The organism is Janthinobacterium sp. GW823-FHT03B06 (genome assembly GCF_058796955.1).
On sequence record NZ_JBXAJE010000002.1, the window covers coordinates 900,989 to 958,659 of the forward strand.

Genomic DNA, 57,671 nt, shown 5'->3' on the forward strand with positions numbered 1-57,671 from the left:
GCTGCATCTGGCGTATCTTCGCCTTGATCTGCGGATTGCCGTCCGACTCCTTCGCCTCTTGCTTGACTTCCTGCAAGGACATTTTCATCTTGTTGGCGTAATGCCACATCTGGTACGGACCGTCGATGGCGGCGATCAAGCCCAGCGCGCCGACGATCAGCAGGAAGGCCGTGATCAGCAGGCTGATCAGATGGGCCGAACCGGCGCGCAGGGATTCCACCGACAGGCCCAGCACGGCATCCTTTTGATGCTGCATCACCATCCAGGCGACGACGCCGACGACGAGGGTCTTGGCGATGGCCTTGAGCAGCTCCACCAGCGCATTCTTCGAAAACATATTGCCCAGGCCGCGAATCGGGTTGAGCTTGCCAAAATTGGGGGTGAACGCCTTGGAACTGAACAGCCAGCCGCCCACCAGCACGGGCGACGCGAGGGCGACGAGCATGATGGCTGCGGCGTACGGCAGGCAAGTCAGCAGAACGGAACCCACGTCGTAGCCGATGCGCAACATCATCGCGTCGGGATTGAGGATCTGTTCCCGGTCCAGGGTCAGCCCGGAAACCATGACAGCCGTCAGCCGCCGCACGATGGCGTCGCCGGCAAACCACAGACAGCAGCCGGACGCCATCAACACCGTAAACGTGGCCACTTCACGCGATCGCGGAACGTCGCCTTCCTCACGCGCCTGCTCGAGGCGCTTCGGTGACGCGGCTTCGGTCTTTTCTGCGTCGCTGTCTTCCGACATCAATCAACTCCGGTGAAGTCCTGCAGCCTGGCTAGGCGCAATACGGACTGGGCATGACGCATTATCGGTTCAAGCGGACGCGCGCCATCGGCGGAACAGGGGGGCAAATCCCCTGTATTTCCTTTACTCTCCAGTAACCTTAGCGGGACTTGCGCGCTTCGGCCTGTTTCACGGTCTGCTCGATCGCGCCGAACAAGGATTTACCGTCGTCACCCAGCATTTCCAATCGAACAACATCACCAAACAGCAGGAATGGCGTACTGGCGACGCCATCGGCGATCATCTCCTGGTTACGTCGCTCAACGATGCTGGAAAATCCCTTCTTGATCTCCTTGTTGGCGATGCCGCCCGCGCTGACCACACTGCCGGCGCGCACGTTGCGCGTCTGGCACAGATGGGCGAGCAATTGCGGGTAATTGAACGCCATGTCGGCGCCCGCGTGGGGCTGGCCCGTCAACTTGCCGTTCAGGCTGCAACGCAGCGCGTAGTGCACTTTGCCGCCGCGCCAGGCGTCGCCCAGTTCGTCTGGCGTGACGGCGACGGGCGAGCACGCCATGGCCGGCTTCGCCTGCAGGAAGCCGTAGCCGCTCGCCTGTTCGTCCGGCGCCAGGTTGCGCAAGGTGATGTCGTTGACCAGCATCAACAGCTTGATGTTCAGGTGCGCCTGGTCCGGCGTCGAGCCCATGGCCACGTCGTCCGTGATGGCGGCGATGCCCGCTTCGTAATCGATGCCCCACTGCTCGTGCGCCAGGCAGATGTCGTCGTGGGCGCCGAGGAAATCGTCGCTGGCGCCCTGGTACAGTCGCGGCGATTCGCGCAGATTCGCGGGCACTTCAGTTCCCGCCGCCTTGCAGGCCCGTTCGATCTGCTGCAGATAAGAAGCGCCGGCCACGCGCAAACTGCTGCGCGGCAAAGGCGCCATGCAGTTGGCGGGATCGAACTCGAAGGCGCGATGGCCGCGGCCGCTATTGATGGTCTGGTACAACAAGTCCAGCTGGGGCGCGATGAAACTCCAGTCGTCGAGCGCCTTTTGCAGGGTCGAGGCGATGCCGTCGGCCAGATGGGCCGTTTTCAGGTCGCGCGAGACGACAGCCAACTGGCCATCGCGCGTGCCATCGTTCAGGGTTGCTAATTTCATGTAGGGAAAACTTCGTCAAATGCAGGCAATTGAAGGCTAAAGACGCCAAAAAGCCGGGATATTCCCGGCTTTGACGGTCAGAAGAGTTTTACGCCAAGAGAGCGATCTGCTCGGGCGTCAGGTAGCACCACTCGCCTTCCGCAATGCCCAGCGATTCCAGGGTCAGGCTGCCGATGGCGGAACGGTGCAGCGCGCTGCAATGGTTGCCGGCGGCGGCCAGCATGCGCTTGACCTGGTGATATTTGCCTTGCTCGAGCACGATTTCCAGCTGGTGCTCGCCGCGCTTGACGCAGACGAGGGCGGCCAGCGGGGCCGGTTCGTCGTGCAATTGCACGCCAGCCAGCAGCAGAGCCACCAGCTCATCGGTCACGGGCTCTTGCGTCGTGGCTTGGTAAATTTTCGGAACGTGACGCTTCGGCGACGATTGTGCATGGATAAATGGTCCATCGTCGGACATCAGCAGCATGCCCGTCGTATCGTGGTCGAGCCGGCCGACGGGCTGGACTTCGCGCCAGGTAAACTGTTCCGGCAGCAGGGTCAGCACGCCGGGATGATGGCTGGGTTTGCGCGAGCATTCGAAGTTGGCGGGCTTATTCAGCGCCAGGTACAGGTGGGCGCGGTACACCCACTCTTCTTCGAACACGTGCAGCACCAGGCCGTCGGTCTCGACGGTGGTGCGGTAATTGGTCTGGGTGACGCCATCGATGACGACATCGCCATCTTCGATAAGGGAACGGCAATATTTACGGGTGCCAAAACCCTGCGATTGCAGGATGCGGTCTAGGGATAATTTACTCATGGGCGTGACTTTACCAGAAGCGGCTGGCAGCGTGAAGCGGCCCTGTACCAGGCCGCCGAGGTCGCACCAGCCTTGCGCAGGCACAGATGAGCTGAAGTGCAAGGTGAGATTTCGATATAAATGGTCAATTCCTTTGAGAAATATCAAGCGCTTGGAATATCGCATTGATAGACTGAAACTTCGTTAGGAATCCGCCTAACGAGCTTTAGGAATAATAACCAGGCAACGACTCACAAGGACATAGTATGAAGCATACCGATACCATCGCCTTAGAAGGCAGCATCGCCGACATGCGCCAGCGCATCGCTACGGAACAGGCGGCCATGCACAAGGTCAGACTCGGCGTGGCGCGTTGGAGCAACACTCCTGCGCAGCAGGACGGGGGCGCAACGCCGTCGCCTGCGAGCCAGTCGCACTGGCATGCCGAGGCCCAATGCCATTTCATGTGCTGGCTGGAGCTGGGCGGTTTTGCGCAAACGGATGCGGAAACCGAGAACGTGCCGACGCCCGCCATGGCGGCGGACACGCCGCCTGACATCAGTTCCGGCGCCAACGCCAGCACCATCGCGACGCCGGCCCGGCAGGCAAGCAGCGTGCCCGCGCACTGCAACGGCTGCGCCGTCTGAAACCGGCCTATTCAACCAGCCATGCCCTGCCCTCGCATGCCTGCCTTGCCAGCACGCCCAGACACCACATCCGGCAACACCTGTCCATCCGGCACGACCGAGGAACAAAAGGAAACGGCGGCATTGCGCCGCCGTTCCCAAGCCCCATCGGGACTTTAGTGAGGAATGTAAATTCACTCAAAACCACATCTGCGATGCGGCGAGTAGTTCCAAGACTTGCCAATCAAGTTAGTACTGACAACATAGTTGATATATCGCCCCTCCTTGAAAAGAACTACGCTTTCACTATAGCCCAAGCAGCCCCATTTTCAAGCCAATTTACCACCTTATTGAAAATCATTCTCGACTGGCTTGCCTGCCAGCCAAGTGTGATGTCCTCAGCGCAACGCCGGTTGTGACTGCTGCACGGCCGCCTTCATGGCTCCCGCGCCCATGGCGGCGCCAAACTTTTTGAGCACGCGCTCCGGCAAGCCTTCATGTTGCGTGTAGTCGACGATGTCTTCCGCCTTGACGACGTCGCGCGCCACGCTGTCGACCGTGCCGAAATCGTCGGCCAGGCCCATTTCCACGGCTTTCGCCCCCGTCCAGTACAGGCCCGAGAAGGTATCGGCCGTTTCCTTCAGGCGCTTGCCGCGTCCCGCCCGCACCACCTCGATGAATTGCTGGTGGATTTCATTGAGCATGCCTTGCGCATACGCCTTGTGCTTTTCCGTCAGGGGGCTGAACGGGTCCATGAAGCCCTTGTTCTCGCCCGCCGTCAGCAGGCGGCGCTCGACGCCGACCTTTTCCATCACGCCCGTAAAGCCGAAGCCATCCATCAGCACGCCGATCGAGCCGACCACGCTGGCCTTGTTGACGTAGATGCGGTCGGCGGCGGCGGCGATGTAATAGCCGCCCGAGGCACACATTTCATCGACCACCACATACAAGGGCTTGTCCGGATAGCCCTTGCGCAAGCGCTGCATCTCGTCGACGATCATGCCGGCCTGCACAGGACTGCCGCCCGGACTATTAATATGCAGCACCACGGCCACCGAGCCGCTATCGGAAAATGCCTTGTCCAGCGCGGGGATGACGACGGCGGCCGAGCCGCTGCCTTCGGACTCGATGGCGCCGCTGATGTCGATCAGGGCCGTATGGCGGCCCAGGGTCTCGCTGTCGTCGGCCGTGTTGTAGTCATAAAACACCCACAGCGCAAACAGCACGATCAGCAGGCCGAAGACCTTGAAGAAGATGCTCCAGCGGCGGTGCGCGCGCTGCTCTTGCAAAGTGGCAAATACCAGCTTTTCCAGCACGTCGCGCTCCCAGTTGCCCGCAGGGGCGCCGTGGCCGGCGGCTGGCGCGCTGCTGTCCAGCTTGTCATTCGTGTTTTCGCTCATGGTTCACTTTGTTTAAATTGCAATAATGCCTGCACCGGGCTTCAGGCCGGCAGCGGCTGGACATACTCGTCGGGCTGCCAATACAGCTGGCCGTCGCGCTCGGTCACGGGTATCGGACGCAAGCGGCCGCCCTTGCAGGGGCCGCCCGCGCAGTAGCCGCTCTCCGGCACATAGATGGCGCCATGCGTCGAACACATCAGGTACAAGCCGCTGGACTCGAAAAACTCGCCCTCGGCCCAGTCCAGCTCGATGGGCACATGGGCGCAGCGGTTCAGGTAGCCATACGCCTTGCCGCCGTGGCGCACGACAAAGCCCGTGGTCGTTTCGCCGCCGGCCGAGACGGGAAAGCGCACGCCCTTGCCGCCATCGGCCACGGCGTCGGCCGCACAAATGAACACATCGACAACGTCGCTCATCATGCGTGCTCGCTCAGCCATTGGTGCAGATCGGCCACCGTGGCGGCCGAATACAGCGGATGGCAAGCCTGCAACTGCGCCACCGGATGCGCTCCATACTCTACGGCAATACCCGCCGCACCTGCATTGCTTGCCATCAACAAATCATGGCTGGTGTCGCCGATCATCACGGTGCGGCGCATGTCCTGGCCCAGTTCGCGCGTCAGCTCCTGCAGCATGGCCGGATGGGGCTTGGAAAACGTTTCATCGGCGCAGCGCGTCGCATCGAACAGCGACAGCAGCTTGACGGCATTCAGCGAACGGTTCAGGCCGACACGGCTCTTGCCCGTGGCGACGGCGAGAAAGTACGCTTGCTGCGAGAGTTCCAGCAGCATCTCGTGTACGCCGGGAAACAGGGTCAGCTCATGGTCGCGCGACAGATAGTGATAGCGGTAGCGCTCGGCCATGCGCGCATGGTATTTCGGCTCCACGTCGGGCATCACCAGCTGCATCGCTTCCTGCAAACCCAGGCCGATCACATGCGAGGCCAGCAACTCGGTGGGAATGGGCAAGCCCAGGTCTTTGGCCGATGCCTGGATGCACTTGACGATGGTCGAGGTACTGTCTATCAGGGTACCGTCCCAATCGAAGACGATCAGATCAAATTGCTTTCTTGCCATGTTTCCCGACGGCATAGCCGCCGGCTCCTTGAGAATGAATGATGGCGACTGACTACCTTGTGAGTAGTGTCGCGCGCACGCGGTAGATCGTTAAGTAACTCCCAATTATCGTGCGGCAACGGCCAATGGTTTGCCCAAGCTTACCAAGAAACGCTCGCATTCGGCAGCCAGCGGCGCGTTCAGGGTCATCGTCTTGCCCGTCTCCGGATGCGTAAACGTGATCTGGTGCGCGTGCAGGAACATGCGCTTCAGGGCGCCGCGCGTGCTGTCGGCTTTCAACAGGGCACGGTTGAGGGCAAAGTCGCCATATTTATCGTCGCCGGCGATGGGGAAACCGGACGACGACAGGTGCACGCGGATCTGGTGCGTGCGTCCCGTCTTCAATTCCGCTTCCAGCAAGGCGAAATTGTGATATTTATGCAACAGTGAAAACACCGTGTGCGACGCCAGGCCATCGGCCTGCACGGCCACCCGGCGCTCGCCTTCGGCCGTCGTATATTTATGCAGCGGCAACTTGATATGCTGGCGCGCATTCTTCCAGTCGCCGGCCACCAGCACCAGGTAGCGCTTGTCGGTAAGGCCGTCGCGCATCTGCTCATGCAGGTTGGTCAGCGCCGTGCGTTTCTTTGCCAGCAACAGCAAGCCGGACGTGTCGCGGTCCAGGCGGTGCACCAGTTCCAGGAACTTGGCGTCGGGGCGCGAGGCGCGCAATTGCTCGATCACGCCGAACGATACGCCCGAGCCGCCATGCACGGCCACGCCGGCCGGCTTGTCGATGACGAGCAGCTGCGCATCTTCGAAGATGATCTTGAATTCGGCGGCCGGCGCGCCCGTGGGCGCCTTTTCGGCCACGCGCACGGGTGGAATGCGCACCACGTCGCCAGCGGCGAGGCGGTACAGCTGATCGATACGGCCTTTATTCACGCGCACCTCTCCCGATCGCAAGATCCGGTAGATGTGGCTTTTAGGCACTCCCTTGCACACTCTTAATAAGTAGTTGTCGATGCGCTGGCCTGCTTCTTCCTCGGCGATCGTTACGAATTGGGCTTGCGGCTGAACCGGGGGTGTTGAAGGGGGAACAACATCATTTTGACTCTTCATTTACTATGTCTTCCCAGAAATCTCTCTAAGTCCTTCATTTTGAATATATAATTGTTTTTGCTGCGGCCCTGGCTGCTGCGAGTGTAAGAATAAAAGCACATTTTACACAGGGGCGTCTCCACCGGCCTCGCCAAATTGCAAATTCGGTGGAAAAAAATGTATATGCACCATCCCTGCGCGAATCAAGGTTGCACCGTAGTTGTAATCGGATAACGCGTGGAGATGCTGAAGTGAGTGTGGGATTATAAGGATAAGTACCCGTTAGCGCGACTTATCGAGTCGGGCTCGCGGGTTGATGAAGTTGATAACGCTTGCCGTTTTCGCCAAACCCGTATGCGGTCACCTGAGGTTGTCGATGAATAGGCTGAGGCCAAGCCTCGCCATCGCGATCCCTGTAATGAGCCGGCTTACGATTTGGCTCTGAATTTGCTGACCACTTGCATTCTCTGCCCCCGATGCAGTTCATTCTCATCCGGGCTGTTACAGATGAGTTGCAAGTGTCCCGTGCACTCGGCATGACGATTGACCTCACCGCGCCTGTTGCGGCCGTAACGTATACCTCGTACGCGTTGTTGCTCCGCACGCCTGGGCATTTCCCCCGCCAGCACTCCCGTTCTCGCATATATCCCTGTACTTCGCCGCTTCCCCGGAAGCGGCTTTGAGATGGCCTACGGGTCGCGGAGTTATAAAAATGAAACGCATGTTGTTTAATGCCACGCAGCAAGAAGAACTGCGCGTAGCGATTGTCGACGGACAAAAACTGATCGACATCGATATCGAGACAGCCGGGCGCGAACAGCGCAAATCCAACATCTACAAGGGCGTGATCACGCGCATCGAGCCTTCGCTCGAAGCGTGCTTCGTCAGCTATGGCGAAGACCGCCACGGCTTCCTGCCTTTCAAGGAAGTTGCCCGCACGTATTTCCGCGAAGGCGTCGACGTCCGTAACGCCTCCGTCAAGGAAGCGCTGCGCGAAGGCCAGGAAATCATGGTGCAAGTGGAAAAGGAAGAGCGCGGCAACAAGGGCGCCGCCCTGACCTCGTTCGTCTCGCTGGCCGGCCGTTACCTGGTATTGATGCCGAACAACCCGCGTGGCGGTGGCGTATCGCGCCGCGTGGAAGGGGAAGAGCGCCAGGAATTGCGCGAAACCATGGATAAACTGGACTTGCCTGCTGGCATGTCCGTGATCGCCCGCACCGCCGGCATCGGCCGCAACGTCGATGAACTGCAGTGGGACTTGAATTACCTGATGCAACTGTGGCGCGCCATCGAAGGCGCCGGCAAGTCGGCCAACGGCGCGTTCCTGATCTACCAGGAATCGTCGCTCGTCATCCGCGCCATCCGCGACTACTTCCAGCCCGACATCGGCGAGATCCTGATCGACACCGACGAGATCTATGACCAGGCGCACCAGTTCATGAGCCACGTGATGCCCGACATGGTGCACCGCGTGAAACGCTACAGCGACGACGTGCCGCTGTTCTCGCGCTTCCAGATCGAACATCAGATCGAAACGGCCTACAGCCGCACCGTGCCGCTGCCATCGGGCGGCGCCATCGTCATCGACCACACGGAAGCGCTGGTCTCCGTCGACGTCAACTCGGCCCGCGCCACGCGCGGCTCGGACATCGAGACGACCGCCTTCAACACCAACTGCGAAGCGGCCGAAGAAGTGGCCCGCCAACTGCGTTTGCGCGACTTGGGCGGCTTGATCGTCATCGACTTCATCGACATGGAAGTGGCGAAAAATCAACGCGAAGTGGAACAGCGCCTCAAGGATGCGCTGCACCATGACCGTGCCCGTGTACAAATGGGCAAGATTTCCCGCTTCGGCCTGATGGAACTGTCGCGCCAGCGCCTGCGCCCTTCGCTGTCCGAAGGCTCGCACGTGACGTGCCCGCGCTGCTCAGGCACCGGCCACATCCGCGACACGGAATCGTCCGCCCTGCAGGTGCTGCGCATCATCCAGGAAGAGGCGATGAAGGAAAACTCGGCCACCATCCACGTGCAGGTGCCCGTGGACGTGGGCGCCTTCCTGCTGAACGAAAAGCGCGGCGAAGTACTCAAAATCGAGAACCGTCACCGCATCGCCGTGATCCTGATCCCGAACAAGCATCTGGAAACGCCGCACTACAAGCTCGAACGCATCAAGCACGACGATCCGCGTCTGGAAGACAGCCAGGCCAGCTACAACCTGGCCGAAAGCGCTGAAACCGACATGGCGTACAGCAAGCGCCAGAAGGAAGAAGCAAAGCCGCGTCAGGAAGCCGTCGTCAAGACGATCACCCCTGACCAGCCGGCACCGCTGGTCGAGCGCAAGCCCGTCGAAGCAAAACCGGCCCCGGTGGCCGCGCCTGCCGCGCCGCAAGGCCTGATCGCCAAGATCATCAGCTTCTTCACCGGCGCCCCGGCACCGGTGGCGCCAGCGCCCGCCCCTGTCGCACCGGCCAAGCCGGCAGGCACGGACCGTGGCGACCGCAACAGCCGTGGCCCGCGTGGCCGTGGCCGTAACGGCAAGCCTGGCCGCGAAGAGCGCGAACCTGGCCAGGGCCGCCCAGCCCAGGACGACGCGGCGAAAGAAGCGGAAGCACTGGAAAAGGCGGCCCGTCCGCCACGCCCACCGCGTCCGCCACGCGAACCGCGTGAAGCCCGCGAGAACGGCGATACGGCAGCGGCACCACGCGAACGGGGTGAACGTCCTGAGCGCGCGGAACGTCCGGAACGCGCAGAGCGTCCGGAACGTGCCGAGCGTCCGCCACGCCAGCCACGCGAAGGCCGCGAACCACGCGCCGACAAGGCTGTTGTTGCTGAAGTGAAAGCTGAAGAGCTGGCCCTGGTTGGCGCCAGCGCCAGCGCAGTGAATGTCGTCGTGGCGTCAAATGGCCCGGACGCTGATGCAGCACCAACGAGCTTGCTGAAAGCGCCGGCAAATGCCGGCCCTGAAGGCGAAGAGACGGAAACCGACGTGGAAGGCGAAGAACCGCGCCGCCGCCGCCGCCGTGGCGGCCGCAACCGCAACCGCCGCGACCGCGAAACGGGCGAGCTGATCGAATCGGCAAACGGCGAGAACGATGGCCAGGACGCGCCAGTGATCAGCTTTACGGTCGCTCCGGCGCCGGAAGCTGCCGCTGATGCTGCTCCGGTCGCCGTCGTGGCCGCCGCCGCTGTCGTCGCCGTCGCGGCGCCGGTGGAAGCTGCCGTCGTGGAAGTGGTGGAAGTGGTGGAAGTGGTGGAAGTGGCCAAGGTGGTGGACATCGCCAAGGTCGAGGAAGCCGCTCCTGCCGCTGAAGAAGCCGCGCCAGTTGCTGCACCGGTCGTAGCGCAAGCCCCTGTCGAAGTGGCTGCAGCGCAAGCTGAACCAGCCGCTGCCGAGCCAGCGCCAGCTGCCGAGTACAGCTTTGCCGAGAAAGCGGAGGCTGCACCGGCGCCAGCGCCTGCTCCAGCGGAAGTCATCGTCGAAGCGGCACCGGTCGTGGAAACGGCTGTCGTGGAAACCGTCGTCGTGACTGAGGAAGTTCCAGCAGCAGCGCCAGTCGCCGAAGCGGCGCCGGCCGTGGCGCAAGCCGCACCGGTAGTTGCCGAAGCTGCACCTGCTCCGGCACCAGCACCTGTCGTTGCTCCTGCACCGGCGCCTGTCGCTGCTCCAGCTTCCGCACCGGCTCCATCGCCGGTGCCTGCGCCGCTGGACCTGGACGCAGTGCTCGGTTCGGCCGGCCTGACCCTGGCTGCCACCGATCCGGAAAAACTGCGCCTGGCGCAGGAAGCGGCCGCCAAGGCAGTCGCTCCCGTGCGCAAGCCGCGCGAACGCAAGCCATTGCCGCCGCAATCGGATGAGCCGTTGATCCAGGTCAACACGCAACGTCCATAAGCGCGCCGGGTTCGCCCAGCCGCCAATGATGAAAGGGGGAGCTCAGGCTTCCCCTTTTTTACGTCCCCACCTTTGCCAGCCAGCCGCCATGCACGAGAACGCCAACCTTCCCCCTCCCGCCCCCGTCAGCCTGCGCAGCGCCTTCTGGTACTGGCTCAAGCTGGGCTGCGTCAGCTTTGGCGGCCCGGCCGGCCAGATCGCCATGATGCATGCGGAACTGGTGGAAAAGCGGCGCTGGATTTCGGAGCAGCGTTTCCTGCACGCCCTCAATTACTGCATGCTGCTGCCGGGGCCGGAAGCGACCCAGCTGGCCATCTACATCGGCTGGCTGATGCACCGCACGCGCGGCGCCCTGGTGGCGGGCCTGCTGTTTTTGCTGCCCTCGCTGCTGGTGCTGATCGCCCTGTCATGGCTGTACATGGCGTATGGCAACGTGGGCGCCATCGCCGGCATCCTGTACGGCATCAAGCCGGCCGTCGTCGCCATCGTGCTGGCGGCCGCCTGGCGCCTGGGCCGGCGCACCTTGCGCAGTCCCAGCCTGATCGCCATCGCGGCGGCGGCATTTGTCGCCATCGCCGCGCTACGGCTGCCATTTCCGCTGATCGTGCTCGCCGCCGCCCTGCTGGGCATGGCGGGCGGCCGCTGGCTGCCGGGCCATTTTCATGCCAGCGGTACCTCGCATGGCGGTGCGGCTCGCTACGGCGCCGCCCTGATCGATGACGACACGCCCACGCCGGACCACGCGCGCTTCCGCTGGCCGCGCCTGTTTGGCACGGCCGCCGTGGGCCTGGCGCTGGCCTTCTTCGCCTGGCTGGGCCTGGCGCTGGCGGGCGGGGCGGACCAGCCGCTGGCGCAGATGGGCGTGTTTTTCAGCAAGGCCGCGCTGCTCACGTTCGGCGGCGCGTACGCCGTGCTGCCCTATCTGGTGCAGGGCGCCGCCGACCACTACCACTGGATCACGAGCGCGCAGATGATGGATGGCCTGGCGCTGGGCGAGACGACGCCCGGCCCCCTGATCATGATCGTCGCCTTCATCGGCTTTGTCGGCGGCTGGAGCCATGCCGTGACGGGAGAACAGCTGTGGCTGGCGGGCATATGCGGCGCGTTCGTCGCCAGTTGGTTTACTTTCCTGCCCTCGTTTATCTTCATTTTGGCCGGTGCGCCCCTGGTGGAAGCGTCGCGCGGCAATTTGCGCCTGAGCGCGCCGTTGACGGCCATCTCGGCGGCCGTGGTGGGCGTCATCGCCAGCCTGGCCCTGTTCTTTGGCCGCCATGTGTTCTGGCAAGCAAATCCGCTGCCCCACTGGGATTGGCTGGCGATGATCATCGCGCTGGCAGCCGGCGTGGCGCTGATCAGGTTTCAAGTGGGAACCATCAAATTGCTGCTGGTCTGCGCCGCCATCGGCCTGGCGCGTGCCTGGCTGGCTTGAACACGGAAACGTCGCGCCAGACAATCATCGCATCCCGCCGGCATCAACAGAATCTCCACCAACAAGCGCGGAGGATATTATTTCATTATTATTAATAATCAGGATTTGATGCAGGTCAATTTAAATGGCGGCTTATATATACCATTAATAAATAGAATATTTATTTCAGCAATTGAGTATCTCCCCATTCTCACGCCAGCAGCCAGGCCTGGACCCGGCAGGCATGGCGCCACGCTCTGCGCGGCTGCGCCCGGCCTGCGAGCGCAGCCGCACCGTGATCGATTTGTCATACCCCCGACATATCATTCTCAAATAAATAAATGTGGCATATATGCAACAAATTAAAATTTGATTATTTGAATGAGGGTAAGGACGTATACTTACCGCAAAGCAAATAACTGTTTCACCGTCATTAACCCGGCAGTTTCCTCGAAAATATCCATTAATGCGCGCTCAACAATTACATCATCCCATGCCCACTTCCGCGATCAGGACACTCATGCTCGGCTGCGCCAGCTTATGGCTGCTGAGCGCTTGCTCGACACTCGACGTCGGCACGGCCAAGCTTTCCACGGCCGAGGTCCGCGCCACGCTGCAGGACGACAAGGCGGCCCTGGCGCGCGACGTGGAGGCGCTGAACGGCCCCCTGACCCTCGATGGCGCCATCGCCCGCGCCATCAAATACAACGCCGAACGCCGCTACAAGGCCATGGAGGAAGCCGTGGCCATGGGCACCTTCGAGGCAGGGCAGTTCGACATGCTGCCCAAGCTGATCGCCTCGGCCGGCTACCGCGACCGCAACAATGACCTGATCACGCGCAGCGTCGATTCCGTCACGGGCGCGCCGTCGCTGGCCAATCCCTACATCTCGTCCAGCCGCCAGGTGCTGAGCACGGAACTGGGCATTTCCTGGAGCCTGCTCGATTTCGGCCAGAGCTACTACGCGGCGCGGCAGAATGCGGACCGCGTGATGATCGCCGGCGAGCGCCGCCGCAAAGCCCTGCACAACCTGATACTCGACGTGCGCACCGCCTACTGGCGCGTGGTGGCGGCGCAGAAGCTGGTGCCCCTGCTGCGCAGCACCATCGCCGAATCGGAAGCGGCCCTGAAGGATGCGCGCACGGCGGAGAGCGACCGCATCCGTTCGCCACTGGAACCGTTGCGCTACCAGCGCCAGCTGCTGGAAAACCTGCGCCTGCTGGAAACCATCGAGCAGGAACTATCGACGGCACGCGTGGAACTGGCGGCCCTGACCGCCCTGCCACTGAGCAGCGGCTATAGCGTGGTCGAAGCGGGCGGCGACGTCAATACGGCCTGGCTGAACCAGCCGATCGAAAAAATGGAAGAAGTGGCGCTGCTGCGCAATCCCGACCTGCGCGAAGGCATCTACAACGCCCGCATCGCCCAGCAGGAAACCCGGCGCACCATGCTCAAGCTGTTCCCCGGCCTGTCATTCAACTATGGCGTCAAGCACAGCAACGACGATTACCTGATCCACCAGAACTGGAACGAGGCCGGCGCGCAGATCTCGTTCAACCTGCTGGGCCTGTTATCGGCGCCGGCGCAGATGCGCCTGGCCGACGCGGGCGTGAGCCTGGCCAACCAGCGCCGCATGGCCATGCAGATGGCTGTGCTGAGCCAGCTTCATATTGCTCGTCAGCAATACGCCAACACGGCCCGCCAGTATGAGCGCGCCGACGCCATCGCCGAAGTGGACGGGCGTATCGCCCAGCACATCGCCAACCAGGCCGAGGCGCAGAAACAGTCGGCGCTGGACCGCATTTCGCAGCAAAGCACGGCCGTCCTGTCGCAGCTGCGCCGCTACCAGGCACTGTCGAACGCGCAGGCCGCCGCATCGCGCCTGCAAGCGACCCTGGGCATGGAACCGGTGGTCAACGGCTCGTCCGACATGCCGCTGGCCGAACTGACGGCGGCCGTCGCGCAATCGCTGCAGACCTGGAACCAGGCACAGCTGCCATCGCCTGAGGACCGTCCATGAAGTTGGTCGCACCCGCAATACGCATGACCCTGGCCGGCGCGCTGGCCCTGACCTTGCAGCACACCGCGCTGGCCGCCGCGCCGCAGCCGGCCAGCGCCGGCGCCACGCTGGAAACGCGGGAAATCCGCGCCCAGCTGGCGCCGCGCCGCTACACCACCCTGGCCGCCGAGATCGGCGCCAAGATCAACCGCCTGCCGCTGCCGGAAGGCGCGGCCTTCAAGCAGGGACAGTTGCTGGTGCAGTTCGACTGCGTGCTGCAGCAGGCGCAGCTGGCCAAGGCGGAAGCGGCGCGGATGGCGGCCGAGACCAACTGGCAGGGCAACCAGAAACTCGCCGACCTCAATTCCGTGGGCAAGGTCGAACTCGACATTTCCAGGGCCGAAGCGCTCAAGGCGCAGGCCGAAGTGGCCGCCAACCGGGCATTGCTGGGCAAATGCCAGATTGTCGCGCCGTTCGCCGGCCGCATCGCCGAGCAGAAGGCGCGCGAACAGCAGTACGTGCAGCCGGGCCAGGCCCTGCTGGAAATTCTGGACGACAGCACCCTGGTGCTGGAATTCATCATTCCATCTCGGTGGATGAGCTGGGTGCGCAACGGCACGCCCTTCCAGGTCAGCATCGACGAAACGGGCAAGAGCTATCCGGCCAAGGTGCAGCGCATCGGCGCCCGCGTCGACCCCGTCAGCCAGTCCGTCAAGCTGAGCGCCGTCATCGACGGGCGCTTCGGCGAACTGGTGGCCGGCATGAGCGGCAAGGTGTTGATGCAGCCGCCGGCAAAATGATTTTTTCACCCTGCTTAGACCAAAAGGAGAGCACATGAAATCTCGTCCGCACCGCGTCGCCCGCTGCCTGACGCTCGCTGCCGTCGCCGTGGCCGCAGCCAGCTGGAGCACGGCCAGCTACGCCTGCCCCGCCGAACCCTATGTTTCCAGCATCTGCGTGATGGCCTGGACCCGCAATGACCTGTACGGCTACTTGCCGGCCAACGGCCAGTCCCTCAACGTCAACCAGAATGCCGCGCTGTACTCGCTGCTGGGCATGACCTATGGCGGCAGCGGCAACACCACCTTCAACCTGCCGGACCTGCGCGGCCGCACCGTGATCGGTGCCGGCACCGTCGACGCCAACACCAGCTACACGGTGGGCCAGAAGGTAGGGGCCGTCAACGCCACCCTGACCATGGCCAATCTGCCGGCCCATGCGCATACCTTGCCGGCGGTCGACTTGAGCAAGGTCAGCGGCTCGGTCAACCTGGCTCAGACGACCGGCACACCCACCACCATTTCGATGGCGCCCGTCACCTACACCGCCAATACCAGTGCGCTGACACTGACGCTGAAAGCCAGCAGCGCCGCGGGTGCGTCGGCCACGCCGCTGGCCGGCGGCGTGCCGGGAGCGGTAAATACCCCGGTGGCGAAGCTGTATAACACCAGCGCACCCGACGTGGTCATGGGCGGCGGCTCCCTGGGCGGCAGCATTACCGTCACCTCCGCCGGCTCGCCTGCCATTACGCTGGCCGGTACCGCCCCGGTGACGCTGAACGGCTCCCTGCCGGCAGCCGTCAGCGGCCCTGCAGGCACGGGCGCCGCGTTCAGCATCATGCAGCCGTCCATGGCCATGTATTACTACATCGCCTCCGTCGGCATCTACCCGCAGTCGAACTGACGGACCTCGCCACCTAACCTTGTGTTGCGCGGCCGCCTCCGAGCGGAGCGGCCGCCGAAATCATCATGCAGCCACACCGCCTCTTTCAAGTCTTGCTGTCCCTGACGCTGCTGGCGGCGCCGGGCGCGCGCGCCGGGCGGCCGGCCGACCATGCCCTGCCGCTGCAAGCCGCATATGCCTTGCTGGCCAAGGGCGACTATGCCAACGCCTACCCGGCCTTCCTGCGCCACGCGGAGAACAATCCCCTCGCCCAGTTCACCCTGGCCCAGTTCCACCAGAATGGCTGGGGCCGGCCAGCCGACCCCGACGCCGCCTGCGCGTGGTTCGGCAAGGCCGCTCAGGGCAAGATACCGACGGCCCTGCATTTCGCCGGCGACTGCCTGATGCGCACTCCGGACGCGCCAGGCAATGCCGCCGCCGCGCTGTCCAGCTACCTGGCCGCCGCCGCGAACGGCCACCTCATTTCACTGTGCTCGGCCAGCGAATTTTATTTCCGCGGCCGCTACGTCGCCCGGGACGTGCCGCACGGCCTGGCGCTGTGCGCCCAGGCGGCGCAGGCCGGTTCGCCGCCGGCCATGCTGAAACTGGCTAATTACCTGCGCAACGACCGCGACGTGCCGCACGACGCGGCCATGGCGCGCCACTGGTACCGCATGGCGGCGGAACGCCAGGTCGACGAGGCGCGCTACCAGCTGGCCATCATGCAAGCGCAGGGAGAAGGCGGCGAAGCCGAGGGCGAGGCGGCGCTGCTTGCCCTGGAAGAACTGGCGAGCAAGGGCTACGTCCCCGCCTACCTGCCCACGGCGACGCTGTACGCCCATCTGCCGCCCGACGCCGATACGGGCGCGCCCGGCGCCGCCAACCTGGCCAAGACCTATCTGTGGGCCAGCGCCGCCCGCAGCCGCCTGAGCGACCCCGCCCTGCAAGACCAGGCGCGGCAGCTGCAAGACCAGGTGCTGGCCATCATGCCGCCCGCATGGCGGCCGGCGCTCGACCGCAAGATCGACGCACACCTCGCCCAATTCGCCGCCCCAGGCACGCCGCTCAAGCGCGCCAGTCACGTATCACCAGGAGCCTGACATGAACCATCCCCTCTTCCCTGCCGCGGCAACGATTTCCGCGCGCCGTCCGCTGCGCCGCGCCTCGCAACTGCTGCCGCTGGAGCAGCGCTTCATGTTCGACGGCGCCGTGGCCGACGCCGCCCACGCGGCGCAGGCGCACGAAAGCGCACCGCCGCTGCCGCCGGCCGTGACGGTGCGCGCGGCCGAGCCGGCCAAGGACCAGGGCAAGAAGGAAGTGGTGCTGGTCGACACCTCGGTGGCCAACTACAAGAGCCTGGAGGCGGGCGTGCGCGCCGGCGTCGGCATCGTCGAATTCGACGGCAGCCGTGACGGCCTGGCGCAGATCGCGCAATGGGCGGCCAGCCAGAGCGGAATCGACGCGATCCACATCCTGTCGCATGGATCCGAAGGCACCATCAATCTCGGCACCGCGCGCCTGACCGATGCCTCCCTGTCGTCGGCTGCCGTCCAATCGGAACTGGCACAGCTGGGCCAGGCCCTGAGCGCCGACGGCGACTTGCTGCTGTATGGCTGCGATGTCGCCGCCGGCGGCCATAACCCGCTGATCGCCGACCTGGCGCGCATCACGGGCGCCGATGTCGCGGCGTCGCGCGACGCCACCGGCGCGGCAGCCATCGGCGGCAACTGGACGCTCGAAGCGCATGCCGGCAAGATCGACGCCAAAGCGCTGGACATCGCCGACTACCAGGGCCTGCTCACACAGGTCAGCTTCTCCGGCAGCGACGCCGACTACAGCTCGACCACCGTGGTCAAACAGGTCAACGGCCAAAACGTCACGTTTTACGGCGGCGCCAGCGCCGGCGGCCTGGGCATTGACGGCACCTACGGCACCGACGGGCTGTATGCCTACCAGGGGCCCACCAATGAAGTCAGGCTGACGGTCACCATCGCTTCCGGCTACACCTTCGACATCAGCTCGTTCGATGTCGGCGTCCTGACCGGCTCGCTGACGATCAACTTAACGTATGGCAACAACACCACAGACACGTTAACAGTGAACTCGCTGGCCAACGGCTGGCAGACCCTGCTCAATTCCGGCCTGAGCAAACCGATCAACGACGTCAAGCAGGTGGTGTTCAGTTCCGGCGATTTCGGTCTGTTCCAGAATTTCGACATCACCGACGTCAAGGCTATTTCGCACCCGCCCACGGTCACGGTCAGCAGCGCCAGCCTGTCGGACGACACCGGCACCAGCGGCAGCGACTTCATCACCAAGACCGCCGCGCAAATCATCAGCGGCACGCTGTCGACCACGCTGAGCACGGGCGAAAAGGTCCAGGTGTCATATGACAACGGCAGCAGCTGGAGCGACGCCACCACCTACACGATCGGCTCCAGCAGCTGGAGCACCGTCACCACGCTGGCCGGCAGCAGCACCTTCCAGGCCCGCGTCACCAACGCCGACGGCTCCAGCACCGCCTACACGCACAGCTACACGCTCGACACCACGGCGCCGACCACGTCCTTCACCGGCATCTCCTTGTCGGCCGACACCGGCGTCAACAGCACCGACTTCATCACCAAGACAGCCAGCCAGACCATCACCGCCACGCTCAGCGGCGCGCCGGCCGGCACCGACGTGGTCTGGGGGTCGCTGGACGGCGGCGGCAGCTGGACCGACGTCACCAGCAAGGTGTCCGGCACCACGCTGACCTGGAACGGCGCCACCCTGGGCGCAGGCAGCAACGCCATCATGCTCAAGGTGACCGACGCGGCGGGCAACGACAGTTCGCTGAGCTTCCAGAACTACACGCTCGACACCACCGCACCCACCACCAGCGTGGCCACGGTCAGCTTTTCGGCCGATACCGGCACGTCGCCGACCGACTTCATCACCAAAACGGCGGCGCAGACCATCAGCGGCACCCTGTCGGCCAACCTGGCCAGCGGCGAGAGCGTGCTCGTCTCGCTCGACAACGGCACCACCTGGGCCGCCGCCAGCGCCACCGTGGGCCAGAACACCTGGTGGCTGGCCCGCACGCTCAGCGCCAGCAGCACGCTGAAGGTCAAGGTCAGCGACACGGCCGGCAACGACGGCGCCGTGCTGTCGCAAGCCTATACCTTCGATACCGGTTCGCCGACCATCACCTTCAGCGGCCTGGCGCTGTCGGCCGACACGGGCGCCAGCGCCAGCGACTTCATCACCAAGACGGCGGCGCAGACCATCGGCGCCACCCTGAGCACCACCTTGGCCGCCGGCGACATCGTCTACGGCTCGCTGGACAACGGCGGCAGCTGGACCGACATCACCAGCAAGGTCAGCGGCACGAGCCTGAGCTGGACCGGCGTCACCTTGGCCGGCAGCGACACGCTGCAGCTGAAGGTCGTCGACGCCGCCGGCAACACCGGCAGCGTCAAGACCCAGGCCTACGTGTTCGATACCAGCACGCCGGCCACGCCCGGCACACCGGTGCTGGCCACGGCCAGCGACACCGGCGTGCAGAACAACGACAGCATCACCAGCGACACCACGCCGACGCTGAGCGGCACGGCCGAGAACGGCAGCACCGTCACCGTGTTCGACGGCGCCACGCTGCTGGGCACCGTCACCGCCGGCGCCGGCGGCTGGACGCTGACCACCGGCGCGCTGGCCGAAGGCTCCCACACCATCACGGTCGTGTCCACCGACACCGCCGGCAACGCCTCGGCCGCCTCGGCCGCGCTGACGATCGAGGTCGACACCACCGCCCCGGCCGTCGCCACGGTGGCGGTGCCGGCCAACGGCACCTACTACAGCGGCGGCGCGCTGGACTTCACGGTCAACTTCGACGAGGCCGTCCTTGTCGACACCACCGGCGGCACGCCGCGCATCGCCCTCGTGGTCGGCGCCACTACCCGCTATGCCGACTACGTGTCCGGCTCCGGCACCAGCGCGCTGCTGTTCCGCTACACCGTGCCCAGCGGCGACATCGACGCCAACGGCATCACGGTCGGCGCACTGTCGACCCACGGCGGCACGCTGCGCGATACGGCCGGCAACGACGCCGTGGTCACGCTCAACAGCGTCGGCAGCACGGCCGGCGTCAATGTCGACGGCAGCAACCCCAGCGTCACCGGCGTCGGCGCCAGCACCGCCGACGGCGCCTACGGCGCCGGCCAGACCATCACCATCACGGTCGACTTCTCCACCGCGGTCAACGTCGACACCACGGGCGGCACGCCGACCCTGGCGCTCGACGGCGGCGGCCAGGCCACCTATGCCGGCGGCTCGGGCACCAGCACGCTGACGTTCAGCTACACGGTCGGCGCCGGCCAGAACAGCGCCGATCTCGACTACAGCTCGAGCGCCGCGCTGGTGCTCAACGGCGCCACCATCGTCGATGCCGGCGGCGCCAACCAGCCGGCCGACGTCACGCTGGCCACGCCGGGCACGGCCGGCTCGCTGGGCGCCAACAAGGACCTCGTCATCGACTCCGCCGCGCCGACCAACACCGTGGCCAACGCCACCTTCTCGGCCGACACCGGCACTTCCGGCACCGACTTCATCACCAGGACCGCGGCCCAGACCATCAGCGGCACGCTGGCGGCCAACCTGGCGGCCGGCGAGAACGTCTACGTCTCGCTCGACAACGGCGGCAGCTGGAACCTGGCCACGGCCAGCACCGGCGCCAACACCTGGTCGCTGGCCGGCCAGACGCTGTCGGGCAGCGGTACCCTGAAAGTGCGCGTCACCGACGCCGCCGGCAACAACGGCACCGCCTACGCGCAAGCCTATGTGCTCGACACCATGGCGCCGACCACCAGCTTCAGCGGCATCGCGCTGTCGGCCGACACCGGCGCCAGCAGCACCGACCTGATCACCAACACCGCGGCGCAAACCATCAGCGCCACCCTCAGCGGCGCGCCGGCCGCCGGCGACATCGTCTACGGCTCGCTCGACAACGGCGCCACCTGGACCGACATCACCAGCAAGGTGTCCGGCACGACGCTGACCTGGACCGGCGTCACCCTGGCCGCCAGCGACACCTTGAAGCTGCGCGTCACCGACGCGGCCGGCAACAATGGCGCCGCCACCGGCACGGCCTACGTGCTCGACACGAGCGCCCCCGCCACCAGCGTGGCTGGCATCGCCTTGTCCGCCGACAGCGGCGCCTCGCCCACCGATTTCATCACCAACGTGGCGGCGCAAACCGTCAGCGGCACCCTGTCGGCCAACCTGGCCAGCGGCGAGCGCGTGCTCGTCTCGCTCGACAACGGCGCCACCTGGGCCACCGCCGCCGCCGCCATCGGCCAGAACACCTGGTCGCTGGCCGGCCAGACCCTGACCTCCAGCAACACCCTGCTGGTCAAGGTGGCCGATACGGCCGGCAACGACAGCGTCGCGGCGAGCCAGGCGTATATCTATGACACGGCAGCTGGCGTGCCCACCGTGGCCACCTTGGCGACGATGAGCACCACGCCCGTGCTGAGCGGCTCGGCGACGCTGTCGGCGGGCGAAACCATGACCGTCTCCGTCGGCGGCGCCACCTATGCCGTCGTTCCCGCAGCGGGCGCCTGGAGCCTGGACCTGGCCACCGCCGTACCGCTCAGCGGCACACTGACGCTGGCCCTGAACCAGCGCTACGAGGTGGTGGCGAGCGTCACCGACCTGGCCGGCAACGTCGCCAGCGACAGCAGCAATGGCGAACTCACCATCGGCACGCTCCTGCCCCCGCCCACGACCGGCGTCACCGGCACCACGCTGTCGGCCGACACGGGCGCCAGCGACAGCGACTTCATCACCAACGTGGCCGCGCAAACGATCAGCGGCACGCTGTCCGCGCCGCTGGCCGCCGGCCAGCGCGTCGAAGTCTCGCTCGACGGCGGCGCCAGCTGGCGCAGCGCGGCGGCTACCGGCGGCGCGACGGCGTGGTCGATCAATGTCACGCTGGGCGGCAGCGGCACCCTCATGGCGCGCGTCAGCAACGACGCCGGCAACGGTCCCGCCTTCTCGCAAGCGTATGTGCTCGACACCGTCGCCCCCGTCGCCACGGCCACCTCGGCCACGCTATCGGGCGAGAATGTGCTTGGCGGCAACCTCTCGGCGCCGCTGGCGGCGGGCGAATCGGTACTCGTCTCGCGCGATGGCGGCGCCAGCTGGCAGGTGGCTGGCGTGGCCGGCAACAGCTGGTCGCTGGCCGGCGTCGTCGCCGGCCAGGTGCAAGTGGTGGTGCGCGATACGGCCGGCAACAACGGCGCCATCCTGACGGCGCAAGTGAGCGTACCGGTGACGCCGCCCGTCGTGGTGCCGCCCGTGGTGGTGCCGCCCGTGCGCGTGCTGCCGGAAGCCCCCGCGCCGGCGGACAAGGTTGCCGAAAAGGCCCCCGCCAGCGCTGCCGCCGGAGCCCTTCCCGGCGTGCTGGCGCCGGACACGCTGGCGCTGTTCAGCCCGAGCAGCGCCAGCGGTGGGCGCGGGGTTGACGTGGCCAGGAACCCGCTGGCCCCCGTCAGCATCGCCGCCCTGACCAACCCCGCCATGCTGCTGACGGCCTTCACGCCGACCGGCTTGCCGGAACTGCCGTCGCGCAGCGATGCGCTGTTCTCGCAGGTGCCGATCGGCGACAAGGCGTTCGGCAGCGGCGAACGCATCGCGGTGCAACTGGCGCCCGACACCTTCGTGCAGTCCGGCGGCGGCACGCCGTTCCAGCTCAGCGCGCAGCAGACCGACGGCAGGCCCCTGCCTGCCTGGCTCAGGTTCGACAGCCGCGCGGCGCGCTTCGAGGGAACGGCGCCGCCGGGCTTCGAAGGCACGCTGCACTTCACGGTCACGGCGCGCGACGCCCAGGGACGCGTCGCCGTGCAGACCTTCAAGATCGTCATCACCAGGGATGGCCAGGTCATCAAGACCTCGGCGCGCGACGCCGGCCCGGCCGACCCCGTGGGACGTCCCGGCCTGAGCGCGCAGCTGGGCGCCGTGCACGGCGCGGGCGCCGAGCGCCTGGCGGCGTTGTCGCGTAGCGCGGCGGCGGCGAAAGCGCATGCATGAACGACGCGGTGGCATTTGATCCCCTGCTGACCTTGCTCGAACTGGCCCAGCGCGCACGCGCCGCGGCCAGCGCCAATGAACTGGCCTTCCTGCTGGTGAACGACAGCCGCGCGCTGGCGCCGTACCGCCAGGCGGCGCTGTGGTTCGACGCCGGCGGCGTGCACACCCTGTCCGGCGTGGTGGAAGTGGAAGCCAACGCCCCGTATGCCCAGTGGCTCGGGCAGCTGTGCCGGGCGCTGGCAGAGCGCCATGCGGACGCCGCGCCGCTGGCCGTCGAGGCCGCGCAACTGCCGCCCGCCATCGCCGCCGCCTGGGACGAATGGCTGCCCGTGGCCGTCACCTGGATGCCGCTGCGCGCCACGGGCCGCGCCGGCGGGCAGGCGGGCCTGCTGCTGGCCGGCGACGCGCCGCTGCAGCCCGGGCAGCTGGCCCTGCTCACCGAATGGGCCGATATCTGGCAGCACGCGTGGCGCGCCAGGCAAGGTCCCGCACGCTGGTCGCCCGCGGCGCTGCCGGCGCGGCTGCGCCTGTGGTGGCAGGGCGATGGACAAGGCCAGCGCTGGCGCCGCCGGCTGGGTGCCGCGCTGGCAGTGCTGGCGGTGCTGCTGTTTCCCGTGCGCCTGACGGTACTGGCGCCGGGCGAGCTGGTGGCGGCCAATCCGGCCACCATCCGCGCGCCCCTCGATGGCGTGATCGCCGAATTTTCCGTGCGCCCGAATCAGGTCGTGCGCGCCGGCCAGCCCCTGTTTTCGTTCGACCAGGCGCCCATCGGCAGCCGCCTCGACGTCGCGCGCGAAGGGCTGGCCACGGCGCAGGCCGAGTACCGGCAGACGGCGCAGATGATACTCAACGACCCGCGCGCCAAGACGCAGCTGGCCGCGCTGCTGGGCAAGATCGCCGAGAAGCAGGCGCAGGCAGCGTTCCTGGAGGGCCAGGCGCAGCGCTCGCGCGTGCTGGCGCCGCATGCCGGCATCGCCCTGTTCGACGACCCGTCGGAATGGATAGGCCGGCCCGTGCAGACGGGCGAACGCATCATGCAGGTGGCGGCCGCCGACGACGTGGAGATCGAAGCGTGGGTGCCGATCGGCGACGCCATTCCGCTGGCCGAGCGGGCCCCGCTCAAGCTGTACCTGGCCGCCGCGCCGCTGACGCCGCTCGAAGCGAATGTGCGCTACATGAGCCACCGCGCCACCGCGCGCCCCGACGGCAGCTATGCCTACCGCGTGCGCGCCAGGCTGGACGGCGCCACCGGCCAGCGCATCGGCCTGAAGGGCACGGCCAAGCTGGGCGGCGAACGCGTGCCGCTGCTCTACTGGATACTGCGACGGCCGCTGGCCAGCATCCGCCAGTTCATCGCCCTGTAGAACGGAACCGCATGCACGCCTTACCCTTGCTGCGCCAGGAGCTGTCCATCCATGCCGGTCCACGCCTGCCTGACGGCCAGCCCAGCTGGACCTTGCACGACCCCGTGCGCAACCTGTTCTTCCAGCTCGACTGGCCCAGCTTCGAGATGCTGCGCCGCTGGGAGAACAACGACGCCCAGGCCCTCATCGACGACATCAACCAGAGCACCACCCTGCAACTCGACGGCGGTGCCATCGAGCGCCTGCTCGACTTCCTGCGCGAGCAGCAGCTGCTGCAGCCGCGCCAGGGCGCCGCGGCGGCGATGGCGGCCACGCGCCAGCGCCAGCGCGGCAGCTGGCAGCAATGGCTGCTGCATAACTACCTGTTTTTCCGCATCCCGCTGGTGCGTCCGGACCGCTGGCTGGACTGGCTCGCGCCGCGCCTCGGGTGGCTGTTTTCGCCCGCCTTCCGCTGGCTGACGCTGGCCGCCGGCCTGCTGGGAGTGGCCGGCGCCTACCGCGACTGGGAACGCTTTTCCGCCACCCTGCTCGACACGCTGAGCTGGCATGGTGCCCTGCTGTACGGCGCCGCCATCACCTTCGCCAAAGTCTGCCATGAGATGGGCCACGCGCTGACGGCCAAGCGCTACGGCTGCCGCGTGCCGACCATGGGCCTGGCCTTCCTGGTGATGTGGCCCGTGGCGTACACGGACACCAACGAAGTGTGGAAGCTGGCGCGCCGCGAGCAGCGCCTGGCCGTGGCGGGCGCCGGCATCATGACGGAACTGATGATCGCCGCCTGGGCCACGCTGGCCTGGACCTGGCTGCCCGATGGCGGCCCCAAGCAGGTCGCCTTCCTGCTTTCGACCACCACCTGGATCACCACCGTGGCCATCAATGCCAGTCCCTTCATGCGCTTTGACGGCTACTTCCTGCTGTCCGATTACCTGGGCCTGCCCAACCTGCACAGCCGCGCATTCGCGCTGGCCCGCTGGGACTTGCGCGAACGCCTGTTCGCGCTGAACGAGCCGGCGCCAGAATCGTTTCCGCCGCGCCGGCGCGCCGGCCTGATCGTGTTCGCCTGGGTCGTATGGATCTACCGGCTGGTGCTGTTTCTGGGCATCGCCGCACTCGTGTACCACTTCTTCATCAAGGCCGTCGGCATCCTGCTGTTCCTCGTCGAGATCTGCTGGTTTGTCGCGCTGCCGCTGTGGCGCGAACTGCAGGTGTGGCGCTCGCGCCGCGACGCCCTGCGGCACAGCCGCCGCGCCTGGCGCAGCGCCGGCCTGGCCGCGCTGCTGCCGCTGCTGCTGATGCTGCCGTGGCCGGACCGGGTGCTGACCTCCGGCGTGCTGCAGCCGCAGGCGCGCCTGGCGCTGTACGCGCCCGCGCACGCGGCGCTTGAAGCGCTGCCGGTGGCCAATGGCCAGCGCGTCGCCGCCGGCCAGCCCCTGCTGCGCCTGTCATCGCCCGAACTGGCGCTGCGCGAAGGCGAGACGGGCGCGCGCCAGGACTTGCTGGCATGGCAATCGGCGGCGGCGGGCCTGGACGCCGCCAGCCGCAAGGACTGGCAAGTGCTGAACGACCAGCTGGCCTACGCCAGCGCCGAGCATGCGACGGTGGGCGCGGACTTGCAGCGCTACCGGCCGCTGGCGCCGTTCGCGGGCGTGCTGGTCGACGTCGATCCCGACCTGCGGCCCGGTGAATGGCTCAAAGGGCAGGAATATCTGGGTTCGCTGGTGGGCGCCGGGCGCTGGCAGGTGGTGGCCTACGTCGACCAGGATGCCGTACGGCGCATCGCGCGCGGCGACCGTGCCCTGTTCCTCGCCGACGGCCTGGCCGGCCCCGCCCTGCGCCTGACCGTGGCCAGCATCGACCGCGATGCCAGCCGCACCCTGAACGAGCCGGAACTGGCGGCGCTGTTCGGCGGCGACGTGCTGGTGCGCGAAAAGAACGGCGTGCTGTATCCCGAACAGGCCGTGTACCGGGTGCTGCTCGATGCGGACGCCGAACTGCCGGCCAGCAGCCCTGCCTGGCGCGGCAGGGTCGCCATCGCCGGGGAATGGGAAGCGCCGGCATGGCGTTTCCTGCGCGCGGCCGCGGGCGTGGCGCGCCGCGAAGCGGGTTTCTAGCCGGCCGCCGACGACCGCGCCCCGATCGTGGTATGGTTAGCGAATCAGGCGGCCCTTATGCGGCGCCGGAATTAGAAAAACAGCAAGATTATTAGGCTCATGTCAGAAAAAATCATCATGATGACGGAGCGGCGACGGGCCGCTCCGGCCATCCCGGCCGCCCTGGAAGCGCCAACAGGCCTGCTGAACGATCAACTGGGCCGGCCCCTGCACGACTTGCGCATCTCGATCACCGACCGCTGCAATTTCCGTTGCGTGTACTGCATGCCTAAGGACGTGTTCGACAAGAACCACGTATATCTGCCGCACACGGATTTGCTGTCGTTCGAGGAAATCACGCGCATCGCGCGCCTGTTCGTCGCACATGGCGTGGAAAAGATCCGCCTGACGGGCGGCGAGCCGCTGCTGCGCAAGAATATCGAAAAGCTCATCGCCATGCTGGCCGCACTGCGCACGCCGTCGGGCCAGCCGCTGGACCTGACCCTGACGACCAACGGTTCCTTGCTGGCCAGAAAGGCGCAAGCCCTGAAGGATGCGGGCCTGAACCGCGTCACCGTGTCGCTCGATTCGCTCGACGACGCCACCTTCAAGCGCATGAACGACGTCGATTTCGCCGTGGCCGACGTGCTGCACGGCATAGCTGCCGCGCATGCGGCGGGCCTGGGACCGATCAAGATCAACATGGTCGTCAAGGCCGGCATGAACGAGCAGGAAATCGTGCCCATGGCGCGCCACTTCAAGGGCACGCCCTACATCCTGCGCTTCATCGAATACATGGACGTGGGCGCCTCGAACGGCTGGAACTTGCGGGAAGTCATCCCGTCGGCCGAGGTGGCGCGCCGTATCGGCGAACACATGCCCTTGCTGCCCATCGACCCGAACTACACGGGCGAGACGGCGGCGCGCTGGCGCTACGCCGATGGCGGCGGCGAAATCGGCCTCATTTCCAGCGTCACGCAAGCGTTCTGCGCCGACTGCAGCCGCGCCCGCCTCTCGACCGAAGGCAAGCTGTACACGTGTCTGTTCGCCAGCAGCGGCCACGACTTGCGCAGCCTGCTGCGCGGCGGCCACAGCGACGCGGAAATTTCCTCGGCCGTGGCGCAGCTGTGGCGCGGCCGCGCCGACCGCTATTCGCAATTGCGCACCAGCCAGACGGATTTGACGGGCGGCGCGCTTGAGCACGGTAAAAAGAAAGTGGAAATGTCGTACATCGGCGGCTGAATCGGGCGCGGCGCACGCCCGCCGCTGCTACCATGGCGCATGCACCCATTTTCCTACCTGACATGATCAACAAACACGACATTACCGGCCTGATCCTGGCCGGCGGCCTGGGCACGCGCATGGGCCAGCGCGACAAGGGCATGCTGCCCCTGCATGGCCAGCCCCTGGCGCGCCACGTGCTGCAGCGCCTGGCGCCGCAAGTGGGCCAGCTGGCCGTCAGCGTCCACGCCGATGCCGGCGAGTACGCGCGCTTCGGCGTGCCAGTCTGGCCGGACGCGCTGCCGGGCCAGCTGGGTCCGCTGGCAGGTTTACACAGCGGCATGCAGCACGCCGGCACGCCCTACCTGCTCACCGTGCCGTGCGATTCGCCCCTGCTGCCGCCCGACCTGGCCGCGCGCCTGGCCGCCGGCCTGGTCGAGAACGATGCCGACCTGGCCATCGCCGTCACCGAGGAAACCGATCCGGCGACGGGATCGGCCGTGCGCCGGCCGCACCCCGTCTTCTGTCTCGTCAAGACTGCCGCCCTGCCCCAGCTCGATGCCTACCTGCGCGGCGGCGAACGCCGCATGCGCACCTGGCACGGCCCCTTGAAGCTGGCGGAAGTGCTGTTCGAGGATGGCGCCGCGTTTGGCAACATCAATACGCCGGACGAGCTGGCCGCCTTGCAGGCGCGGGGCTTGAGCGTGCCGATGGCGCAAGCCATCCTGGCCGACACCGTCGCGCCCGTGGCCGGGATCGAGGAATTGCCGCTGCCGCAGGCGTTCGAGCGCATGCTGGCGGCCGACATCATCTCGCCCATCAGCGTGCCCGCGCACGACAATTCCGCCATGGATGGCTATGCGCTGCATGGTGCCGACCTGGGCGGCGACACGCCAGTGACTTTGGCCGTGGTCGACACCATCCTGGCGGGCCGTCCCGGCACGGTCAAAGTGGGGCGCGGCCAATGCGCGCGCATCATGACGGGCGCCGTCATGCCCGACGGCTGCGACAGCGTGGTGCCGCAGGAACTGGTGCTGCAAGCCAATGAAACCAGCATCACGCTGGCGCCGGACTGCATCCGCCCCGGCGACAACCGCCGCTTCAAGGGCGAAGACTTGATGCAGGGCCAGCCGGCCTTGCTGCAAGGCAAGATACTCGGGCCGGCCGAACTGGGCTTGCTGGCCTCGCTGGGCATCGCCACCGTCCCCGTGCGCCGCCGCCTGCGCGTGGCCTTCTTTTCCACGGGCGACGAATTGCGCTCAATCGGCGAGCCGCTGGCCGCGGGCTGCATCTACGACAGCAACCGCTACACCCTGCTGGGCATGCTGACCCGCCTCGGCTGCGAGGTGCTCGACATGGGCATCGTCAAGGACAATCCGCAGGCGCTGGAAGCGGCCCTGCGCGGCGCCTGCGCCAAGGCCGACGTCATCGTCACTTCGGGCGGCGTGTCCAGCGGCGCGGCCGATTTTACGCGCGAGATCCTGGCCCGCCTCGGCGACGTGGCCTTCTGGCAAATCAACATGCGCCCGGGCCGCCCCATGGCCTTTGGCCGGATTGCCAGCGAAGGCGACACGGCCTTGCTGCTGGGCCTGCCCGGCAACCCCGTGGCCGTGATGGCGGCGTTTTATTTCCTCGCCCGCCCCACCCTGCTGCGCCTGATGGGCGCCGACGCGGAGACGGCCAGCCTGCCCCTGCTGCAGGTGGCGGCGCAAGCGCCTATCCGCAAGAAACGGGGCCGCACGGAATTCCAGCGCGGCATCGTCGAGCGCGGCGCGGACGGGCGCCAGCACGTGCGCGTGACGGGCGCGCAAGGCTCGGGCATCCTGCGCTCGATGACGCAGGCCAATTGCATGATCGTGCTGCATGAGGCGCAAGGCCAAGTGGCGGCCGGCGACCTCGTCGATATTGTGCTGTTCCATGGCCTGATGTAAGCAACTGCCCCTCCCCCTCTCCTTGACGGCCCGCCCTGCGCGGGCCGTTTGCATTTCCCCTTCGCAATCAATTTTCTCCTGCGCGGCACACCTGCGCCTGCCGAGATAAAAATATTAATCATTTCTTGTCAAAATAAATCAATAAACACAACACTAATTGTAATAATTTTATTTATTAGTTGATATTGAAGTTTCTTCGGTGATAACATTCGGACTCACGCAAAAGTTCAATTTTGATATTGTTTTCACGAGGAAACTAACAATGAAACACGGCCCATGGTTGGCGAGCACCTGCATGCTGGGTGCGGCAGTCCTATTCGGCATGTTGTCTCTGGCTCCCCTGCCCGCGTATGCGAAAGGCGTGGCCCGCGCCGACGTGCTGGACAACTGCAACTGGAACCGTCCCGGCGTCGACCCGTTCATGGGTGACGTGGTGGCGGCCGTGGACCGCTATACGGATATCGCGCCGCCCGTGCGCGAACAATTGAAGGCGCGCATGCGCGCGCGCCAGTACGATGAGATCGTGGTGATCAGCCGCGACGCCATCCGCGGCAAGGGCAATTACAACGCGCGCATCAGCGACATGCATTTCGGCCCCGGCCGCGTCTGCCGCAACGTCACGCGTGCGGGCTGGAACGAGCAGATGCAGGAACGGGGACTCGTGTATTGCGTGCAAGGCCAGTGCATCCTGGTGCCGACGATTTGCCGCAACGTCAGCCGCATCACGCAGGCGCCCGCGTCGGCGCCGCCAGCCGCCGGCGCAGCTCCCGGTGGTGCCGCTCCCGGCGGTGCAGCGCCCGCTGCCGCCGCGCCCGCCGCCCCGGAAACGGCAAGCGTGCCCCTGATCGACAATCCCGACGCCTTGCGCGGCGGCTCGTTCACGGGCGGTGCCATGCCGCCCGAGGTGGCAAGCATTCCTTTCCTGCCCTTCGATTACGTGCGTACCGTCAGCGATATCGGCCCGCCGGCCGGCATGGGCGGCGGCGGTGGTGGTGGTGGTGGCGGAAGCGTGCCGCCGGACCGGGGCAGCAGCATCATCGTGCCGCCCACCGTGATCATCCCTAGCTTGCCACCGACGGTGCCGACCGTCCTGCCGGCCGTGCCGGAACCGCAAACCTGGGGCATGCTGCTGGCGGGACTGGCGCTGATCGGCTACAGCGCGCTGCGCCGCCGCACTGCGCGGGCGGCCTGAGGCGGCGCGCTACTCGCCGTCGCCGGCGCCGCCGTCCGCCTTACCCAGCAGCAAGGCAGCCGCCTCGCCCGGCAAGGCTTCCACGGATTTCAATTTGCGCGCCATCTGGCGGCTGCGCACTTCCGCGCTTTCGATATTCTTCGCCGCCTTTTCCAGGGTCAGCCGGGTTTGCGACAGCACGTCGCCGAACTTGCCGAACTCCGTCTTGACGGCGCCCAGCACTTGCCACACTTCGGACGAGCGCTTTTCCAGCGCCAGGGTGCGGAAACCCATCTGCAGACTGTTGAGCAAGGCCGTCAGGGTCGATGGCCCGGCAATGCTGACCCGGTGCACGCGCTGCAATTCGTCGGCCAGGCCCGGGCGGCGCAGCACTTCCGCATACAGGCCTTCCGTGGGCAGGAAGAGGATGGCGAAATCCGTCGTCAGCGGCGGCGCCAGGTATTTCTCGGCGATGGTTTTCGCTTCGCCCCGCACGGCCCGCTCCAGTTCGCGGCCGGCCAGGGCCACGGCGTCCGCATCGGCCCGCTCGGCCGCCTCGACCAGGCGCTCGTACTGTTCCTTGGGAAATTTCGCATCGATGGGCATCCACACGGGCGGACCGCCATCGACCATGCCCGGCAACTTCAGGGCGAATTCCACGCGCGCGCCGCTGCCCGGCAACGTTTCCACGTTCTTCGCGTACTGGTCGACAGTAAGTACCTGCTCCAGCAGCATTTCCAGCTGCACTTCGCCCCAGGTGCCGCGCGTCTTGACGTTGGTGAGCACCCGCTTCAAATCGCCCACGCCCAGCGCCAGCTGCTGCATTTCGCCGAGTCCCTGGTGGACTTTTTCCAGCCGCTCCGACACTTGCTGGAACGAGGCGGAAAGGCGCGTTTCCAGCGTCGCGTGCAGTTTCTCGTCGACCGTCTTGCGCATCTCTTCCAGCCGCGCGCCATTGTCGGCCTGCAAGTCGCGGATCTTGTTCTCCAAGGTGGCGCGCACTTCCAGCATGCGCTGCGCATTCGATTCCGTCAGCTGGGCCAGGGTCTGATTGGTGCTCTCGGCGAAGCGCGCCAGGCTTTGCGCCTGCTCTTCGCGTCCCACTTTCCCCTGCGCCTGCATCTGCGTGCGCAGGCTGTCGAGCTGCTGCAGGGTCGCCGCCTGGAATTGCGCCAGGCCGGCGGCCAGGTCTTGCCGCGTGGCTTGCGCCGATGCCTGCAATTGCAGCCGCACTTCGCGCTCGACCCGGTCGATGCGTTCCAGGCTTTGCTGCTGGTGCTGCTGCACCAGCGCCAGGGTGGTGGCGCCATCGCCGGCCGCGCCACGCGGGCGCAGCAGCAGCAAGAACAACAGGACGATGGCGGCGATGGCGGCGCCCAGCAGGCTGTAGAACTCGATTGGGCTCATGGGATCAGTCAGCTTTGTTGCGCATCCAGTCGGCCGTCTGATAGAACGATTCCATCAGGCGCACGCGCAAGGATTCTTCGATGCCCGTGTCTTCCATGGCCCAGGCCATGGCGCGCAGCCACTGGTCGCGCTCGCTGGTGCCGATGGCATACGGCAAGTGACGCGCGCGCAGGCGCGGGTGGCCGAATTTCTCGATATACAAATCCGGGCCGCCCATCCAGCCCGTGAGGAAGAAATACAGCTTGTCGCGCGAGCCGTCCGTCGAGGGCGGATGCATGACGCGGATGCCGGCGAACTCGGCTTCGAGTTCCATCAAGTCATAAAAACGGTCGACCATTTCACGCAGCACGGGGGCGCCGCCGATGGTCTCGTACAGGGTGGGGGCAGTGGTATCAGTCATGGCCGCCATGATAGCGCAAGCATCGGCGCTCCATGCAGCGCCAGCGCTCCCTGCCGCAATAAATGGCAATATACTTGACTACTCAAGCTTTTATCAACTACTATGCAATTTTAAAACAGGGACAAGACGAATATGCCAACCGCCACAGACACTGATTTGCTGCGCAATACCAACTTCCGCTGGCTGCTGGGCGGCGGACTCATCTCCATGCTGGGCGACCAGTTCAGCATGCTGGCCCTGCCCTGGCTGGTGCTGAGCCTGACGGGCGATAGCCTCAGCCTCGGTATCGCGGTGGCCCTGATGGGGGCGCCGCGCGCCGTGCTCATCTTGCTGGGCGGCACCATCGCCGACCGTTATTCGCCCCGGCGCGTGCTGCTGCTGAGCAAATATGCGAACGCCGCCATCCTGCTGGCACTGGCGGGACTGCTGGTGCTGGACCTGGCCAGCCTGGCGCTCGCGTATGCGGCCGCGCTGGCGCTGGGCATCGCGTCCGCCTTCGGCATTCCGGCCGGCACGGCCATCCTGCCGCAAGCCGTGCCTGCACCTACGTTGCAGAAAGCCAATGGCTTGCAGATGGGTGCGCGCCAGTTGTCCTTGCTGGCCGGTCCGCTGCTGGCGGCGCTCGTGCTGGGTGCCCACGGTAACGGGCAGAACACCTCCATGGCGGCGCTGGCCGCCGCCTTTGCCATCGATGCGCTGACGTTTGTGTTTTCCGCGTGGACCTTGCGCCAAGTCAAGCTACGGCCCCTGGCTGCGGCTACGGCGCCGCAAGGCATGTGGCGCGACATGGCGGCGGGCCTGGCCATGGTGTGGCGCGACTTGCCCCTGCGCAGCTGTTATGCCTACTGGGCCGTGGTGGCATTCTTCGTCATGGGTCCGCTGCAAGTCGCCTTGCCCGTGCTGGCCAACGAGCGCCTGCACGGCGCCGCGGCGCTGGGCATGCTGATGGGCGCGCACGGCGCCGGCACCCTGGCCGGCATGCTGGCGTCCAGCTTGGGCGGCGCCTGGCTGCGCCGCCATTTCGGCGCCACCTTGCTGCTCGTCGACGCCGTCGTGGCTTGCCTGCTGATGGCGCTGGGACAAATCGGCTCGGCCTGGCACGGCGCGGCCTTGCTGGCCGTCACGGGAGTGCTGGGCGGCTATGTGCAGGTGGCCATCTTTACGTGGATACAGCGGCGCGTGGCGCCCGCCATGCTGGGCCGGGCGATGGCTGTGTTCATGGGCATCTTCCTGGGACTGGCGCCCCTGTCGGCGGCGGCCACGGGTGCGCTGCTGCGCCACGTGAGCGTTGGCGAGCTGTTCTGCGCCGGCGGCGCCCTGCTGCTGGCCGCCGCCATCGCCGCCGCCCTGTTCACGGATATTGCCCACATCGCAAGCACCGATTACGTCACCCAAGCTTAAGGAAATCACAACATGGATAAAACACAGCAAGCAGCCTTGAAAGCAGCTTACCGGCAACAAGCGCCCGCGCTGGGCATCATCGCGCTGCGCCACCTGCCCAGCGGATGCACCCTGCTCGAACGCAGCCGCAACGCGCCCGGCGCGCTGAACCGCCACCGCTTCGAACTCACGCTGGGTACGCACCGCAACGCCCGCCTGCAGGCGGACTGGCGGCGCGACGGCGCGGCGGCTTTTCGCTTCGACATCATCGACACCGTCGATCAATCCGCCGATCCCGCCTTCGATGCGGACGCCGAACTGGACACCCTGCTGGCGCTGCACCAGGCGCAGCTGCGGGAACAGGGACAAGCACGCTATTGAGCGGCCATGCTTTACACTTGCGCACTCACGCACTGCGCAGCAAATGAAAAGGATGTCATGACCGAACACACTCTCCCGACGCCGGACGGCGGCGGCGCGCTGGACTTTTGCCTGCGCCTGGCGCGCGCCCAGGCGCTCATCGTGCGCCGCTTCGACAGCATCCTGGGCAATCTGCACGGCCTGAGTTTCAGCGATTACCAATTGCTGTACCACTTGCAGCGGGCGCCCGGCGGACGCCTGCGCCGCATCGACCTGGCCGAGCGCCTGGCGCTGACGGCATCCGGCATCACGCGCTCGCTGATGCCGCTGGAAAAAATCGGCCTGGTGGCGCGCCAGGCCGATGCACGCGATGCGCGCGTCGGCTACGCCGCCATCACCGAGGCGGGACTGGCATTGCTGGCGCACGCGAACACGACGGCGCAGGCGCTGGGCCAGGAATTGCTGGGCAATGCCAGCGCGGACCAGCTGGCGCCCCTGTCCATGCTGCTGGGCACGATCGCCGGCAACCAGCCCGCGAACGGCTGACGCGCGCTACACCAGCGCCAGCTTGCGCAGGCGCCGCGTCGAGGGCCAGCGCGCCATGCCCGTCTCGTCGCGGATGGCGGCGCAGGCGGCCAGCACTCTTGCGCACTCGTCCTCGCGCAAGCCCGCATTCAGGGTCAGGCGCACCAGCGAACGGTTCTTCGGTGTGGCCGGCGCGCAAAAGACGGCGCCGTAGATGCCGTGCCGTTCCAGCGCCTTGCGCAGGATCAAGGTATCGGGTTCGCTGCCCGCTTCCAGCGCGATGATCTGCTCGGTGCCGTCGCTGACGTTGTAGCCGAGATCCGTCAACCCCTGGCGCAGCTGCACGCTGTGGCGGTGCAGCGCGGTGCGGCGGCCATCGGCGGCGCGGATGAAGTCGAGCGCCGCATCGAACCACGCCAGCTCGTGTTCGAGCAGGCAGGAACTGAAGATGGCGGGCCGCGAGGCGGACAAAAAATATCCCTTGAAACGGGCCGAACAGGTAATCAGCCCCGCCCGCCCCGCGAACGCCTTGGCCAGCGACGCCGTGCGGAAATGCACGCGCTCGACCAGGCCCAGCTCCGCCACCAGCCCCGCGCCCTGCGGGCCGTGCGTGCCCAGCGAGTGCGACTCGTCGACGATCAGCATGCTGCCGCTGCGTTCGGCAATTTCCACCATGTCCAGCAGCGGCGCCACGCTGCCGTTGGTGCTGTACAGCGCATCGACGATGATGATGCCGGGGCCATGCTTGTCGAGCTGGCGCTGCAGGTGGGCGCCATCGTTGTGCAGGAAGGCGACGGGCACGGCTTGCGCCGATTGCACGCCTTCCCACAACGACGCATGCGCCTGCATGTCCAGATACACGGGGATGCCGGGGCCGGCCAGGCTTTGCAGCAAGCCCACGTTGGCGGCCCAGCCCGACTGCGCCAGCACGCACGCTTCGCTGCCGAGAAAATCCGCCAGCTTGTGTTCCAGCCGGTGCTGGCGGCTGCCTTCCTGCAGGAACACGGACGACATCAGCATGGCGCCGCCGCCCTGCAAGACGCGCGCCTGGGCCGCCAGCAGCGCCGCCTCGCCGGCGATGTTCAGGTAATCATTGCCTGCCAGCATGATTGCACTGGCCGGCACGGCTTGCCATTCATGCAAGTGCTCGCCGCCGAGCAGCTTCTCGATGCGCTCGACATAGTGCTCATCCATGCGCGCGCGCACGAAGGCGGGCATCCTTTGCTCGGCATGGATGGCGCGGGACGGCAGAGGGGAAATAGCGTTTATCATAGGAACTCCTGATTGGTTGCGGTGGGAACTACCGCATCCAACATGCGCGAGTCATCCGGCAAGCGTTTGATACAGCTCAACAGTTGTGCCGATATTGTGCTGATACAGAGGGAACCCGCCGATCATGTTGCATTGACACGCCTCAACGAACACGCCCCTCTGATCATGATGCATGCGCAGTCCCCTTCCGGAAAACGGTGGCAAGGCAAGCTGCTCCAGCCTTTCCTGCATTTCCACGACGCCATCGAACACACGCCGGTGCGGCGCGCTCAGGTGCGCACCCTGGCGCTCATCGGTGCGCTGGGCATGCCCATGTACTACGCGCTGTGGCATTATTTCTTTCCGCAAGAATACGAATCGCCGCTGCTGCGCACCATCTCCGCCCTGCTGTTCCTGCCCGCGCTGTGGCCTGACCGCTTCAGCAATACCTGGTTCAGCGTCTACCTGTTCCTGGGGCTGACCTTCGAACTGCCGTTTTTCTTTACATATATGTTCCTGATGAACCACGCCTCGAGCATGTGGGCGCATTCGCTGCTGGTGGCGCTGGTCGTGCTGTTTCACTTCGATACGCGCATCGCCGTGCTGGCCTACCTGAGCGGCACCCTGCTGGCTTGCCTGGCGTTTGCCGTGGCCGGCGATCCAGCCTTCCTGCTCAGCCGCGACGTCTTGCAGCAATTGCCCGTGCACTGGTTCACGATTGCCGTGCTGTCCGTCGTCAAGGTGGGCCGCAACGTGGGCGCGCAGGAGAAACTGGCCGGGCTGGCGGCCGGCCTGGGCAGCGTGGCGCACGAATTGCGCACGCCCCTCGTCAGCGTCGAGGCAAACGTGCGCGGGCTGCAGCGCGGGCTGCGGCAAAACCTGCAAGGGCAGCTGCCGGACGAGGCCAGCGGGGAAGCGCTGGCGCGCATCCAGTTCGAAGTGCGCCATATGCACCACATGATCGATCTGTTCCTGCTCAGCGCCAGCGCCGTCAACCGCAAGCTCGAAGCGAACGAGGCGGTGGCCATGCACGACAGCGTGACGGCCGTGCTGCGCCGCTACCCGTTTACCAGCACGGCCCAGCGCGACATCGTCAAGGTCGACGTGCGCGCCGATTTCACGTTTCCCGGCCAGTCCGAGCTGTGCGTGGTCATCCTGCTGAATCTGCTGCGCAATGCCTTGAAAAGCATCCACCGCGCCGGCAAGGGAAGAGTGCGCATCATCATCGATGGCGCCCATCCCGTGCCGCGCCTGCTGTTCATCGACACGGGCTGCGGCATCGCGGCCAGCCGCTTGCCGCTGATCTTCGACCGCTTCTATTCGTATCCCTCGCATAACGGCAGCGGCATCGGCCTGGCCCTGTGCCGGCAAATCATGCAAGCCTGGCAGGCGCGCATCCGCTGCGTCGCGCGCGAAGGCGCCTACGCCATCTTCGTGCTGGAATTTCCCCAGCCCCTGCCCGTGCCCACGCACAACCGTTTTCCATCCATCCACCGCGCGAGGTGACGCATGCAACTGCCCGTCTACACCCATCCGACCCTGACCGTATTGATCGACGACAGCGATTCCTTCCTGAAAAGCCTGGCGTTCCAGCTCGATCCCGGCCTGGCGCGCAAGACTTTCCACGACACGAGCAGCGCGCTGCACTGGCTGCGCCAGAGTACGCAGCCGGGCGAGACGCCGCTGCACGTCAATTTCGACACGCAAAACCTGCCGCCCGACCAGTGCAACGTGGCGCTCGACATCGAACGCATCTGGCGCATCAGCGGCCAGGCGCAGCGCTTTGCCGTGCCTTCCGTGCTGGTGGTCGATTATTCGATGCCGCAGATGAATGGCCTGGAATTCTGCCAGGCCGTGCGCGACTTGCCGTGCAAGAAGATTCTATTTACGGGCGCGGCCGATGAAAAAGTGGCCGTGACGGCCTTCAACCGGGGCTTGATCGACCGCTACATCAAGAAGAGCGACGACGATGCGCTCGACATTCTGGAACAGGAAATCGTTGCCCTGCAGCGCGAATTCTTCCTGCAGCAATCGGAAACCGTGCGCGATCTGCTGATGCTGCACGACTACAGTTTCCTGCAAGACGAGGCGCTGGCCGCCGTCGTGCACGAGCTGTGCCAGCGCCACGGCTTCGTCGAGTTTTATATTTTTCCCAATCCCAGCGGCATCCTGTTCTTCACGCGCGACGGCCACGCCAAGCTGATGATCATCGAGACGGAACGCAGCCTGCACACGCAGTATGAAATGGCGCGCGACAGCGACGCGCCCGATTCATTGCTGCAGGCCCTGCTGGAAATGCGCGTGATTCCCTACTTTTCCGACGCCAACAGCGACGGCATGTACGCGGCGCAGATAGGCGAGAACTGGTTTCGCTACTGCGCCGCGCCCACCATCTGCCTGGGCGGCGTGACGTATTTCTGGGCCCTGTTCGACGTGCCGGCGCACCAGCTGGGGCAGCCGGTGATGTCCTACGCGCAATTTCTGCGCGCAGGCGCGGGCGACGGCGTCATTGTTTAGCCTTCCCTTAAGGTCTGCAGCGGCGGATGTTTCAAGACATTGCGCAAGCCCAGCCAGCCGCCGGCGATCGCGCACAGGGCGCCGGCCAGCAGGCCGAAGGCCCACACGCCCGGCGCGAAGCTCCAGGCGAACTTGAACTGGTACGTCGCCAGGGCCCAGCCCATGGCCGCCGCGCCCGATGCGGCCAGCAAGCCGGCCAGCGCGCCGACGAGGGAAAACTCGATCAGCTGCGCCTGCGCCAGCTGGCGCCGCGTGGCGCCCAGGGCGCGCAGCAGGCCCGCTTCGCGCGTGCGCTCATCCTGCGAGCCCATCAAGGCCGCATACAGCACCAGCAAGCCCGAGGCCAAGGTAAAGGCAAACAGGAATTCGACGGCCGTCACCACCTGGTCCAGCACGCCCTGAATTTGTTTGAGCACGCCGCCCACGTCGACCACCGTCAAATTCGGATAGTCGCGCAGCAGGGCGTTGCCCAGGTCCGCCTGCGCAGGCGGCAGGTGGAAGGCCGTGATCCACGTCTGCGGCGTGTCCGCCATGGCGGCCGGATTGATGATGACAAAGAAATTGACGCGCATCGAGCCCCATTCCAGCTTGCGCAAGCTGGTAATGGCCGCTTCGACGCTCTGACCGGCAATGTCGAAGCGCAGCTTGTCGCCCAGCTTCAGCTTCAATGTCTTGGCGATGCCCTCCTCCACCGACGCTTCCGCCGGCGCGCCGGGCTTGTCGCTGAACCACTTGCCGGCCACGAGCTTGTTTTCTTCCTGCATCGTGGCCATCGTCGACAGATTGAATTCGCGGTCGGCCAGGCCCTTGGCGCGGTCATCCTCGTACGTGGCTTCCGTGATGGCGTTGCCGTTCACGGCCACCAGCCGCCCCCGTATCATCGGATACAGCGGTGCATTGGCCACGCCCGCCTGCGCCAGGCGCGCGGCGATCGGCTCTTTCTGCTCGGGCAGGATATTGATCATGAAGCGGTTCGGCGCATCGGGCGGCGTGGCATTGCGCCAGGCCACCATCAGGTCGCCGCGCACCACGGTCAGCAGCAGCAAGGCCATCAGGCCCAGGGCCAGCGACACCACCTGGATGACGGTGGCGCCCGGGCGGCGCTGCAATGACGTGACGGCAAAGCGCCAGCCCTGATGCCTGAAGGCGCCGCGCAGGCTTTTCAGCGAGCGGATGCCCAGCCAGCCGGCCAGGGCGAACAGGGCGAAGCCGCCCAGAAAACCGGCCGCCGTCAGCAAGGCCAGTTTCACGTCGCCCGCCTGCCACAACAGCAGCACGACGAAGGCGGCAATGCCGAGGCCGTAGGTGGCCAGGGCCAGCGCCTGCGGCGGCTCCTGTTCGCGGCGGATCACGCGGTTATGCGGCACATTGCGCAGCTGCAAAATCGGCGGCAGGGCAAAGCCCAGCAACAGCAGCATGCCGGTGGCCACGCCCTGCAGCGCGGGCAGCAGGGACACGGGCGGCAAGTCGCTCTGCACCAGTTTGCCCAGCAACTCCAGCAGCACCAGGTGGCCGCCGAAGCCCACCAGCACGCCGATCAGACTGCCCACCAGGCCGACCAATAAGAATTCGATCACGTACATGGCCGTCACCTGGTTTTGCGTCAAGCCCAGGCAGCGCAGCATGGCGCAGGCGTCGAGGTGGCGCAGCATGAAGCGGCGCGCCGCCATGGCCACGGCGACGGCCGCCAGCATGGCCGACAGCAGGCCGACGAGGGACAGAAAACGGTCGGCGCGGTCCAGGGTCGATTGCATCTGCGGGCTGCCCGATTCCAGCGATTCGATGCGCACGCCTTTGATGGACTGCGCCTTGATCTGGCTTTCCAGCGAGGTTTGATATTGCGCAAGCTCGGCCGCCTTGGCGGGCGGCGCCGACAGCAGCAGCCTGTACGACACGCGCGAGCCGTTCTGCACCAGCGCCGTGGCGGCCAGGTCGCTCAAGGGCAGCATCACGCGAGGAGCGAAGTTGAGGAACGATGCGCCGCGGTCCGGTTCGCTGGCGATCAGTTGCGTGACGGTAAAGGCCTTGTCGCCCAGGGTCAGGGTGTCGCCCAGCTTCGCGTTCAGGCTGGACAGGATCGCCGCATCGACCCACACGGTGCCGGGCGCAGGCACCTGATCCGTGGGCCGCCCCACGGCATCCTGTGCTTCGCTCGGTTTGGTCGTGATTTTCAGCTTGCCCCGCTGCGGGTAGCCGGGCGAGACGGCCTTGATGGACGCCAGTTGCGACAGCGATCGCTCGCCCTCGCCCGCCTGCGCCATGCTGGGAAACGTCACCGTGTCGGCCAGGATAAAACCGCGCTTCTGCGCTTCGGCGCGCCAGGCCGCATTGACGGGCTGGTCGGCGCTGATGACGAGGTCGGCCCCCAGCAGCTGGTGCGCGTCGCGGTTCAGGCCCGCGCGCAGGCGGTCGACGAAGAAGCCGACGGCCGACAGGGCCGCCACGGCGACGATCAGCGCGACGAGCAGGAAACGCAGTTGCCCGGCGCGCCAGTCGCGGCCGGTCATTTTCAGGGAGAGGCGGAACATGGGCGGCGGGTCTTTATGCGAGTTGGTTGTGATGCGTTATTGCGCGATGCCGTGGGCGGCCGCGTGCTGCGCGAAATACGCATCGACGGTGGCAAGAAACGCGTCTTTTTGCGCCTGCGGCAGGAAGGCGGCGATGAAACCGTTGCGCGCCAGGCGTTGCGCGTGGGACAGGCCCAGCGGCAAGGCATCGAAGGTGGCGTCGAAATTGTCATTCATGTAGCCGCCGAAATACGCGGGATCGTCCGAGTTCACCGTCACCAGCAGACCGGCGTCGAGCAGTTGCACCAGGTTATGGTCATGCATCTGGTCGAACACGCGCAGCTTGGTGTTCGACAGGGGGCAGACGGTGAGCGCGATCTGTTCGCGCGCCAGGCAGGCCGTCAGTTCCGCGTCTTCCAGGCAGCGCACGCCATGGTCGATGCGCTCGACTTTCAAGTCGTCGAGCGCCGTGCGGATGTAGGCCGGCGGGCCTTCCTCGCCCGCGTGGGCCACCAGGTGCAGGCCCAGCTCGCGGCAACGGGCAAACACGCGCGAGAATTTCTCGGGCGGATTGCCCACTTCCGACGAATCGAGGCCGATGCCGATGAACTTGTCGCGGTGCGGCAGCGCGTCTTCCAGGGTCTCGAACGCCTCTGCCTCGCTCAGGTGGCGCAGGAAGCACAGGATCAGGGCCGCGCTGACGGGGCTATCCTGGCAGGCGCGGTGGATGCCGTTGATCACGTCGGCCATCGGCACGCCGCGCGCCGTGTGCGTCTGCGGGTCGAAGAAGATTTCCGTGTGCAAGACGTTATCGGCTTCGGCGCGGCGCAGGTAGGCTTGCGTCATGTCATAGAAATCCTGCTCTTTCAAGAGCACGCTTGCGCCAGCGTAATAAATGTCGAGAAAAGACTGTAAATCCGTAAAAGCATAGGCGCTGCGCAAGTGTTCCACAGATTCATAGCCCAGCGGCACGCCATTGCGCTCGGCCAGTGCGAAAATCAGTTCTGGCTCCAGCGAGCCTTCGATATGGATATGCAATTCGGCTTTCGGCATGCCGCGGACGATCGCGCGCAATTGGGGGTTCATCATGGGTGTTCCTTATAGGGTGACGATAAAAATGCTGGCACGCGCGCGCGGCGCGCAGTGCCATCAGACATGCAGGCATCTTAGCGCAAGATGGCCGGCCTCACCGGCGCCCGGCCGCCGTGGCGCCGGCAACGGCAGCGCCACGGCACGCACCGGCACGCGCTGGCGAATTGTCGTATGATGATTTAAAAGGGACAAAAAGGTTCATTGAAATCGATGGAAAATTTGATGGTTTATCCAATTAAATCAACAATTTACAAACAAGTATTAAGGATATGCTGACATATCTTTTGACTTCCTGATCCTTTAGAGCAATAATAAATTTCATGGGGTAATGGTAGGTGCAACAAGCGCTATCAACAGTGAAAAAAAAGCCGGCTGGCCACGTCAGCGCACGGCATCAAGCGCCAGTTTTTTGGTCCGGGCAATCCGGACTCGCAAAGACAGCCGGGCTTGAAACAACAATAAAAATCGGTACGAGGTACAGGAAAAGTTCAGACGGCAAGCCCAGGCGAGTGCCAGGCGGGCGGCCATGGTGACTGGCAGTTCAGGTTTACATTAAAGGACATTGACATGACCATTTTTGATAACTATGCAGCACGCTACGAGCGCACCCGCGAAGAGGAAATGTCGCTCACCGAGTACCTGGCCCTGTGCAAGAAGGACAAGCTGACGTATGCCAGCGCGCCCGAACGCATGCTGGCCGCCATCGGCGAGCCGCAGCTGGTCGACACGCGCAACGACACGCGCCTGTCGCGCATCTTCGCCAACAAGGTGATCAAGATCTATCCTGCCTTCCGCGAGTTCTACGGCACCGAGGAAGTCATCGAACAAGTCGTCTCCTACTTCCGCCACGCGGCGCAAGGCCTGGAAGAACGCAAGCAGATCCTGTACTTGCTGGGGCCCGTCGGCGGCGGCAAGTCGTCGATCGCGGAAAAACTCAAGTCGCTGATGGAACACGTGCCCTTCTATTGCCTGAAAGGCTCGCCCGTCAACGAATCGCCGCTGGGCCTGTTCAACGAGGAAGAGGACGGCACCATCCTCGAAGAGGATTACGGCATCCCGCGCCGCTACCTGCGCAACATCCCCAGCCCGTGGGCCGTGAAACGCCTGCATGAATACAATGGCGATATCAACCAGTTCCGCGTCGTCAAGCGCTATCCGTCCGTGCTCAAGCAAATTGCCATCTCGAAAACGGAGCCGGGCGACGAAAACAACCAGGATATTTCCTCGCTGGTGGGCAAGGTCGACATCCGCAAGCTGGAAGACTATGCGCAGGACGACCCCGACGCCTACAGCTATTCGGGCGGCCTGTGCCTGGCCAACCAGGGCTTGATGGAATTCGTGGAAATGTTCAAGGCGCCCATCAAGGTGCTGCATCCGCTGCTGACGGCCACGCAGGAAGGCAACTACAAGGGCACGGAAGGCTTCGGCGCGATACCGTTCGACGGCATCATCCTCGCCCACTCGAACGAGTCGGAATGGAAGACGTTCAAGAACAACCGCAACAACGAGGCGTTTCTTGACCGTATCTATATCGTCAAGGTGCCGTACTGCCTGCGCGTGTCCGACGAAATCAAGATCTATGACAAGCTGGTGGCCAATTCCTCGCTGGTGAAAGCCCCGTGCGCGCCCGGCACCCTGCGCATGATGGCGCAGTTCGCCATCCTGTCGCGCCTGAAAGACCCGGAAAACTCGAGCATTTTCTCGAAGATGCTCGTCTACGATGGCGAAAACCTCAAGGATACGGACCCGAAAGCCAAGTCCATGCACGAATATGTCGATTACGCGGGCGTGGACGAGGGCATGAACGGGCTGTCGACGCGCTTTGCCTTCAAGATCCTGTCGAAAGTGTTCAACTTTGACAATTCCGAAGTGGCCGCCAATCCCGTGCACTTATTATATGTACTGGAACAGCAGGTCGAGCGCGAGCAGTTCGCGCCGGAACTCGAGCAGCGCTACTTCTCCTATATTAAAGAGCACCTGGCGCAGCGCTACGTGGAATTCATCGGCAAGGAGATCCAGACGGCTTACCTGGAAAGCTATTCGGAATACGGGCAGAATATTTTCGACCGCTACGTGACGTTCGCCGATTTCTGGATACAGGACCAGGAATACCGCGATCCGGACACGGGCGAAAGTTTTGATCGCGAATCGCTGAACAATGAGCTGGAAAAGATCGAGAAGCCGGCGGGCATTTCCAATCCGAAGGATTTCCGCAACGAAATCGTCAACTTCGGGCTGCGTGCGCGGGCCTCGAACGGCGGCAAGAATCCCGCCTGGACCAGTTATGAAAAGTTCCGCACGGTGATCGAAAAGAAAATGTTTTCGAATACGGAGGAATTGCTGCCCGTGATTTCCTTCAATGCCAAGGCCAGCGCCGACGATGCCAACAAGCACGCCGACTTCGTGGCCCGCATGGTGGAAAAAGGCTATACGGCCAAGCAGGTACGCCTGTTATGCGAATGGTACTTGCGAGTACGCAAGTCATCCTAGCGCGGACAGCGGGCGCGCTCCGCCCGGAGACTGGCGGGGCGCGCAAGACGAGAAGCAAGGAGGCACCCTTTGACATACCTTATCGACAGGCGCTTGCAAAGCAAGAATAAATCCGCCGTCAACCGCGAGCGTTTCCTGCGGCGTTACAAGGGCCAGATCAAGGATGCCGTGGGGCGCGCCATCAAGGGGCGCTCGATCACGGACGTCGAGAATGGCGAGAAGGTCAGCATCCCCGTCAAGGACGTGGGCGAACCGTCGTTTGGCCACGCGCATGGCGGCGTATGGGAAGTGGTCAATCCCGGCAACAAGGAATACCTGAAAGGCGACCAGATCGCCCGGCCGAAAGGCGGCGGTGGCGGCGGGCGGGGCAAGGCGGGCAATAGCGACGAGACGACGGAAGACGATTTCATCTTCGAATTGTCGCGCGAAGAATTCATGAATTATTTCTTCGAAGACTTGGAATTGCCGCACATGGTGAAAACCCAGCTGACGGCCACCACGGAATTCAAGAACCAGCGCGCCGGCTACAATATGTCGGGCACGCCATCGAACATCCACGTGCTGCGCTCCCTGCGCGGCGCGCTGGGCCGGCGCATCGCCGTCGGCGGCGGCGCCCGCAAGCAGCTGGCGCAGGCCGAGGAAGACCTGGCCGTCCTGCTGCACGAAGGGGCGCCCGACAGCGACCCGCTCGTCACGGAACTGCGCCGCCTGATCCACCACCTGCACACGCGCCTGCTGGCGATTCCCTTCATCGACCCGTTCGACTTGCGCTACAGCAACCGCATCAAGGTGCCGAAGCCGATGACGCAGGCCGTGATGTTCTGCATCATGGACGTCTCCGGCTCCATGGACGAATCGCGCAAGGACACGGCCAAGCGCTTCTTCATCCTGTTATATCTGTTCCTCAAGCGCGTCTACGACAAGATCGAGGTGGTCTTCATCCGCCACCATACGGCGGCGGCGGAGGTCGACGAGCATGAATTCTTCAATTCGCGCGAGTCCGGCGGCACCGTCGTGTCGTCCGCGCTGCACTTGCTCAACACCATCATCGACGAACGCTATGGCGCCGGGCAATGGAACAGCTATGTCGCGCAGGCGTCCGACGGCGACAACTGGGACAACGATTCCATGCTGTGCCGCCAGTTGCTGATCAATACCATCATGCCCAAGGTGCAGTACTACACCTATGTCGAGATCACCGACGGCCCGCAGCAAAACCTGTGGGAGCAATATGCGGGCGTGCTCGACCATCACGCCCATTTCGCCATGCAAAAGATCGTCACGCCGGCCGATATCTACCCGGTCTTCCGCGAACTGTTCAAGAAACAGGTGAAATGATGAGTGCAGCCTTTGACCGCGCCAGCAATACTCCGGGCGAACCGTTCGTGCGCCTGCGCCACCCGAACGCCCTGCCCGAGCAGTCGGAATGGACGTTCGAGCTGATCGAGCAAATCCACGAGGAAATCCGTCGCGTAGCGAAACAGTTTGGCCTCGACACCTATCCGAACCAGCTGGAAATCATTACGGCCGAACAGATGATGGATGCCTACACCTCGGTCGGCATGCCCGTCTCCTACAACCATTGGTCGTTCGGCAAGCATTTTCTTTCCACCGAGAAAAGCTACAAGCGGGGCCAGATGGGCCTGGCCTACGAGATCGTCATCAACTCCAATCCGTGCATCGCCTATTTAATGGAGGAAAACAGCCTGACCATGCAGTCGCTGGTGATCGCGCATGCGGCCTACGGCCATAACTCCTTCTTCAAGGGCAATTACCTGTTCCGTGCCTGGACGGATGCGGACGCCATCATCGACTATATGGTGTTTGCCAAGAATTACATCGCCGAATGCGAGCAGCGCCATGGCGTCGATGCCGTGGAATTGCTGCTCGACTCGTGCCACGCCATCCAGAACTATGGCGTGGACCGCTACAAGCGCCCGGCGAAACTGTCGATGGCGAAGGAATATGCGCGCCAGAAAGAGCGCGAAGCCTATGTGCAGTCGCAGATCAACCAGCTGTGGCGCACCCTGCCCCGGCGCGACGAGGACGACGACGAGGACGACCAGCGCAAGGCCGCGCCCCGCTTTCCGCCCGAACCCGAGGAAAACCTGCTGTACTTTATCGAGAAGTATGCGCCGCTGCTGGAACCGTGGCAGCGCGAGATGGTGCGCATCGTGCGCAAGATTTCCCAGTATTTCTATCCGCAGCGGCAAACCCAGGTCATGAACGAAGGCTGGGCCACCTTCTGGCATTACACGATATTGAACCAGCTCTACGACGAAGGCGTGGTGGGCGACGGCTTCATGATGGAATTTTTGAAAAGCCATACCAACGTGGTCTACCAGCCGCCCATCGACAGCCCGTACTACAGCGGCATCAACCCCTATGCGCTGGGTTTTGCCATGATGAGCGACATCCGCCGCATCTGCGAGCACCCGACGGACGAAGACCGCGCCTGGTTCCCCGACATGGCCGGCAGCGACTGGCGCAAGAGCCTGGACTTTGCCATGCGCAATTTCAAGGATGAAAGCTTCATCGCCCAGTATTTGTCGCCGCGGCTGATCCGCGAATTCCACTTCTTTGCCGTCCTCGACGACGACAAGAATGAAAAGCTGGCCATTTCCGCCATCCACGACGATGCCGGCTACCGCTACGTGCGCCAGCAGCTGGCCGAACAGTACAACCTGGGCAACCGCGAGCCGAACATCCAGGTCTGGTCCGTCAATACGCGCGACGACCGCGCATTGACCTTGCGCCACACGCAGTTCCAGCGCCGCCCGCTGAACCAGCAGGCGGCCGAGGTGCTCAAGCACGTGGCGCGGCTGTGGGGCTTCGATGTCCACCTCGATACGGTCGACCCGCAGGGCGTCGTCCTGGGCACCTTGAATTGCCGGCGGGAAAAACGCAACCGGCGCGACGACCCTGTCGTCCGGCCATGAAATGATTTATTGATAATAATCAATGGCAAGAATATAAGCGTTTCCTATGCCTACATAGGAATTCCGTATGGCCTGGCGGCGTCAAAAGGGCCGCCGGGACCGCCTTTTTTGACCTGGATAAAGTCCCTTCCGCACCCGTTTGGTGCGCGCGCGCCGCTAAGTGGTCTGGTTCCGAGCTAAAACATTTCCAAAAGGAAAGATTTTCCTCCAAATTTAGCGGTTTCCATATTGAATATCACGAAATATAATTCCGCCAGATGGGCACATCGGAGAACTTAGCAGTGGTAGCCCAAAACGGCTGTAAAAAACCGATAAGACCGCCTTTTTTTATGTCCGAAAGCGTGCAAAGATGACATAAGCAAGTACGTTTTCAGGGCGCAAAAGCGCCAAAAATTTAACCGGTTTTAGGCGTTAAAAATCTGTGTAAAATAAAGAATTCGTATGTATAATTCGGCGACGTCCCGGATACGGCTGGAGCTTTGTGTCGTCATTTTGGGGTTCAGTTGCAAGACAAGAGATGGTATTTGGAGAAAGCAGGCATGAATTTTTCGAACGAGAAAAGTCCCAAGAACTACACAGGCATCACTATCGTTGTCCTGCTGCACGTTCTCGCGGCTTACGGGATCGTGACGGGCTTGGGCAAGCGGTTGGTCACCAAAATGATGGAACCGGTTGAAACCAAGATTATCGAGGAAGTCAAACCGCCTCCACCGAAGGATCTTCCACCGCCACCACCGCCGCCAGAAATGAAAGCGCCACCGCCGCCATTCATTCCGCCAGTCGAGGTGAACGTGCAGCAGCCGCCACCACAGCAGAACGTGATTGCAAATACGACTGCCGTGAAGCCAGCCACGAATGTATTGGCACCGCCAGCACCGCCTGCACAGCCTGCGCCAACTCCTGGACCAGCCAAATCGGTGCGTACGCCGGCCGTGGTTGACTTCAGTGTCTGCGAAAAGCCGGCTTATCCAAAGTCGTCGCAGCGCAATGAGGAAACCGGTGTGGTGACACTGTCGTTCCTGATCGGTGTAGACGGCAAGGTCGCTGATTCGAAGATCGTGAAGTCCAGCGGCTTCAGAGACCTGGACAAAGCCGCAGTGCAAGGTATTAGCCGCTGTACATTTAAGCCGGCAACAGTTGACGGCAAGCCGGAACAAGGCTGGCAGCAAATGCAATACGTTTGGTCGCTGGATTAAAACCCGAGGCAGTTATCCCCTGTCTCACACTATGATTTCGTTGTCATTACGTTCAGCGATCTGTTATTTTTAATTTTGGAGGAAGCATGTTTAAGAATACCCGTTTGTCCGCATTTTTTGCCGCGGTTCTGTTGTCCGTTACCGCTACTACCGCTCTGGTAGCAGCTCCGGCATTCGCTGACGCGCCAGCATCGGCTGCCGCTTCGGCTCCAGCGGCAGACGCTGCAGCAGCACCAGCACCAGCTGCTGACGCAGCCGCTCCAGCAGCAGACGCAGCAGCTCCAGCCGCTGACGCAGCAGCTCCAGCCAAAACCGAAGAAGTCCACAACCCGTTCGGCCTGCAAGCAGTGTGGGACGGCGGCTTCGTGCCACGCGCCACCCTGATCATCCTGGCCATCATGTCGATCGGCAGCTGGTACATCATCATCACCAAGCTGATGGATCAAATGAAGATCTTCAAGCAAGCGAAAGAAACCGCTGCCAAATTCTGGAAAGCCCCTTCGATCGCTGCTGGTTCGGCAACCCTGACCGAAGGCTCGCCATTCCGCTTCATCGCTGAATCGGGCACCAAGGCAACGGCTCACCATGACGGCGCCCTGCTGGAACAAATCGACCTGTCGACCTGGGTGACGATGTCGATCCAGCGCGCTTCGGACAAAGTCCAGTCGCGTCTGCAAGATGGCCTGTCGTTCCTGGCAACCGTTGGTTCGACCGCACCGTTTATCGGTCTGTTCGGTACCGTTTGGGGTATTTATGGCGCGCTGACCAACATCGGCATGACCGGTAACGCGTCGATCGATAAAGTTGCAGGTCCAGTTGGTGAAGCACTGATCATGACCGCTTTCGGTCTGCTGGTCGCCGTTCCTGCCGTTCTGGGTTACAACTGGCTGGTGCGTCGTAACAAAACCGCAATGGAAGACGTACGCTCGTTCAGCGCCGACGTTCACTCGGTACTGATCTCCGGCGCAATGTCGACCAGCGAAGCTGGCCGTGCTGCCGGCGCTAAAAAGATCGGATAAGAATCATGTCGATGTCCGTCGGCTCCGACAGCGGAGATGAAGATCAAGTAATGTCAGAAATCAACACGACGCCGCTCGTCGACATCATGTTGGTTTTGCTGATCATTTTCTTGATCACCAGTCCGGTTGTCCTCAAATTGCAGAAAATCGATCTGCCGATCGAGGCCAACCAAGCCCTTCAAAGCAAGCCAGAAAACGTCAACATCGTTGTCAACAAGGATGGCGAGATTTATCTGGGCCAGAAGAAACTGAAAGATACGAGCGAACTGTTCGATTATCTGAAAGTTGAAGCAGTGAAAGTACCGCAGCCGGAAGTACACGTTCGTGGCGACCAAGAAACACGCTACGAATCGATCGGCCGGGTTATTTACACGACCCAACGTGCCGGGATCCAGAAGGTCGGCTTCATCACCGAACCACCTGACAAGGGCTGATAGCGACTGGCAGCGGCGTCCCGGCAACACGGGGACGCCACTGCCGGAAGCTGACCGGGCGGCAGTTTCGCCCGGTGCTTCGTTGGACTTCTTAAAGGAAACACTATGAGTATGAATGTCGGTTCGGGAAGCGCTCCAGGCGCGGATCCGGAACCAATGATGGAACTGAACATGACGCCCCTCATCGACGTGATGCTGGTGCTGATTATCATGTTGATCATCACGATTCCTAAGCAAAACCACTCGGTGAACTTGAACATGCCGGTCGGCACCCCGCCGCCACCGACAACCGAACCAGTGGTCGTCACGATCGATGTCGATTTTGACGGTACGATCTTGTGGGACAATCAGGTCGTTCCTGACCGCGCTTCGCTGGAAGCCAAGCTGAGCAACGTTGCTGCGCAAGCAGACCAGCCGGAAGTGCATCTGCGTCCGAACAAGCTGGTGGAATACAAAGTCGTCGCCGGTGTGATGGCGTCGGCGCAGCGTCTGGGCGTGACCAAAATCGGTCTGGTCGGCAACGAGCAATTCCAGTAAGCTGCAGCAATCAGGTTCTCTTTACATCCGAATAGGCAGGACTTCCTGCCTATTCGCTTTTTACTGAAAGACTTTCTTATGTCCAAGTTTCGTCTCGCTCATCTCGGCCTCGTCATGGCCGCTATCGGTTTTACCGCAGCAACTCCCGTAATCGGCCTGGGCTCGCTGGCATACGCCGCGGACACCGTGCGTGCCGAAGTGGGCAAGCCACTGCAAGAAGCGCAAAAACTCGCTAGCAGCGGCAAAAACAAGGAAGCGCTGGCCAAGCTGCGCGAAGCTGACAGCGTCGGCGGCAAGACCGCCTTTGAAAGCTACCAGATCGAGCGCGTGCGCGCCTCGGCCGCTGCCGCCGCCGGCGACAACGGCACCGCCATCAAGGCTTTTGAAGCCGTCATCAATTCCGGCCGCCTGAGCGCCGCCGAAGCTCCCAAATTCACGCAAGCGCTGGCAGGCATGTACTACCGCGCCAAGGATTGGCCGAATACCATCACCTGGATCAAACGTTCGCTGAAAGACCGCGAAGATCCACAGATGCGCGAACTGCTGATCCAGACCTACTACGTCAGCGGCAACTACGCCGAAGCGGCGAAAGAACTGCAAGCGCGCGGCGGCAACTCGGAAGCGAGCCTGCAAATGCTGGCCAACATCCAGTTGAAGCAAAACGACAAGGCCGGCTATGTGGCCACCCTGGAAAAACTGGCGTCGAGCTATCCGAAAACCAGCTACTGGGCCGACCTGCTGAACCGCGTCTCGGGCAAACCCGGCTTCTCGCAACGCCTGGGCCTGGACGTCCAGCGCCTGCGCCTGGCCAACGGCCTGTTCACCAAGCCTTCCGAATACATGGAAATCAGCCAGCTGGCCTTGCAAGCAGGCAATCCTGGCGAAGCGCTGAGCATCATCGAACAGGGCTACAAAAAAGGCGTGCTGGGCACCGGCGCCGATGCCGCCCGTCACCAGCGCCTGAAAGACCTGGCCCTGAAGACCCAGGCTGACCTGAAGGCCAACGCCGCCAAGTCGGAAGCGGAATACGTCAAGAACAAGGACGCCGACAGCTTGAGCAAGCTGGGCTTCGCCCTGGTCTACGATGGCCAGGCAGAAAAAGGCCTGGGCTTGATGAATGACGCCGTGAAACTGGGCACCGCCAAGTATCCGGAAGAAGCCAAGCTGCACCTGGGCATCGCCTACATCCACGCCGGCAAGAAAGCCAATGCATCGACCGCGCTGAAAGCCGTCAAGGGCACGGATGGCGCGGCTGACCTGGCCCGCTACTGGGCCTTGATGAATAAATAAGATAATATCCCCAGGATATTGTCGGGCAGCTAGTCGAGTGCCCACCACTAAAAGCGTTGCCAGCACCCTTGCCGGCAACGCTTTTTATCATTTCAGCAGGGAAATTACCCGTGCGGCTGCCCTGCCGGGTGTGCATCCCTGAAACAGTCCGTATAATCCCCCTTTTGGCACAGTTTTTCATCAGATTCCTATGAAGGTATTCCGCGGACTTCCCAATGCCCAGGCACGAGCGCCTTGCGCTCTGACCATCGGCAATTTTGACGGTGTCCACATCGGCCATCAGGCCTTGCTGGCGCGCGTGCGCGAAGCTGCCACTGAACTCGGCATCGAAGCGGCCGTGATGACGTTCGAACCGCACCCGCGCGAGTTCTTCGCGCAGCGCGCGGGCGACCTGTCGAAGGCGCCGCAGCGCATCGCCAACCTGCGCGACAAGCTGCAGTCGCTGGACGACGCCGGCATCGACCGGGTCGTCGTCGAGCATTTCAGCGCCCAGTTCGCCGCCCTGACGCCGCAGGAATTCACGGAAAAAGTCCTCGTTGACGGCTTGCACGTGAAATGGCTGATGGTCGGCGACGACTTCTGCTATGGCGCCCGGCGCGCCGGCGACGTCGCCATGCTGCAGGAAGCGGGCCGCGAATACGGTTTCCACGTAGAAACTTTGCCGACGGTGATGAACGGCAGCACGCGCATCTCCTCGTCGGCCGTGCGCCTGGCCCTGGCCGCCGGCGATTTCCCGCTGGCCACGCAGCTGCTGGGCCATCCGTACGCCATATCCGGCCACGTCATCCACGGCCAGAAGCTGGGCCGCACCCTCGGTTTCCCCACCCTGAACCTGCGCGTGGCGCACCGCCCCGCCCTGTCCGGCATCTTCATCGTGCAGGTGCACGGCCTGGGACCAGTACCGCTGCCGGCCGTGGCCAGCCTGGGCGTGCGTCCCACCGTCGACGACAGCGGCCGTGTCTTGCTGGAAGTGCATCTGTTTGATTTCAATCAATCCTGCTACGGCAAGCTGGTACGCGTGGAATTCCTGGAAAAGCTGCGCGACGAAGAAAAGTACGACGACTTGCCCACCCTGACGGCCGCCATCGAGCGCGACTCGAACCAGGCGCGCGCCTATTTTGAGCAGCGCAGCGGCGCCATTACCGCCACCGACCGAATTTGACGCCGCCCAACTCCGTCGCCTGGCGGCTCCTGCCGCCGCAAACCATTCAATATCATTAAAGAAGACTATGTCCGATCAAAACAAGCCAGCCACGCCCAAGCAGAACAAGAAGCCTGAAAGCAAATACCCGGTCAACATGACGGAAACCCCGTTCCCGATGCGCGGCGACATGGCCAAGCGCGAGCCGCAATGGGTACAGCAATGGCAAGACAAGAAGATTTATGAGCGCGTGCGCAAGGCTGCCGCCGGCCGTCCTAAATTCATCCTGCATGACGGCCCGCCGTACGCGAATGGCGACATCCACCTGGGCCACGCCGTCAACAAGATCCTGAAGGACATGGTCGTCAAGTCGCGCTCGCTGGCCGGCTTCGACGCGCCGTATGTGCCGGGCTGGGATTGCCACGGCATGCCGATCGAGATCCAGATCGAAAAACTGCACGGCAAGAACCTGCCGACGGCTGAAGTGCTGGAAAAGGCCCGCGCCTACGCCAACGTGCAGGTCGAGCGCCAGAAGAAGGACTTTATTCGCCTGGGCGTGCTGGGCGAATGGGACAACCCGTATCTGACCATGGCGCACGGCAATGAAGCCGACGAACTGCGCGCGCTGGGCAAGCTGCTGGAAAAAGGCTATGTCTACCGCGGCCTGAAACCGGTCAACTGGTGTTTTGACTGCCAGTCGGCGCTGGCCGAAGCGGAAGTGGAATACGCGGAAAAACGCGATCCCGCCATCGACGTCGGGTTCAAGTTCGCCGAGCCGGAAAAACTGGCGGCCGCCTTTGGCCTGCCGTCCCTGCCGACCGATAACGGCTTCATCGTCATCTGGACCACCACCCCGTGGACCATCCCGTCGAACCAGGCGCTCAACGTGCACCCGGAAGTCAAATATTCGCTGGTGAAGGCCGAGCGCGATGGCCAGCCATTGCTGCTGATCCTGGCGCAAGACCTGGTCGTCGCCAGCCTGGCGCGCTTCAAGCTCGAAGGCACGACGATCGCCACCTGCGACGGCGCCGCCCTGGCCGGCATCAGCTTCCGCCACCCGCTGCACGCGAGCGACGCGTTCTACGACCGTTTGTCGCCCTTGTACCTGGCCGAATACGTGACCACGGAAAGCGGCACGGGCGTGGTGCACTCGGCGCCAGCCTACGGCCTGGACGACTTTATCTCGTGCAAGGCGCACGGCATGAAGGACGACGACATCATCAAGCCCGTCATGGGCGACGGCAAATTCGCCTCGACCCTGCCCCTGTTCGGCGGCATGACCATCTGGGAAGCGTCTAAGCCGATCTGCAACGCCTTGCGCGAAGCGGGCGCGCTGTTCGAAGTCAAGATGTTCGACCACAGCTACATGCACTGCTGGCGCCATAAGACGCCGATCATCTACCGCGCCACGTCGCAGTGGTTCGCCGGCATGGACGTGACGCCGAAAGACGGCGGCGCGACCCTGCGCGAAACGGCTTTGCAAGGCATCGCCGACACCGAATTCTTCCCGGACTGGGGCCAGGCGCGCCTGCACGGCATGATCGCCAACCGTCCCGACTGGACCCTGTCGCGCCAGCGCCAGTGGGGCGTGCCGATGGCCTTCATCGTGCACAAGGAAACGGGCGACCTGCATCCGCGCACGCCGGAACTGCTGGAGCAAGTGGCCAAGCTGATCGAAAAGAACGGCATCGAGGCATGGCAGGCGCTGGACCTGAAAGACCTGATCGGCGACGAAGCGGCCATCTACGCCAAGAACAAGGATACCCTGGACGTGTGGTTCGATTCCGGCGCCACGCACCAGACGGTGCTGGGCGGCCCGCAAGGCCATGGTTCGCACTCGACGCAGCTGCAATTCCCGGCCGACCTGTACCTGGAAGGCTCGGACCAGCATCGCGGCTGGTTCCACTCGTCGTTGCTCGTGTCGTCGATGCTGAACGGCCGCCCGCCGTACAAGGCGCTGCTGACGCACGGCTTCACGGTCGACGGCGAAGGCAAGAAGATGTCCAAGTCGCTGGGCAACACGCTGGCACCGCAAAAGATCTCGGACACCCTGGGCGCGGACATCCTGCGCCTGTGGATCGCTTCGACCGACTACACGGGCGAGCTGTCGATCTCCGATGAAATCCTCAAACGCGTGACGGAATCGTACCGCCGCATCCGCAACACCCTGCGCTTCCTGCTGGCGAACACATCGGACTTCAATCCGGCCACGGACGCCGTGCCGGTGGCGGAGATGTTCGAAATCGACCGCTATGCGCTGGCCAACATGGCATCGCTGCAGCAGCAGATCGAGAACAACTACGCGCGCTACGAGTTCCACCCCGTCGTGTCGAAGCTGCAGACGTACTGCTCGGAAGACCTGGGCGGCTTCTACCTGGACATCCTGAAGGACCGTCTGTACACCTCGGGCCTGACGTCGCACGCGCGCCGTTCGGCGCAGACGGCCCTGTGGCACATCACGCAAAGCCTGCTGCGCCTGATGGCCCCGGCCCTGTCGTTCACGGCCGAAGAAGCATGGGCAGTCTTCGCCGGCGCGGATGCTTATGCCGCCAGCGATGAAACCATCTTCACGCAAACCTGGTGGCAGCTGCCGGAAGTGTCGGACGCGGCCGCCCTGCTGGAGAAATACACGGCCCTGCGCGCCGTGCGCACGGACGTCACCAAACAGCTGGAAGACTTGCGCACCTCGGGCGCCATCGGTTCCTCGCTGCAGGCGGAACTGACGATCAAGGCCGCGCCGATGAAGTACAAGCTGTTGACCACCCTGGGCGACGACTTGAAATTCGTCTTCATCACCTCGCAGGCCACCGTGGCCGAAGTGGCAGACGAAGCAGCCGAGGAAGTGGTCGTGGCCGCGTCGACGGCGCCGAAGTGCGAGCGCTGCTGGCACTACCGCGCGGACGTGGGCACGGACGCCGCGCATGCTACCCTGTGCGGCCGCTGCGTCAGCAACCTGTTTGGCAAGGGCGAGAAACGCCGCTTCGCCTAAACAACGTCGTCAAAATCTACTGCGCGTCGCGATTTGCGGCCTGCGATGCTCGCTGTACTAAAGTACAGCTGCGCGTCTCGGGCCAACGGGGGCGCCGAGCCTCGCTGCCGCTCGCTACGATTTTGCCCGTCGTTGTATGCTATGAGTCCAACCGCCGCCTGCTGCCAGGCGGCGGCTTTATCTTCCCTGGAAAAATATGGCCACTAAAAACCGTTTTTCATCGAAATCGTCCTCCTCGGCGTCGCTCGTGCCCTGGCTGGGCATCGCCGCCATCGTCATCCTGTTCGACCAGATCACCAAGATCACGATCCTGAAGACCTTCCGCTACGCGCAAGAGATGGTCATCACCTCGTATTTCAACCTGGTGCTCGCGTATAACAAGGGCGCCGCGTTCAGCTTCCTGTCCGACCAGGGCGGCTGGCAGCGCTATTTCTTCACCGGCATCGCCCTGGCGGCCGCCATCTACATCATCTATCTGCTGAAAAAGCACGCCGGCCAGCGCATGTTCTGCTGGGCCCTGGCGCTGATCCTCGGCGGCGCGCTGGGCAACGCCATCGACCGCCTGGTGTACGGTCACGTGGTCGATTTCCTCGACTTCCACTGGAAAAGCTGGGGCCATTTCCCCGCTTTCAATATCGCCGACAGCGCCATCTGCATCGGCGCGGCCCTGTTCATCATCGATGAACTGCGCCGGGTAAACAAATAAACACGCGGGAGAACGGCATGGAATTGTCCGGCAAAAAAATCGTCCTGGGACTTTCGGGCGGCGTCGCCTGCTACAAGGCGGCGGAACTGTGCCGCGCGCTGACGAAGGCCGGCGCCTCGGTGCAGGTGGTCATGACGGGTGCCGCCAGCCACTTCATCACGGCCGTGACCATGCAGGCGCTGTCCGGCCACCCCGTGCACACGAGCCAGTGGGATGCCCGCATAGCCAACAACATGGCGCATATCGATTTGACGCGCCATGCGGACGCCATCCTGATCGCGCCGTGCTCGGCCGATTTTCTGCGTAAACTCGCCCATGGCGTGTGCGACGACCTGCTGTCGACCCTGTGCCTGGCCCGTCCCTCCCACCTGCCCTTGCTCGTGGCGCCGGCCATGAACGTAGAAATGTGGCAGAACCCCGCCACGCAGCGCAATGTGCAGCAGCTGCGCGACGACGGCATCACCCTGTTCGGCCCGGCCGCCGGCGAACAGGCCTGCGGCGAAACTGGCCTGGGCCGCATGCTGGAGCCGGAACAGCTCTTGACGGAGCTGATCGCCGCCTTCCAGCCGAAAGTCCTGGCGGGCAAGCGCGTGCTGGTCACGGCCGGCCCCACTTTCGAGGCCATCGACCCCGTGCGCGGCATCACCAATCTGTCCTCGGGCAAGATGGGCTATGCGGTGGCGCGCGCGGCGCGCGAAGCGGGCGCCGAGGTGCTGCTCATTTCCGGCCCGACGGCCCTGGACGCGCCGTTCGGCGTGCGCCGCATCGACGTGCAAAGCGCGCAGCAGATGCATGATGCGGTACTGGCCCACGTCGACGGCCAGCATGTCTTCGTCGCCGTGGCCG

At 64.2% G+C, this 57,671-nt stretch carries 42 protein-coding genes (2 of these 42 running past the window's edge); 30 read left to right on the forward strand and 12 right to left on the reverse strand.

Annotation, left to right across the window (positions count from 1 at the left end; all coding sequences use genetic code 11):
• From flhB to AC1RBA_RS10105, 3 genes are all read right to left on the reverse strand, one after another.
• Window positions 1-745, reverse strand: the 5' portion of a protein-coding gene (gene flhB / locus AC1RBA_RS10095) for a flagellar biosynthesis protein FlhB (RefSeq protein WP_070220176.1). It extends 449 nt beyond the left edge of the window; 745 of the gene's 1,194 nt are visible here — the first part of the coding sequence; the start codon lies at window positions 743-745; the stop codon falls past the left edge of the window.
• 139 nt (window positions 746-884) lie between these two features.
• Window positions 885-1,883 (reverse strand): fumarylacetoacetate hydrolase family protein, encoded by a 999-nt coding sequence (locus tag AC1RBA_RS10100; RefSeq protein WP_492417946.1) that lies wholly within the window; start codon window positions 1,881-1,883, stop codon window positions 885-887.
• An 88-nt stretch (window positions 1,884-1,971) separates the two neighbouring features.
• Window positions 1,972-2,682, reverse strand: a complete 711-nt coding sequence (locus tag AC1RBA_RS10105) for a pseudouridine synthase (RefSeq protein ID WP_070289165.1) — start codon at window positions 2,680-2,682, stop codon at window positions 1,972-1,974.
• A gap of 245 nt (window positions 2,683-2,927) precedes the next feature.
• Between AC1RBA_RS10105 and AC1RBA_RS10110 the strand changes: the two genes are divergently transcribed.
• Window positions 2,928-3,308 (forward strand): hypothetical protein, encoded by a 381-nt coding sequence (locus tag AC1RBA_RS10110; RefSeq protein ID WP_492417948.1) that lies wholly within the window; start codon window positions 2,928-2,930, stop codon window positions 3,306-3,308.
• Between the two features lie 377 nt (window positions 3,309-3,685).
• Here AC1RBA_RS10110 and AC1RBA_RS10115 read toward each other — a convergent pair whose 3' ends face one another.
• The 4 genes from AC1RBA_RS10115 to AC1RBA_RS10130 form a co-directional block, all read right to left on the reverse strand.
• The gene (locus tag AC1RBA_RS10115; RefSeq protein WP_070220183.1) at window positions 3,686-4,687 is read right to left on the reverse strand and encodes a S49 family peptidase; all 1,002 of its coding nucleotides are present in this window, start codon (window positions 4,685-4,687) and stop codon (window positions 3,686-3,688) included.
• 41 nt (window positions 4,688-4,728) lie between these two features.
• Entirely contained in the window at window positions 4,729-5,106 is a 378-nt protein-coding gene (locus tag AC1RBA_RS10120; RefSeq protein ID WP_070289122.1) for a Rieske (2Fe-2S) protein, read from the reverse strand.
• Window positions 5,103-5,762 carry an HAD-IA family hydrolase gene (locus AC1RBA_RS10125; protein ID WP_070289164.1) on the reverse strand — a complete coding sequence of 220 codons (660 nt, stop codon included), beginning with the start codon at window positions 5,760-5,762 and terminating at the stop codon, window positions 5,103-5,105. The genes AC1RBA_RS10120 and AC1RBA_RS10125 overlap by 4 nt, the downstream gene beginning before the upstream one ends.
• Before the next feature lie 105 nt (window positions 5,763-5,867).
• On the reverse strand, window positions 5,868-6,863 hold the full coding sequence (locus AC1RBA_RS10130) for an RluA family pseudouridine synthase (RefSeq protein WP_070220186.1): 996 nt from the start codon (window positions 6,861-6,863) through the stop codon (window positions 5,868-5,870).
• A gap of 691 nt (window positions 6,864-7,554) precedes the next feature.
• Between AC1RBA_RS10130 and AC1RBA_RS10135 the strand changes: the two genes are divergently transcribed.
• The 12 genes from AC1RBA_RS10135 (at window position 7,555) to AC1RBA_RS10190 (ending at window position 30,666) form a co-directional block, all read left to right on the forward strand.
• Window positions 7,555-10,731, forward strand: coding sequence for an Rne/Rng family ribonuclease (locus tag AC1RBA_RS10135; RefSeq protein WP_492417950.1), 3,177 nt, complete (start codon window positions 7,555-7,557; stop codon window positions 10,729-10,731).
• A gap of 88 nt (window positions 10,732-10,819) precedes the next feature.
• Window positions 10,820-12,160, forward strand: a complete 1,341-nt coding sequence (chrA, locus tag AC1RBA_RS10140) for a chromate efflux transporter (RefSeq protein WP_492417952.1) — start codon at window positions 10,820-10,822, stop codon at window positions 12,158-12,160.
• A gap of 499 nt (window positions 12,161-12,659) precedes the next feature.
• Window positions 12,660-14,159 (forward strand): TolC family protein, encoded by a 1,500-nt coding sequence (locus AC1RBA_RS10145; RefSeq protein WP_070220192.1) that lies wholly within the window; start codon window positions 12,660-12,662, stop codon window positions 14,157-14,159.
• Entirely contained in the window at window positions 14,156-14,938 is a 783-nt protein-coding gene (locus AC1RBA_RS10150; protein ID WP_227742020.1) for an efflux RND transporter periplasmic adaptor subunit, read from the forward strand. Before AC1RBA_RS10145 ends, AC1RBA_RS10150 begins: the two co-directional genes overlap by 4 nt.
• Window positions 14,939-14,972: 34 nt before the next feature.
• The gene (locus tag AC1RBA_RS10155; RefSeq protein ID WP_492417954.1) at window positions 14,973-15,821 is read left to right on the forward strand and encodes a phage tail protein; all 849 of its coding nucleotides are present in this window, start codon (window positions 14,973-14,975) and stop codon (window positions 15,819-15,821) included.
• 65 nt (window positions 15,822-15,886) lie between these two features.
• Window positions 15,887-16,900, forward strand: coding sequence for a tetratricopeptide repeat protein (locus AC1RBA_RS10160; RefSeq protein WP_492417956.1), 1,014 nt, complete (start codon window positions 15,887-15,889; stop codon window positions 16,898-16,900).
• Window position 16,901: 1 nt separating this feature from the next.
• Window positions 16,902-22,868, forward strand: a complete 5,967-nt coding sequence (locus AC1RBA_RS10165; protein ID WP_492417958.1) for an Ig-like domain-containing protein — start codon at window positions 16,902-16,904, stop codon at window positions 22,866-22,868.
• Window positions 22,865-24,232 (forward strand): efflux RND transporter periplasmic adaptor subunit, encoded by a 1,368-nt coding sequence (locus tag AC1RBA_RS10170; RefSeq protein ID WP_492417959.1) that lies wholly within the window; start codon window positions 22,865-22,867, stop codon window positions 24,230-24,232. The genes AC1RBA_RS10165 and AC1RBA_RS10170 overlap by 4 nt, the downstream gene beginning before the upstream one ends.
• 11 nt (window positions 24,233-24,243) lie before the next feature.
• Window positions 24,244-26,343, forward strand: coding sequence for a site-2 protease family protein (locus tag AC1RBA_RS10175; protein WP_492417961.1), 2,100 nt, complete (start codon window positions 24,244-24,246; stop codon window positions 26,341-26,343).
• A gap of 99 nt (window positions 26,344-26,442) precedes the next feature.
• Window positions 26,443-27,564: a GTP 3',8-cyclase MoaA gene (gene moaA, locus AC1RBA_RS10180; protein ID WP_492417962.1), complete on the forward strand. Its 1,122-nt coding sequence runs from the start codon at window positions 26,443-26,445 to the stop codon at window positions 27,562-27,564.
• A 62-nt stretch (window positions 27,565-27,626) separates the two neighbouring features.
• Entirely contained in the window at window positions 27,627-29,474 is a 1,848-nt protein-coding gene (moeA, locus tag AC1RBA_RS10185) for a molybdopterin molybdotransferase MoeA (protein ID WP_492417964.1), read from the forward strand.
• A gap of 322 nt (window positions 29,475-29,796) precedes the next feature.
• Window positions 29,797-30,666 carry an MHFG family PEP-CTERM protein gene (locus AC1RBA_RS10190; protein ID WP_492417966.1) on the forward strand — a complete coding sequence of 290 codons (870 nt, stop codon included), beginning with the start codon at window positions 29,797-29,799 and terminating at the stop codon, window positions 30,664-30,666.
• Between the two features lie 9 nt (window positions 30,667-30,675).
• On the opposite strand, the gene AC1RBA_RS10195 is transcribed toward AC1RBA_RS10190, so the two are convergent.
• Window positions 30,676-32,052, reverse strand: coding sequence for a DNA recombination protein RmuC (locus tag AC1RBA_RS10195; protein WP_492401929.1), 1,377 nt, complete (start codon window positions 32,050-32,052; stop codon window positions 30,676-30,678).
• A 4-nt stretch (window positions 32,053-32,056) separates the two neighbouring features.
• Window positions 32,057-32,452: a group II truncated hemoglobin gene (locus tag AC1RBA_RS10200; protein ID WP_070224562.1), complete on the reverse strand. Its 396-nt coding sequence runs from the start codon at window positions 32,450-32,452 to the stop codon at window positions 32,057-32,059.
• Window positions 32,453-32,584: 132 nt separating this feature from the next.
• Between AC1RBA_RS10200 and AC1RBA_RS10205 the strand changes: the two genes are divergently transcribed.
• From AC1RBA_RS10205 to AC1RBA_RS10215, 3 genes are read left to right on the forward strand one after another with little or no spacing between them, the layout of a single operon-like run.
• Complete coding sequence (locus AC1RBA_RS10205) at window positions 32,585-33,853, forward strand: MFS transporter (protein ID WP_492417968.1); 1,269 nt, start codon at window positions 32,585-32,587, stop codon at window positions 33,851-33,853.
• Window positions 33,854-33,865: 12 nt separating this feature from the next.
• Window positions 33,866-34,213, forward strand: coding sequence for a GIY-YIG nuclease family protein (locus AC1RBA_RS10210; RefSeq protein WP_492417970.1), 348 nt, complete (start codon window positions 33,866-33,868; stop codon window positions 34,211-34,213).
• 57 nt (window positions 34,214-34,270) lie between these two features.
• The gene (locus tag AC1RBA_RS10215; protein ID WP_230502574.1) at window positions 34,271-34,738 is read left to right on the forward strand and encodes a MarR family winged helix-turn-helix transcriptional regulator; all 468 of its coding nucleotides are present in this window, start codon (window positions 34,271-34,273) and stop codon (window positions 34,736-34,738) included.
• Between the two features lie 6 nt (window positions 34,739-34,744).
• On the opposite strand, the gene cqsA is transcribed toward AC1RBA_RS10215, so the two are convergent.
• Entirely contained in the window at window positions 34,745-35,989 is a 1,245-nt protein-coding gene (cqsA, locus tag AC1RBA_RS10220) for an alpha-hydroxyketone-type quorum-sensing autoinducer synthase (RefSeq protein ID WP_492417972.1), read from the reverse strand.
• 132 nt (window positions 35,990-36,121) lie between these two features.
• On the opposite strand from cqsA, the gene AC1RBA_RS10225 reads away from it, so the two are divergent.
• Both AC1RBA_RS10225 and AC1RBA_RS10230 read left to right on the forward strand, forming a co-directional pair.
• Window positions 36,122-37,474 carry a sensor histidine kinase gene (locus AC1RBA_RS10225; protein WP_230502569.1) on the forward strand — a complete coding sequence of 451 codons (1,353 nt, stop codon included), beginning with the start codon at window positions 36,122-36,124 and terminating at the stop codon, window positions 37,472-37,474.
• 3 nt (window positions 37,475-37,477) lie between these two features.
• Window positions 37,478-38,485 (forward strand): response regulator, encoded by a 1,008-nt coding sequence (locus AC1RBA_RS10230; RefSeq protein ID WP_070312156.1) that lies wholly within the window; start codon window positions 37,478-37,480, stop codon window positions 38,483-38,485.
• On the opposite strand, the gene AC1RBA_RS10235 is transcribed toward AC1RBA_RS10230, so the two are convergent.
• Window positions 38,482-41,013: an ABC transporter permease gene (locus AC1RBA_RS10235; RefSeq protein ID WP_492417975.1), complete on the reverse strand. Its 2,532-nt coding sequence runs from the start codon at window positions 41,011-41,013 to the stop codon at window positions 38,482-38,484. The genes AC1RBA_RS10230 and AC1RBA_RS10235 overlap by 4 nt on opposite strands.
• A 36-nt stretch (window positions 41,014-41,049) precedes the next feature.
• Complete coding sequence (locus AC1RBA_RS10240; protein WP_492417977.1) at window positions 41,050-42,081, reverse strand: adenosine deaminase; 1,032 nt, start codon at window positions 42,079-42,081, stop codon at window positions 41,050-41,052.
• Window positions 42,082-42,651: 570 nt separating this feature from the next.
• On the opposite strand from AC1RBA_RS10240, the gene AC1RBA_RS10245 reads away from it, so the two are divergent.
• The 12 genes from AC1RBA_RS10245 to coaBC all read left to right on the forward strand — a co-directional run.
• Window positions 42,652-44,574 (forward strand): PrkA family serine protein kinase, encoded by a 1,923-nt coding sequence (locus AC1RBA_RS10245; RefSeq protein WP_034754154.1) that lies wholly within the window; start codon window positions 42,652-42,654, stop codon window positions 44,572-44,574.
• 69 nt (window positions 44,575-44,643) lie between these two features.
• Window positions 44,644-45,912, forward strand: a complete 1,269-nt coding sequence (locus AC1RBA_RS10250; protein ID WP_070224543.1) for a YeaH/YhbH family protein — start codon at window positions 44,644-44,646, stop codon at window positions 45,910-45,912.
• Window positions 45,912-47,513 carry a SpoVR family protein gene (locus AC1RBA_RS10255; protein ID WP_070289102.1) on the forward strand — a complete coding sequence of 534 codons (1,602 nt, stop codon included), beginning with the start codon at window positions 45,912-45,914 and terminating at the stop codon, window positions 47,511-47,513. The genes AC1RBA_RS10250 and AC1RBA_RS10255 overlap by 1 nt, the downstream gene beginning before the upstream one ends.
• A gap of 539 nt (window positions 47,514-48,052) precedes the next feature.
• Window positions 48,053-48,709 (forward strand): energy transducer TonB, encoded by a 657-nt coding sequence (locus AC1RBA_RS10260; protein WP_034754161.1) that lies wholly within the window; start codon window positions 48,053-48,055, stop codon window positions 48,707-48,709.
• An 86-nt stretch (window positions 48,710-48,795) separates the two neighbouring features.
• Window positions 48,796-49,728: a MotA/TolQ/ExbB proton channel family protein gene (locus tag AC1RBA_RS10265; protein ID WP_166448878.1), complete on the forward strand. Its 933-nt coding sequence runs from the start codon at window positions 48,796-48,798 to the stop codon at window positions 49,726-49,728.
• Window positions 49,729-49,733: 5 nt separating this feature from the next.
• The gene (locus AC1RBA_RS10270) at window positions 49,734-50,162 is read left to right on the forward strand and encodes an ExbD/TolR family protein (protein ID WP_034754165.1); all 429 of its coding nucleotides are present in this window, start codon (window positions 49,734-49,736) and stop codon (window positions 50,160-50,162) included.
• 105 nt (window positions 50,163-50,267) lie between these two features.
• Entirely contained in the window at window positions 50,268-50,699 is a 432-nt protein-coding gene (locus AC1RBA_RS10275; protein ID WP_176741207.1) for an ExbD/TolR family protein, read from the forward strand.
• 78 nt (window positions 50,700-50,777) lie between these two features.
• Window positions 50,778-51,989, forward strand: a complete 1,212-nt coding sequence (locus tag AC1RBA_RS10280) for a tetratricopeptide repeat protein (RefSeq protein WP_492417980.1) — start codon at window positions 50,778-50,780, stop codon at window positions 51,987-51,989.
• 190 nt (window positions 51,990-52,179) lie between these two features.
• Window positions 52,180-53,151, forward strand: a complete 972-nt coding sequence (locus AC1RBA_RS10285) for a bifunctional riboflavin kinase/FAD synthetase (protein ID WP_492417982.1) — start codon at window positions 52,180-52,182, stop codon at window positions 53,149-53,151.
• Window positions 53,152-53,218: 67 nt separating this feature from the next.
• Window positions 53,219-56,119: an isoleucine--tRNA ligase gene (gene ileS, locus AC1RBA_RS10290; protein WP_492417984.1), complete on the forward strand. Its 2,901-nt coding sequence runs from the start codon at window positions 53,219-53,221 to the stop codon at window positions 56,117-56,119.
• Between the two features lie 196 nt (window positions 56,120-56,315).
• Window positions 56,316-56,825 carry a signal peptidase II gene (lspA, locus tag AC1RBA_RS10295; RefSeq protein ID WP_070224538.1) on the forward strand — a complete coding sequence of 170 codons (510 nt, stop codon included), beginning with the start codon at window positions 56,316-56,318 and terminating at the stop codon, window positions 56,823-56,825.
• Window positions 56,826-56,842: 17 nt separating this feature from the next.
• A protein-coding gene (gene coaBC / locus AC1RBA_RS10300) for a bifunctional phosphopantothenoylcysteine decarboxylase/phosphopantothenate--cysteine ligase CoaBC (protein ID WP_492417986.1) crosses the window boundary here: on the forward strand, window positions 56,843-57,671 show its 5' portion. 392 nt of this gene lie beyond the right edge of the window; 829 of the gene's 1,221 nt are visible here — the first part of the coding sequence; it begins with the start codon at window positions 56,843-56,845; its stop codon lies off the right edge, out of view.

Coding starts and splice junctions, on each gene's coding strand:
- AC1RBA_RS10100 (WP_492417946.1), bottom strand. CDS start 1,883: ATGAAATTAGCAACCCTGAACGATGGCACGCGCGATGGCCAGTTGGCT.
- AC1RBA_RS10105 (WP_070289165.1), bottom strand. CDS start 2,682: ATGAGTAAATTATCCCTAGACCGCATCCTGCAATCGCAGGGTTTTGGC.
- AC1RBA_RS10110 (WP_492417948.1), top strand. CDS start 2,928: ATGAAGCATACCGATACCATCGCCTTAGAAGGCAGCATCGCCGACATG.
- AC1RBA_RS10115 (WP_070220183.1), bottom strand. CDS start 4,687: ATGAGCGAAAACACGAATGACAAGCTGGACAGCAGCGCGCCAGCCGCC.
- AC1RBA_RS10120 (WP_070289122.1), bottom strand. CDS start 5,106: ATGATGAGCGACGTTGTCGATGTGTTCATTTGTGCGGCCGACGCCGTG.
- AC1RBA_RS10125 (WP_070289164.1), bottom strand. CDS start 5,762: ATGGCAAGAAAGCAATTTGATCTGATCGTCTTCGATTGGGACGGTACC.
- AC1RBA_RS10130 (WP_070220186.1), bottom strand. CDS start 6,863: ATGAAGAGTCAAAATGATGTTGTTCCCCCTTCAACACCCCCGGTTCAG.
- AC1RBA_RS10135 (WP_492417950.1), top strand. CDS start 7,555: ATGAAACGCATGTTGTTTAATGCCACGCAGCAAGAAGAACTGCGCGTA.
- chrA (WP_492417952.1), top strand. CDS start 10,820: ATGCACGAGAACGCCAACCTTCCCCCTCCCGCCCCCGTCAGCCTGCGC.
- AC1RBA_RS10145 (WP_070220192.1), top strand. CDS start 12,660: ATGCTCGGCTGCGCCAGCTTATGGCTGCTGAGCGCTTGCTCGACACTC.
- AC1RBA_RS10150 (WP_227742020.1), top strand. CDS start 14,156: ATGAAGTTGGTCGCACCCGCAATACGCATGACCCTGGCCGGCGCGCTG.
- AC1RBA_RS10155 (WP_492417954.1), top strand. CDS start 14,973: ATGAAATCTCGTCCGCACCGCGTCGCCCGCTGCCTGACGCTCGCTGCC.
- AC1RBA_RS10160 (WP_492417956.1), top strand. CDS start 15,887: ATGCAGCCACACCGCCTCTTTCAAGTCTTGCTGTCCCTGACGCTGCTG.
- AC1RBA_RS10165 (WP_492417958.1), top strand. CDS start 16,902: ATGAACCATCCCCTCTTCCCTGCCGCGGCAACGATTTCCGCGCGCCGT.
- AC1RBA_RS10170 (WP_492417959.1), top strand. CDS start 22,865: ATGAACGACGCGGTGGCATTTGATCCCCTGCTGACCTTGCTCGAACTG.
- AC1RBA_RS10175 (WP_492417961.1), top strand. CDS start 24,244: ATGCACGCCTTACCCTTGCTGCGCCAGGAGCTGTCCATCCATGCCGGT.
- moaA (WP_492417962.1), top strand. CDS start 26,443: ATGTCAGAAAAAATCATCATGATGACGGAGCGGCGACGGGCCGCTCCG.
- moeA (WP_492417964.1), top strand. CDS start 27,627: ATGATCAACAAACACGACATTACCGGCCTGATCCTGGCCGGCGGCCTG.
- AC1RBA_RS10190 (WP_492417966.1), top strand. CDS start 29,797: ATGTTGTCTCTGGCTCCCCTGCCCGCGTATGCGAAAGGCGTGGCCCGC.
- AC1RBA_RS10195 (WP_492401929.1), bottom strand. CDS start 32,052: ATGAGCCCAATCGAGTTCTACAGCCTGCTGGGCGCCGCCATCGCCGCC.
- AC1RBA_RS10200 (WP_070224562.1), bottom strand. CDS start 32,452: ATGACTGATACCACTGCCCCCACCCTGTACGAGACCATCGGCGGCGCC.
- AC1RBA_RS10205 (WP_492417968.1), top strand. CDS start 32,585: ATGCCAACCGCCACAGACACTGATTTGCTGCGCAATACCAACTTCCGC.
- AC1RBA_RS10210 (WP_492417970.1), top strand. CDS start 33,866: ATGGATAAAACACAGCAAGCAGCCTTGAAAGCAGCTTACCGGCAACAA.
- AC1RBA_RS10215 (WP_230502574.1), top strand. CDS start 34,271: ATGACCGAACACACTCTCCCGACGCCGGACGGCGGCGGCGCGCTGGAC.
- cqsA (WP_492417972.1), bottom strand. CDS start 35,989: ATGATAAACGCTATTTCCCCTCTGCCGTCCCGCGCCATCCATGCCGAG.
- AC1RBA_RS10230 (WP_070312156.1), top strand. CDS start 37,478: ATGCAACTGCCCGTCTACACCCATCCGACCCTGACCGTATTGATCGAC.
- AC1RBA_RS10235 (WP_492417975.1), bottom strand. CDS start 41,013: ATGTTCCGCCTCTCCCTGAAAATGACCGGCCGCGACTGGCGCGCCGGG.
- AC1RBA_RS10240 (WP_492417977.1), bottom strand. CDS start 42,081: ATGATGAACCCCCAATTGCGCGCGATCGTCCGCGGCATGCCGAAAGCC.
- AC1RBA_RS10245 (WP_034754154.1), top strand. CDS start 42,652: ATGACCATTTTTGATAACTATGCAGCACGCTACGAGCGCACCCGCGAA.
- AC1RBA_RS10255 (WP_070289102.1), top strand. CDS start 45,912: ATGAGTGCAGCCTTTGACCGCGCCAGCAATACTCCGGGCGAACCGTTC.
- AC1RBA_RS10260 (WP_034754161.1), top strand. CDS start 48,053: ATGAATTTTTCGAACGAGAAAAGTCCCAAGAACTACACAGGCATCACT.
- AC1RBA_RS10265 (WP_166448878.1), top strand. CDS start 48,796: ATGTTTAAGAATACCCGTTTGTCCGCATTTTTTGCCGCGGTTCTGTTG.
- AC1RBA_RS10270 (WP_034754165.1), top strand. CDS start 49,734: ATGTCGATGTCCGTCGGCTCCGACAGCGGAGATGAAGATCAAGTAATG.
- AC1RBA_RS10275 (WP_176741207.1), top strand. CDS start 50,268: ATGAGTATGAATGTCGGTTCGGGAAGCGCTCCAGGCGCGGATCCGGAA.
- AC1RBA_RS10280 (WP_492417980.1), top strand. CDS start 50,778: ATGTCCAAGTTTCGTCTCGCTCATCTCGGCCTCGTCATGGCCGCTATC.
- AC1RBA_RS10285 (WP_492417982.1), top strand. CDS start 52,180: ATGAAGGTATTCCGCGGACTTCCCAATGCCCAGGCACGAGCGCCTTGC.
- ileS (WP_492417984.1), top strand. CDS start 53,219: ATGTCCGATCAAAACAAGCCAGCCACGCCCAAGCAGAACAAGAAGCCT.
- lspA (WP_070224538.1), top strand. CDS start 56,316: ATGGCCACTAAAAACCGTTTTTCATCGAAATCGTCCTCCTCGGCGTCG.